Source organism: Micromonospora sp. PTRAS2 (assembly GCF_054052245.1).
On record NZ_JBSWBU010000015.1, the window covers coordinates 1 to 57,184 of the forward strand.

Sequence of the window (57,184 nt, forward strand, 5' to 3'; positions counted from 1 at the left end):
CCCGGGCGAAAGGGATGAAGCGCCCTTCTGTAGGGCCGAAAGTGCAAGATCGACGCATCCGGGGCGGGGTGGGGTGGGGTGGGGTGGGGGTGGGTGATGCCTGGATATCGGAGCTGCTCGTCTAGGGTCGATTCATGTCGATCTCTGATGTGGCGCTGGTCCTCGATGCGGTGAATGCCGGTGCTGCGGTCGTCCGGGCCCACTACGGATCGGCGCTGGGGCGCATCGACAAGGCCGGGGGCGACTTCGCCACCACCGCCGACATCGCCGCCGAGGCGGCCATCGTCGACGTCCTGCGCGCCGCGCGTCCGGACGACGTCGTGCTCGGTGAGGAGGGCGGACGCAGGGGCCGGGAGGATAACGGCCGCGTGTGGCTGGTCGACCCGCTGTGCGGAACGGTGAACTACGCCGCGAGGAACATGCTGGTCTCGGTCAACGTGGCGCTCCGGACCGGGACGCGCACCGCGGTGGCCGCCTCGGCGGACCCGTTCGCCGAGGAGGTGTTCTGGACCGACGGCGACGCCGCGTACGTGCGCAGCCGGGGCGGGGACGAGCGGCTCGTCCCGTCAGCCGGGTCCAGGCTGGTCGACGTCAACCTCGACCCGCCGTTCCCGAACAACGACACCTTCATGGCCGCCCGCATGCTGGCCGACGAGGGCTTCATCGAGCAGTTCCGCCCCCGCGTGGTGTCCACGACCCTGGCCGTGGCCTGGGTCGCCGCCGGACGCCGCGCCGCGTACGTCACGGACGGCCACCTGCGCGACAGCGTCCACTTCGCCGCCGGGATCGCCCTCTGCCAGGCGGCCGGCTGCGTCGTCACCGGGATCGACGGCCAACCGCTGCACACCGGCGTCGGCGGGCTCGTCGTGGCCGCCGACGATCGGACGCATGCCGCCCTGCTGGCCCTCATCCGCGGCGGCGCGTGAGCCCCGTCGGCTCGGCGGGCCCACGATCCCCGGCGCACCTGCGCCACGGTTCCGCCCGTCCTCGTGGCTTCGCCTCCGCGGACTGCGGCGCAGGCGCGGCGACGACCCGCCGTGCCTGCGCCGCAGTCGCCGGCACCCCCGCTCAGCGGGCGTGCCGCAGGGCCCAGTCCAGCGCGTAGTCGGCGACCTGCTCCCAGCCGGGCTCGGCGCACGTCCAGTGGGAGCGGCCGGGGAACTCGTGGAAGTCGGTGACCGTGCCGGGGGCCTTGTAGTGGTGGGCGTTGGACCGGTTCACCGACGGGGGCATGATGTGGTCCGCGCCGCCCGCGATGAACAGCAGCGGGGCGCGCTGCTCGTTGCGGAAGTTCACCCAGGTCTCCTGCTTGCCGGGGGTGAAGTTGGCCAGCAGCCCGTACGCCCAGACCCAGCTGCCGGGGGCGGGGATCGCGTAACGGTCGTAGGCCGCTTGGGCGTCCTCCTCGGAGAGGGTGTTGGTGAAGGCGTAGTGGAACTGGGCCGGGGTGAACCCGGCCGCCTGGTGCCGCTTCGCCGGGTTGTTGAGGATCGGGAACAGCGACTTGATCTGCGACGGCGGGGTGACCCGGATGCCCTCCGGCGGGGCCGAGTCGATGACGACGCCGGCAGCGCCGTGGCCCCGGTCGAGCAGGAGCTGGGTCAGGGTGCCGCCGAACGAGTGACCCATGATGATCGGCTTCTCCGGCAGCGCCGTGATGATCTTTTCGAGGTGCGCGACGGTGTCGGGCACGGTGACGGTGGCGATCGGCGTCGGGTCGGCCCGCAGCGCCTCGACCTCGACCTCGAAGCCGGGATAGGCCGGGGTGAGGACGGTGTGCCCCTGCGCCTCGTAGTAGGGCACCCAGTGCTCCCAGCTGCGCGGCGTGACCCAGAGGCCGTGGATCAGGACGATCGTGCTCATGAGTCGTACTCCTTCAGGAAGGCCAGCAGGTCGTCGCCGAGCTGCTCCTTGTGGGTGTCGGTGATGCCGTGCGGAGCCCCGGGGTAGACGAGCAGGCTGGCGTTCGCGATGAGCGCGGCCGACGCCATGCCGCCCACCTCGAACGGTACGACCTGGTCGTCGTCGCCGTGGACGACCAGCGTGGGCACGTCGAACCGGGCGAGATCGGGGCGGAAGTCCGTGGCCGAGAAGGCGGCGATGCACTCGTAGGCGTTGCGGTGCCCGGCGGCCATCGACTGCAACCAGAACGCGTCGCGGATGCCCTGCGACACGTGCACGCCGGGACGGTTGTTGCCGAAGAACGGGCCGTCGGCGAGGTCCCGATAGGTCTGCGACCGGTCGGCCAGCGAGCCGGCGCGGATCGCGTCGAACACCCCGACCGGCACGCCGCCGGGATTGTCCGGACCCTGGAGCATGTACGGCGGCACCGCCGAGACGAGCACGGCCTGCGCGATGCGGCCGGTGCCGTGGCGGCCGATGTAGCGGGCGACCTCGCCGCCGCCGGTGGAGAACCCCACCAGCGTCACGTCCCGCAGGTCGAGGGCGTCGAGGACGGCGGCGAGGTCGTCGGCGTAGGTGTCCATCTCGTTGCCGTGCCAGGTGCGGGTGGAGCGGCCGTGGCCGCGCCGGTCGTGGGCGACGACCCGGTAGCCGTTGCCGGCCAGGAACAGGGCCTGGGCCTCCCAGCTGTCGGAGTTCAGCGGCCAGCCGTGCGACAGCACGACCGGGCGGCCGGCACCCCAGTCCTGGTAGTAGATCTGTGCGCCGTCGGCGGCGGTCACGTACATGATGGTCGGTCCCTTCAGCGGGTCGCGGTCTTGATGAGGTTCGCGGTGGCCCGCGGCTGCGAGATCATCGCGACGTGCGAGGCGGTGACCTCGGTGGTGCGGGCACCGGCCCGCTGCGCCATGAACCGCTGCGCGGCCGGCGGGATCAGGTTGTCGTTGCGGGCGACCAGGTAGAAGCTCGGGATGGACCGCCAGGCCGGCGCGCCGGACGGCTCCAGCAGCGTGTGGACGTCGCCGGGGCGCTGGGTGGCCGCCATGACGTCGGTGGTGGCCTGCGGCAGGTCACCGGCGAACACGTCGCGGAACACGGCCGGCTTGACGTAGCCGTCGACGCTGCCGACGCCGTCGGGGGTCGGGTAGGGGCGGAAGTCCAGCGCCGCCTCGTCGAGCTTGCTGCCGGGGAACTGCAACTGGAGCCCCTGCAACGTCTCGCCCTGGTCCGGGGCGAACGCCGCCACGTACACGAGGGCCTTGACGTTCGGGTTGCCGGCGGCGGCGTTGGTGATGACCATCCCGCCGTACGAGTGCGCCACCAGCACCAGCGGGCCGGGCAGCGTGGTGAGGAGGCTGGCCAGGTAGGCCGAGTCGGCCGAGACGCTGCGCAACGGGTTGGCCGGCGCGATCACCGGGTAGCCGTCGCAGCGCAGGAGGCGGGCGACCTCGGTCCAGCCGGAGGCGTCGGCGAACGCGCCGTGCACGAGCACGACGGTCGGCTTCGTCCCGGCCGCCGGCCGCGCCTGGGCCGCGGCGGCGGGCGCCCCGACAAGGGCACCGGTGGCGACCGCCGCGGTTCCGGCGAGCAGGGTACGACGAGTGGTGTGCATCGGTCGGGCTCCTTCCGTGCAGGTCGATGTGTCAATCAGCGTGGGGGAGCGCACCTGCTCCGGGCATCGGTACGTTGACGGTCCTCCGACGGTGCGTACCGCCGATCCGCCGGCGCGGCACCGCCCGATCGGCCGGTCAGCGGCGGTCCCGGGGGCGCAGCGGCAACCAGTGCAGGCGGTCGCCCAACCCGTCGGGCGCGGCGGCGAACGCCTCCTCGACCGCCGCCCGCCCCTGGCTGAAGTGCGACCAGCCCTCGTAGTGCACGGGGACGATCGTGCGCGGGCGGACCAGCGTGCACAGCTCGACGGCCTCCGCCGCCGTCAGGCTGTAGTGCAGCCGACCGGTGATCGGGAACCGCACGGCCCCGAGGTGCAGCAGCACGGTGTCGACCGTCATGCGGCGCGGCACCTCCCGCACGCCGCGATACAGCACGGTGTCCCCGGTGATCCAGAGGACCCCGTGCTCCTGGCCGTCCCAGCGCAGCGCGAAACCGACCGTCGCACCGGTGATCGGGCGGCTCAGCGGCGGACCGTGCCGGCACGGCGTGGCGGTCACCTCGATGGTCCGCCGACCGGGGGCGGCCAGCTCCGTGCGCGCCCACGGGCGCAGCCCTCGCGCGCCGCCGCCCAGCCGCCGCGCCCCGGGCACGGTGGTGACGACGACCGGAACCCCGGCGAGGAAGGCGCGGCCCCGGTCGTCGAGGTTGTCGGCGTGGTGGTCGTGGCTGAGCAGGACGGCGTCGACCGGCCCGAGATCGTCGGGGTCGAGGGCCGGACCGTGCTCCTTGCGGGAACTGGTGCCCCAGCCGAACGAGTAGCGGCGGCCGGGACCGTCGAACGTCGGGTCGGTGAGGATGCGCCAGCCGGCCGCGTCGATGAGGGCCGTCGGGCCCCCGATGTGCGTCACTCGTACGTCCTTCAACGATGCCGTCCTCACGTCGTCCGGTCGCGCGGCGGTGGGCACGCGCCGTGGCCAACGATGCACGGGCTGTGGGTGGCGCGCATCCGTACGTTGACTGCCGTACGTCGACCGCGTCAGCCCGTGCCGTGCGGGAACGTCAGCCCGCGCCGTGCGGGAGCGCGGCGAGCGCCTCGCGCAACTGCGACCGGGCGGTGATGCCGAGCTTCGGAAAGATCCGGTAGAGGTGCGAACTCACCGTGCGGTGCGACACGAACAGCCGCTGGCCGATCTCGCGGTTGCTCAGCCCCGCCGCGGCGAGCATCGCCGTCTGCAACTCCTGCGCGGTCAACTGCTCCCGCGACGGCACCGCACGCCCCGCGCTCTCCTCCCCGGCGGCGCGCAGCTCCTCCCGGGCCAGCCGGCCCCAGGCCGCCGCGCCGAGGGCCTCGAAGCCGTCCCGGGCGATCCGCAGCGGCACCCGCGACTCCAGGATGTGCCGGCGGCGGCGCAGCCACGCACCGTACGCGAGGTTCAGCCGGGCCCGGTGTACCGGCCACGCCCCGAGATCCAGGGCGAACGCCTCGGCGAACCGCGCGCCCGCCTCCCGCTCGGGCGCGAGCACGGCGACGGCGTAGGCGAGCGAATGGTGCAGCATCGGCGACGGGAAACGCGCCGCCCGCTGCGCGGCCCGGGCCACGATGCCCCGGATCCCGTCCTGCCGTCCCGACCGGACGGCCGCGTCGGCGAGGTCCGGCAGCGCCCAGCCGGACATGTCGAGGTGGAACGTCACGTCCTGCGGATCGAACGTGCGCACGAGCAGGTCGAGGGCCTCGTCGTGGTGCCCGGCGGCGTTCGCGGCGACCCCACGGGCGTGCTGGGCGGCCTGGGTGGCGAACCGCACCCCCGTCGCCAGCGGGCTGGCTAGCACCTGGTCGGCGAGCCGGTGCGCGGCGTCGCTGTTGCCGCACATCGCCTCGTGCATGGCGCGCGCCGCCCGAGAGGCGACGAGCCAGAAGTGGTCGCCGGTCTCCTCGGCGAGCGCCTCGGCCTCCTCCAGGTCGGCCCGCACCGACGGCCACCGACCCAGCCACAGCCGGATGTACCCGGCGGAGGACAGGGTGCGGGCCAGTAACGCCGCCCGGCCCCCGGCCCGGTAGCCCGCAGCCGCCGTCGCCATGAACGACGACGCGGTGACGAAGTCGCCGAGGACCAGCGCCGCCCCACCCAGGGAACGCATGCCGTCGACGTCGGCGCGGTCGGGCACCAGCGTGGACAACTGCCGCAGGATCGCGGCACCGAGCGCCTCCGACTGCGCGTAGGCGGCGATCGCCACCGTGCGCGGATCGTCGTCGGCGAGGCCGAGCTTGCCGAGTACGGCCGTGACCCGCGCGCCGACCTCCGGAGGCAGGCTGGCCCACCAGCAGCGCGACGCCGCCCGCCAACACAGCAGCGCCCCCAGGTCCGTGTCACCGGCGGCGTGCGCCTCCACCGCCAGTTCGCAGAGCAGGTCGATGCGGCCCGGGTCATCCATGTCGCCGGGATCGACGATGTCGCGGACCAGGGCCAGCCGGCCCCGGTCGGCGGGACCGCCCGCCGCCGGGTCGGCCTTGGCGGCCAACTGCCCCGCGACCGTACGGTCGTGCAACTGCGACGCGAGTTCCGCCGCCCGCAGCAGCAGCGACGAACGGCGCGCCGGGCTGTCGGTGAGGTCGGCGGCCCGGTCCAGGTCGGCCACCGCCACGCCCAGCGCCCCCCGTTCGAGCGCCCGCGCGGCGGCGGCCTCCAGCTCCGCGCTGGCCTCCTCGTCCGGGCCGAGAACCGCGGCGCTGCGGTGCCAGGCCCGGCGGTCCGGGTCGTGGGCGAGCGCGTCGGCCAGCACCGAGTGCACCGTGAGCCGGGCGAAGTCGCTGACGGAGCGGTACACCGCCGAGCGCATCAGCGGGTGCCGGAACTGCAGCCGCCGCCCCTGGATCTGCAACAGGCCCGCGTCGATCGCCGGCTGGAAGCTGTCCACGGCCACGTCGGTGCCGGTCAGCGCCCGGGCGGCGGCGAGCACGACCGGCAACCGGCAGGTGGTGTCGGCGGAGAACGCGGCGACGACCGCCCGGGTCGGCGCGGGCAACTGCCCGAACCGGTCGGCGAACGCGCTCTCCAGCCGCTCGTTGAGCGGCAGCAGCTCCGGCAGTTCGTCGAGGCTCCCGGACGTGACGCACCGGGGCAGCTCCACCAGGGCGAGCGGGTTGCCCGCCGCCTCCGCCAGGATCCGGTTGCGCAGGCCCGGCGGGAGCCCGGGCGCATGGTCGGCCAGCACCCGCCCGGCGGCGTCGTCGTCGAGTGCGTCGAGGTGCAGCTGGCCGATGCCGCCACCGGCGAGCACGTCGGCGTGCGGGGCACGGACGGCCATGATCGCCACGATCGGCTCGACGGCGAGGCGGCGCGCGACGAAGACGAGCACGTCGAGCGTCTCCGGATCCAGCCAGTGCGCGTCCTCCGCCACGATCAGCAGCGGGGTCCTGGCCGCCCGCTCCCCGAGCAGCTCCAGCACCGACAGGCCGATCGTGAACAGGTCCGGCCGGGTCCCCTCCTGCCCGAACGCGCCCCGCAGCGTGCCCCGTAGTCGTGGGGTCAGCGACGACAGGTCGTCCAGCAGCGGGGCCAGGAGCTGGTGCAGCCCCGCGAACGGCAGCGCCGACTCCGCCTCTGCCCCGCTCGCGGCGAGCACCAGCATGCCGGCGTCGGTGGCACACCGGCGGGCGGCGGACAGGAGCACGCTCTTGCCGATCCCGGCCTGCCCGCGTACGACCAGCGCCGCGCCCCGGCCCGCGCGGCCGTCGGCCAGCAGGCGCGCGACGGCGGCCAGTTCGTCGTGCCGACCGTGCACTGCCGTTCGGCCGTCACCTGACTGGACCATCGACGGCGGCCCCTCCCTCTCGGCGCCACCCGGCTGTGAGCGGCGGCCCGCCCGCCGACCCGGCCCCTCCAGCCTGCGGGCCCGTCAGCGGGCGCGGACCACGTGCCGCACGTAGTCCCCCGGGTCACGACTGGTCGAGGCGGCCGGCGAGCTGTCGTCGGGAGGTGACGCCGAGCCGCTGGAAGACCTTGCGGAGGTGATAGTCGACGGTGTTCGGGCTGATGAACATCGTGGCGCTGATCTCCGCGTTGGTCGCCCCGGCGGCGGCGAGCCGGGCGACCGCCAGCTCCTGTGGGGTCAGGTCGAGCCGCCGGGGCGGCTCGTCGGTCGTCGGCGACCGGCTGATCGCCGCCAACTCGGTGCGGGCCCGCTGGGCGAACGCCGGCGCACCGGCGTCGTCAAAGATCCCGACCGCCCGGCTGAGCTGCTCCCGGGCCTCCCGGCGACGCCTGCGTCGTCGCAGCCACTCGCCGTAGACCAGGTGCGACCGGCCGAGCTCGACGGTCAACGCGGTCGGCCCGAGCGTCGCGACGGCAGCAGCGTGCCACCGCTCGGCGTCGGTGTCGCCGGACACCAGGGCGCGCGCCCGCTGCGCGAGCCCCCTCGTCCAGGCCGAGCCGTTGACCGCCGCCATGTCCTCCAGGAGCTCCACGAACCCGACCGCCTCGTCGGTGCGCCCGATCCTGCTGGCGGCCTCGACGAAGTCCGCGTAGTTCAGTGGCGTCACCTGGAGGAACGGCGTGTCCATGAGCGGCTTCAGCCGCGCGTACGCGTCGTGGTAGCGGCGCTCGGCCAGGTCGCGCACGGCCAGCGCGGACACCCCGGAGGCGTGCACCCCGCCGAAGCCGGACGCCCGTGCCGCCTCGGCGATCGCCTCCACCCCCTCGCGGGGGCCACCGGACCAGGCCAGCAGCGCCGCGTTGACGACGTGCTCGGCGTCGTAGCCGATGGCCCGGCGCAGCTCGCGCACCTGGTCGATGTGCTCTTGCGCCGCACGCGGAGTGCCGATGTGCAGCAGGGACAGCGACAGGACCCACAGGGCGGTGTCGAGCATCTGCACCGAACCCAGGTCCCGGGCGGTCGCGGCGGTCCGCTCCAGGCAGCGGCGGATCGCGGCTTCGTCCCACAACGCCGTCGTCAGCGCGACGCTGATCACGCCGTACTTCAGCAGGTCGGTGCCGTCGAGACCGTCGATGGCCGCCAGCGCGACCCGCAACTCGGGCACGGCCTCCCGATAGGACCGCAGGATGAACGTGCCCAGGGCGCGCAGGATCGTCGCGGCGACGCTGTCGCCGCGCTCCGCGCCGTTGTCTCGCTGTGCGCCGTTGCCGCGCTCTGCGTTGTGGCCGAGACCTGCGCCGTCGAGCAGCCGCCGGCCCAGCGCCGGCAGCGGGACGTCGCGCCCCAGCCGCTCCACGACGAGCGCACGCAGGAACGCCTGGAGCAGCGCCTCCTGCTCGGCCGCCGCATCGTGGCCGTGGAAGCAGGAGGCCGCCGTGAGCATGTCGGCGGGGCCGCGTACCACGTCCGGGCCGGCGGTGAAGAACGCATGGTCGACCCGGACGCGGGTCAACCGGCCCCGGGTGACCGGATCCAGCGCCTCCGCGCTCACCTCGTCCACCAGGCTGCGCGCCAGCCCCGCCGCCCCCGCCGCCAACGCGGCCTCGGCCGCCGCGACCAGCCGGCCGTTGCGGACCGGCCCCGGCGGGGTCAGCCTCGACGCCTGCGTCAGGACCCCGGCCCGGGACGTGAACCCGCCGCGCCGCCCCGCCAGCTCCGCCACCCGTTCGAGCCGGCCGGCGACGTGCTCGTCGGTGCCGATCGTCGCCTTGGCCGCGTGCCAGGCCGCCAACTCGACCAGCCCCAGGGACTCCGCCGCCTCGGCCAGCGCACCGTGGACCCGGCGACGTTCGGCCCCCGCCGCGCCGTTGTATGTCGCCGAGGGCACCAGCGCGTGACGGAATCGCAGCGACGTGCCGAACTCGACCAGTCCCCGCAGCTCCGCCTCGTCGCCCCACGTGCCGGCGAGCCCGAGCCGCCGCGCCGCCGTCCGGACCAGGTCCACGTTGCCCGTCGACTCGGCCGCGGCGATCAACAGCCACAACTGCTGCTGCGGCGTTGCCCGGCGTACCTGACGCAGATAGAAGGCCTCCAGGCGGCCACCCACCGGAATCGGCTCGGCGCCGACGCTGGACTGGGTCAGCTCCCGCACGCTCAGCTCGTCGGCCAGGTCGATCAGCGCCAGCGGATTGCCCCCGGTGGCGGCGGCGACCCGCGCGGCCGTCGCCGGATCGATCGGCTCCCGCGACACCGACGTCAGCAGCCGCACCGCGGGCCCCGTCGCCAGGCCGAGTAGGCGAAGCACGGGCAGCCCGGCCAGCCGTTCCGCGACCTGTGGCTCGTCCCGGGCGGCGAACACGAACGCGACGCGGTCCGCCTCCAGGCGACGAGTCACGAACGCCAGCACGTCCAGGGACTCGGCATCGAGAAGATGGGCGTCGTCGACCACGCACACGACCGGCGACGTCGAGACGACGGCCGCCGTCAACAGGCCCAGCACGCCGAGGCCGACGAGATAACGATCCGGCGGCGGGCCGTCCGCCAGCCCGGTTGCGACCTGCAACGCCTGCTGCTGCCGCTGTGGAAGGACCATGACGTGATCGCGCAGCGGAATCGTCAGCCGGTGCACCCCGGCGAACGGGATGGCGGACTCCGCCTCGTAGCCGTCCAGGCGCAGCAGCCGGAAGCCCTCCGCCGCCGAGGCCGTCGCCTCCAGCAGCGCTGTCTTTCCGATCCCCGGCTCGCCGTTGACCACCAGCCCACCGCCGTGGCCACCACGGGCCGCCGTCAGCAACTCGTCGATCCGCCGTAGCTCGTCGTCCCGGCCGAGGAGCCGGGCGCGCCGATCACCTGCGGCAGGCGGCCCGCCCCAGGTCACGTCGGCCACGACTGGTTACGGACGTGTCGCCGGGACCGCAACTGGTTCTCACGTCTGCGCACGCTGTCATCGTCGCACCGCGAACCGTGCTGCGGCAGTACCGAGATCCTGGGTGGGGGCCGACCGCAGGTGGTGTCCCGGACGTCGCCGGCCGCCGCGCGCACTGGGGTCAGAGGACCGAATCCGCCTGCCCGGCTGGGGTCTCGGGAGCGGGTTCGGCCTCCATGCGTCGGGGCCTTCCGGGCGGAAGATGCAGGTACGCCGCGTCGGCCACCGGCCCGCCGTCGAGGGCGAGGGGTGTGCCGGGGCCACGCGTCGTGCTGCTCAGCGTCTCGTGCCTCTTCGACCACCAGCACGTCGGCCGCCCGCCACGTGGGCGGACGGAGCGGTGGCTGGTGCGAACAGCCCGCCCGGATGTGGGCAGGGTGCTACGAGACGCGGGGATCCCGATCAGAACGGGACGAGCGCCTTCCCGGCCCCGGTGCCGGGGCGGATGGCGGGGAACTCCGGCCCTTTCCAGTGGCCGATCGGCGCGCGGGAGATGGCTGGAACTGCCTCGGGGGGCGTCTCCAAGCTCATGTCCACTCCCGGGTCGACGGGCCGGCGCTGTCTGCTGGAGAAGCTAGCCGCCGCCGCCTGCCCCGTCAACCGGTGAAGACGTATCGTTACGCCTGCTCAGCCTGCCTGTCGGGCGGTCGGGGCGGCCGGCCCTGCCGACTCGCCCCCTCACGCGATGCGAGATCCCATTCCGCATCTTGACAGGGTTCCTGGTGGCACGTACGTTCGCTCCAAGTCGGCGAGGCGTCAGGGTGCTGCTGGGGTGCAGCCCGTCAGCCTGAACCGACCGGCGACCAACCCTGCTCGGCCATTCCGTGAATCCGCCCGAGGCCCCTTGCGGCACCGGGCCGGATCCCACCGAAGCAGGCACGCGGTCACACACACCCCCTTCCAAGCCAGGGCAAGACGCGTCGAACCGAGACCGCAGGGCGATTCCAGTGCCAGGCGGGCGAGTTCGCAGCGGTGGAGCCCGTATCGCGTCGTAACCGACAAGCGCCTACCCGGCACCGGTCCCTGCTGTTGCCAGCACCGGTGGGAAATGCCGGGTCCCGTGTGGACACATAGGAGTGACAAGATGATTTCACGACGTATCGGTGCGGCGGCGGCCGTCACCGCCCTGCTTTTCGCCAGCGCCTGCGGCGGGGGCGACGACGCCGCCGGCTCCGCGAACGCCACGACGAAGGTCTCCGTCACGACGTTCGGCTGCGAAATCTGGAACACCTGGGCGATCTCGAAGGGCGTCTACGCGAAGCACCGCCTCGACGTCGAGCTGGTCCGGTCCGGGGGCGGCTCGGCCGCCGTCGCCGCGGTGCTCTCCGGGGCGGCCGACTTCGGGTACGTCAACGGATACACCGCGATCAACGCCTACAACACCGGCTTCCCCATCCAGATGGTGTCCGGCGCCAACGTCAACGCGCTGCCGCCGGCCAAGCCCGCGCAGGGCGTCTTCGTCGGCAAGGACTCCCCGATCACGTCGCCCGCCGACCTCGCCGGCAAGAAGATCGCGGTCAACGAGATCAACGGCATCAACCAGATCGTGACCGCGAGCTGGCTGAAGGCCAACGGGGTCGAGCCGGAGAGCGTGAGCTTCGTGGCGCTGCCCTTCGCCGAGCAGATCCCCGCGGTGCTCAGCGGGCGGGTCGACGCCGCCCAGCTCGGCTACTCGCTGCTCGGCAACAACAACGACGGCGTACGCAGCCTGGCGGACCCCTTCGCCAGCAGCAACAAGGTCTACATCGCGACCTACGTCGCCGCGAAGAGCTTCGTGGCCAAGGGCGACGCGGCGAAGCGCTTCCACGAGGCGATGACCGAGACCGCCCAGCAGCTCAACGACCCGGCCAACAAGGACGAGTCGTTCCGGTTGCTCTCCGAGTGCCAGAAGGTGCCGGCCGAGACCCTCGCCGCCCAGCCGCAGAACGCCATCGAGGCCGCCGTCGACCTCGCCGCGCTGGACCGGATGGCACAGCAGATGATCGACCTCAAGATGATGCAGAAGAAGCCCGATCTTGAGCCTTTCGTCGCCGACTTCGCCCGGTCCTGAACCGGCGACCGGCGACCGTCAAGGGAGAGGACGTGACAGGGGTGTCGGATGTTCGAGTGAGCCACCCGGTCAAGGCTGATGTCCCCGCCCCGTCGCCCCCCGGCGTGCCCACCGCGGCACGCCGGAGGGGCCCGACGCCCGACTGGGCGTACGGGCTGGCGGGCATCGCGACGATGTTCGTGGTGTGGGAACTCGTGGTACGCACCGGGGCCGTCTCGGCGGACTCCCTGCCGTACCCGGCGGCCACCATGCGGCGGGCCGGCGAACTCCTCGTCGACGCGACGTTCCTGACGGAGGTGGCGCAGACCCTGTGGGCCTGGCTGCTCGCCATGCTCGCCGCCAGCGCCGTCGGCATCCCGCTGGGCCTGACCCTCGGCTACTTCTCCGCGTTCTACCGACCTTCGTCCTCGGTCGTGCACGCCGGCCGGTCGATCCCCTCCTCGGCGTTCCTGCCGATCGCCATCCTGCTGTTCGGCCTCGGCACCCAGATGAAGGTGTCGCTGGCGATCTACGCGATCTTCTGGCCGATCCTGCTCAACGCCATGTACGGCGTGCGCGACACCGAACCGCTCATGCTGGCCACCGGCCGGAGCATGGGCTGGGGCAGAACGCGGCTGCTGACGAGAGTCGTGCTGCCCTCGGCGGCCCCGTCGATCGCCACCGGCCTGCGGGTGGCCAGCTCGACGGCGCTCATCGTGGTGCTCTCGGCCGAACTGCTCGGCGCCACCAGCGGGGTGGGCACGGTGATCACCACGTACCAGCAGGCGCAACGACCCGACTTCGTCTACGCGGGGATCCTCCTCGTGGGGCTGCTCGGGATGGCCCTCTACTACGGCTTCAACCTGGTCGAACGCCTGGTGGTCCCCTGGGGCCAGGCCCAACGGGAGAGCGGACGATGAGCGATCACGGTGCGAAGCGGTCGAGCCTGGCCGCCTCGGCGCAGGCGATGGGACGCGGCGTGCAGTCGCTGTGGCTGCTCGCGGCCCTGCTGGTGGTGTGGGAGATCGCCGCCCGGCTGGCCGGGTCCCTGTTCGTCCCGCCGGTGTCGCAGATCTTCGTCGCGTTCGTCGACACCTGGCTCTCCGGCTCGCCGTCGTCGCTCTTCCTCAGCGACCAGTTCCGGGTCGACGTCCTGCCCAGTCTCGCCCGACTCGGCCTCGGCTACGGCGCGGCGGCGGCGATCGGCATCAGCGCCGGCATCCTGATCGGGGTGTGGCGACCCGCCGGAGCGTTCTTCAACCCGTTGATCCGGCTGGGCATGTCCGTGCCGGTGACCGCGCTCCTGCCCATCGCCATCGTGCTCTTCGGCATCACCAGCGGAATGAACGTCTTCCTCATCGCGCTGGGCTGCCTGTGGCCGATCCTCATCAACACCTATGACGGGGTACGGGGACTCGACCGCACGGTGGTCACCGCCGCCAAGAGCATGCGGCTGACCCGACGCCGCTACTTCCTCCAGGTCCTGCTGCCCGGCGCCAGCCCCGCGATCTTCGCGGGAATGCGGATCAGCATCGGGATCGCCCTGGTGCTGATGGTGATCTCCGAGCTGTACGCCGCCACGGCGGGCCTCGGTTTCTACATCGTGAGCCAGCAGCGGCTGTTCCGGTTCCCGGAGTTGTGGGCGGCCATCGTGCTGCTGGCGCTGCTGGGCATCCTCTTCAACGCCATCTTCGCCGTCGTCGAGAGGGTGCTGCTCAGGTGGCACCGCAACGTGCGGCCAGAGGGCGCGGAGGGCCACTAGCGGGTCTCGCACCCACAACTTCCCGCGCCGACAGTTCCCCGCGCCGACCACTCCCCGCGCCGCCGACGACAACGACATCAGGTAGAGGAGTCCCGGATGAATCCCGTGACGATCCAACCGCACCAACCGGGCCCCGGCACCGACACGCCCGTGTTGGCCGTACAGGAACTCGGAAAGTCCTACCCCTCGCGCAAGGGCGACGTGCTGGCCGTCCGCAGCATCGACTTCGCCGTGCACGCCGGCCAGTTCGTGTCGGTCGTCGGCCCGTCCGGCTGCGGCAAGACGACCCTCATGATGTGCATCGCCGGGCTTCTGCCCATCACCACCGGGGCCGTCATGTTCCGGGGGGAACGCATGTCGGGCCCGCGGGACGGCGTCGCGGTCGTCTTCCAGGACTACAGCCGATCGCTGTTCCCCTGGCTCACCGTCGAGAAGAACGTCGCCCTCCCCCTGCGGGACCGCGGCCTGCCCCGCACCGAGATCCGCGACCGCGTACGAGAATCACTGGAGATGGTGGGCCTGGCCCACGCCGCGGCGCTGCACCCGTGGCAACTCTCCGGCGGCATGCAACAGCGCGTGGCCATCGCGCGGGGCCTCGCCGTACGGCCGGAAATGCTGATCATGGACGAGCCCTTCGCCTCGGTGGACGCCCAGACCCGGGCCAGCCTGGAGGATCTGCTGCTCAAGGTCTGGGCGGAGACCGGCACGACGGTGCTGTTCGTGACCCACGACATCGACGAGGCCGTCTACCTGTCCGACCGGGTGGTCGTGCTGTCGCAGGGGCCGTCCGTCGTCGTCGAGGACCTGCCGGTCGAACTCGACCGGCCCCGCGACCAGATCGCGACCAAGCAGACGGCGCTCTTCGGCGAACTCCGCGAGAACGTCTACTCCCTGGTCATGGCGTCGCAGCGGCGCACCTCCCTGTCCGGCGACCCGCACTGACCCGTCGCGGGCCCAGGCCCGGTCACGCTGCCCGGCAACCATCGCCGGGAGCGTGACCGGGCACGTCGGCGTCGCCCCTGCGTTGTGGTGCGTCCGGGCAGGGCGCTCCGTCGGACCCGAACCTGCGGCCGCTCTCAGCGCCTGGTCTCGTACCTCGTCAGCACCACGCCGTCAGGGAACGTCCGGGTCTCCACCAGGGTCAGGTTCACCCAGTTGTCGAGGGCCGTGAAGAACGGCTTACCGCCGCCCAGCAGGACCGGGTGGGTGACGAGCGTGTACTCGTCGATCAGCCCGGCGCGCATGGCCCCGGCGGCGAGGGTGGGGCTGGAGATGTCCAGGGAGCCGCCGTCCTCGGCCCTGAGCCGCGCGATCTCGGTGACCGCGTCGCCGGCGACCAGGCGCGCGTTCCAGTCGACCGTGCTGATCGTCGAGGAGAACACCACCTTCGGCATGTCCCGCCAGCGGCGGGCGAACTCGATCTCCGCCGGGGTGGCACCCGGCCGCTGGTCGGCGGTCGGCCAGTGGGAACTCATCATCTCCCACAGCCTGCGCCCGTACAGCCCCGTGCCCGTCGCCCCCACCCGGTCGGACCACCACTGGAACAACTCGTCGCTCGGCACACTCCAGCCGAGGTCGTCGCCGGGCGCGGCGATGTAGCCGTCCAGGCTCAGGTTCATGCCGAAGGTCAGTTTCCGCATCGTGTCAGCCTCTCGTGGTTCGGTCCTCGGCATACAGACCAGCACGGCGCGGAAGAATCATCGGTCAGGCCACACCGAAGGCCGGCTCATCAGAGGGGAGGTGGCGTGCCCGCCGGCACGGGGTTGCCAGCCCACTGTGCGGCGCGTCATGTGAAAAATCTCTGGTGGTGCCACCCCTGGTCAATGGCAGATCCGGGGCTGCAGTAGTGACCGGATCGGGGCAGTGCCGCAGGCGGGGTCGTCAGGTGCTTGGGGTCGGCAGCGCCATTCTGTAGGCCCCCGTTCGGCAGAGCCGAGCATGGGAGCCTGCCCGGTTAGGGCCATTCAGACAATTAGGGTGCTCCCGCTGACCGGACAGTCCCCCATGCTCCACGAGGGTCTGCTGCACCGATAGGTGACAGTTTCAGTCACGCGGCCTGACTGGCCGGTGGGGTCATGATGGTCTCGTACTCGATGGGGGTCAACCGGGACAGGGATCGTTGGCGTCGTCGGCGGTGGTAGGTCCGTTCGATCTAGGTCACGATCGCGGTCCTGAGCTGCTGCCGGGTCGTCCAGGTTCGGCGGTCGAGGACGTTGTTTTGTAGCAGGCCGAAGAACGCCTTCATGGCGGCGTTGTCGCCGGCGGCGGCCTGGCTGGATCTGCGTAACGGCGAGCAGGCGGCGAGGTACGCCCGTGAGGCGTTGCAGGTCTGTGAAGCTCTGCCGCTGTCCCGTCGGCCGTACTCCCAGATCAACGGGACGCAGATCGACGTGGCCGTTGCTCACCTGCACATGCGCGACCGAGACGGCGTGGCCGAAGCGTTGCAAGGCGTTCTCGACCTACCGGCGCAGAAGCGGAACGTGTCGCTGGCCGGGCGGCTGGAGAAGGTCGGTCGGCTACTGACCACGCCCGCGTGGCGTGAGAACTCGGAAGCGCAGCAACTCGCCGAACGAATCTCCGTCTGGCTCGCGGAGACGTCAGCCCGTCCACTCTCCTGACGCTCGCCACGCGGCGAGCACCCGCGCTTCCTTGTCACGGCTGAGCCCGATCTCGGTGGCCCGGTCGTGGGCGCTCACCTCCCCGGTCTCGACCAGCCACCGCCAGGTGTCGGCGATGGTTTCGGCCAGCGGCCGGCAGAGCAGGCCGGCTCGGTGCGCGCGTGACGGGTCAACTCGCCAAACACCCTCGAAGGTGCGCCAGAGCGGCAGCTCGGACCACTGCCGCACGCCCTGGTCGAGAAGCACGTCATCTGGCACCCACTCGAACCGCGGTGCGGCGCCGGTCGCGTCGGCGCACGCCGCGAGCAGCTCCCCGAACGTGGCCCCGCCGACGGGGGCGCAGACGTTGAACGCGCCGGAGATGCCCTCGGCGGCGGTACGCAAGGCGAACGCGGCCAGGTCGCGGACGTCGACGGGCTGAATCGACCGATCCGGTGAGCCCGGTGCGAGAACCGTCCCGCCGGCAGCGACCCGGCGCAGCCACCAGGGCAGCCGGCCGACGTACTCGCGCGGACCAAGCACCACACCGGGCCGTAGGACCGTTGTCCGATCCGGGCCGAACGCGGCCAGTGCGGCAGCCTCGCACCCCGACTTCTGGTAGCCGTACTGCGTCGGTCCGTCTTCGGTGTCGGTGCCGTAGTCCGGCCCGGCATCCGGTGGGCAGTAGAGCACCTCGGATTCCTCGCTGAGCGGCTTCACCGGCCAATCCTGGTAGACGCTCACCGTCGACATGAAGACGTACCGGCCGGCGACGGGAGCGAGCGTGCGAGCCACGTCGAGGGTGTTCCTCGGTACGTAGCCGGAGGTGTCTACGACGGCGTCCCACGGCCCGGCGGCGGCCAGGGTATCGACGTCAGCCGGCTGCGTCCGGTCCCCTTGGACCGCGCGTACGCCATCGATGTCCGGCCCGGACGAGCCCCGGTTGAACGTCGTCACCTCCCACCTCCCACCTCGCGCCAAGGGCGGCCGTGACGACCGCGTGGCCTACGAACCAGGTTCCACCGAGCACCAGCAAACGCACTGGACCATCATGCCGAGAAAAGCCGTCAAGGATGAACGGGGAGGTCTCCTGGCGTACATGGCCGATTCTGCCTGTGGTCTGTTGCCTAGTTGGCCTGTGCTAGAGATCGAGGCGCTGACGCGCTGCGCGGGCCGGGCGCGGTAACCGGCTCTTACGGAGCTGCCGCCCCGTCCGCCTCCGGCGGTGGGGCGAAAAGTCAGCTAGCCCGAAGCACACGCCCGCCCGGGACATCACCCGTGAGCTAGCATGTAACCCGGTAACGAGTCCCGGCATCGACCGGGCACTAGGACGACCAAAGTTCCTACGCTCTCTTCCATCGCGTGATGCCTCACTGCGGATCGGTGTGCGGTCGGTCAGGCGAGTTGCCAAGGAAGCACGCGGGCCATCTCACGGGTCCGAGGTGGCAAGGGGGCGGAGGGTGGGGTTAGAGCTGCCTCCGGCGGGGGCTAGACGACTCCAGGGATGGAGTTGCCAATACGCTTCCGGCTCCGTAGGCGGTGAGGATTAGGCTGCCGTAGCAGGTTTGCGCATCAGCCGTAGTCGTGTAAGCCGATGTGATCTACAACCAACCGTCTCTGCTGTTGGTCAATCGCAAAGTATATTCGGCCACATTGATCTGGGCTTTTGGCGTCATCTACCTTAACGTGCGGTATCGCATGGAACGGTTGGAGAATGCGCTCAATCCGCACTTCTGGGGGGTTTAGCCCCTTGTCGGTGAGCGCAACTTCGATGCCGTGATTTGTTATTGAGAATTCTGCAATGCTGACCCCGAGATTGCCATCTTGCTCGTGATACGTCTTAGCAACGAGGGAAAGTCTGCGAACTTGATCGTACATTCGCTCGGGCTTCGGGTAGGGGTTGCCGTCGAGCATGGAGCGCGCTCGGTCGGAGAGGACGAAATGCTTGCCCTCCAAAAGCAGAATCTCCGCCTTCACCTCCTGCCATGTATTCAGCTTGAGTGGCGATTGCCGGTTGCTTGCAAGCCCTGAAATCTCAACGAGGTGCATGAGTAGCTCGGCAGTGTGGTCTTCATAGGAAAATTCCTGCTGCTGCGATCCCAGTAGTGCAGCGTAACCGCTCGGGCGGGCAGAAAGGAACGGTTGAATGAAGGAGGCTGGACTTGTAACGAAGTTTGCCCAGACTAGAAGCGCTGTAGGAGGTTTTGATTGGATATCGTTGACGACCGCAGCTCTTGCTGAGTCAGGGTTGGGGCGCAGGTCGAGGCTAATGCCGTACAAGCCCGCTGCAAACCGGAACTCCCGCTGCCAACTGTTCGGCAGTGAATCGCCTGACCTGGCCCCGCCCAGTAGGGCAGTTACCACTTGCCACGGTGTAGACTTCGCCTCAGGCTTCGGCTCATAGTGCGGTGCGGATTTTCTGCACAAATCAAACAGATGCGTGACAAATTCGTTTTGGTCTTCTGTCCAGTTCTCCTCGCAGTGCAGGACCAATGTGCTTCCGAAGCCTAGCCCGTTCTCAGCTACCAGTAAGCGCGCTGCCCCGTAAAGCAAACTTCCGCCCGCCCGGCGCAAGCATATGCCAAGGCCAATATTTCTCACCTTAACCCGCCGAGATGATTCTTCGAGTGGATAGTGTTGTAGTTCTTCGTCGGTTGGATTCCGCAGTGGAATAATGGTTCCGGGGTCGGTTAGAAGTATCCCGCGAGCTCCGGCCGAGTCGTCAGAATTGAGATCTAGTATGCCAGCACCGAAGTCACCTATCGGCGTCAGCCCTGCGAGGCTACCAGGGAGCACTAGCTTGCTCTCGCCGGGTACTAAGAGCTTCGCCTTGGGTGAGTATCCAGGAGGCCATCCTCCGGAAGCTCCGTGTGTTGGAACCTCGCGAGCTTTCCCGATGATATCCGTAAGGGTTCTCACCCGCGTTAGTCCTCGAAGAGATACCCGACAGGGACGCGAAGCATCTTGAGTTCTGTGAGTGGCATGCGATCAATGGCCAGGTGTAGTCTCGCGCGAAGCTCGGCACCATCCGTCAAGGCGTCATCTGGGCTAATCTCCACTGCTGGAGTCGGAAACCGTCGAGCCTTCAGAAGCTTTAGGAAATCGACGGCAGCAGCAGTTCGTTCTTCTTGCCTGTGGCCATGATGGACCTGTGGAGCTTGCTGCGTTTCCTTCGGTCCTGGCTGGCGTCGCTCTATGTCGATCTGCTCATCTACCGCGACTGAATCTCGCCACTTCTCCACAACCTGGCGGACCTTCAGCCCCAGCTCTCGGTGCCAACGAGTCAATTGCTCGGGGTCCGTGCGGAGAATATCAACGAATAGCTTGAGAGGTTTTTCGCTGTCGAGCGCGGCGCTCAGCAGAGATTGAAATTCGGAATCGCGGAGCTTTTCGACATACTCCCGCATCCAGGCCAATTGGGTCGGCATTCCTACCGGCTCAATCTCAATAAACGCCGCAGGCTCATGCTCCAGTCGATGGCGAAGATCTTTGTACCTTTGCGGCTCAAAGGGGGCGGGAATTTTTGGTATCATCCGAGCCTTCCCTGCGGCCCTGTCGTAGACCCTCAGCATTCGCGTATCCCAGTCCACGAAAGCGCGCCAGAGGTCTGTACGAACGAAGTAAATCGGCTCTCGTGGCGAATCGGCATCGGTGGCGCGAAGTACGGCCATATCCCCAGCTCTGCTGGTATCTAGGCCGATATGGCCCTCACTTGCAGCGGCCATCAGAAAGTCGCGAAAACGCTTGAACCCAACAAGATTTGGGTCGAAACCACCATAGGTGCGACGCTTCATTTCGAGTCGGACTTCGCTAGCCGTTGGTGGGCGGACGCCATCGGCAGTCAAGCCTTCAACAGCTTCTGCCAGTACAGCGAATGCTTCGGCCCGACCATCGCCGGTCTCGCCGGGAGAGGTCTTCCCTGCGTTAATGTTCTCTGTCACTCCTACTCCCGTGGTGAGATAGGCCGGGACCCATTATGGATCCCGGCCTACAGCCTCTTCGGAAGTAGCGCCAGCGACAGCTGATGGGGGACACTGCTTCCCCGCAGGGGCCTGATCTCGCATCCAGCTCGCCTACTGTGCGTCAGCGAAGCTTGCGGCCACAGGCTGATCCACCACCCACGCTCCGTCCCCTGGTAACCCGAATATCAGGGAACAAAGCCTTAGCACTCTCCTGACAAGAAGGATGCCGCATCGGAGCGCCTACGTCAAGGAGCCCGAGCGCCCATCGAAGCGATATGATGCTTTTGGGTGGTTTTCGATGTATGAAATTTAGTCTGGTTCTCTAGACAGCGCCCCCGCATGTCCGGTATAAGCGCTCCGCGCTTCGGCGGCAAGCGGCATAGCGCGGGTCTTGACGGGCCAGGCCGCGCCAGGCAGGTACGACAAGCCCAATGCAAGTCTTCGGGGCATGAACCGTATGAGGCTGAGTGGTAGCGAAGAGGCTCACACGAGCCGCGTTTGCGCGACACCAGAGGACACAAACGGGTGATGGTCGGCCTCGGGGAGAGGGGCGACGGCTGCTGCTGTGACGTGACCGTGTTCGGGACGAAGAGGTCTCGGCTGCACAGCCATCCGTACAGCCAAGCCGGCCGACGGAGATGGTCCGGGACCGAGGCAGCGCGACACAGCGAGCAGGCCGGTGGCCGTCACCCGACGCAGGCCTTGATCATTGAGCCTTTTCCAGGCTGATCTTGCAGCTCAGGGTGGGTGTGGCGGACCCGGTGATCGATGGGCGCGAGGCTCCAGGTAGGACAGCAAATCGACCAAAACCCGATGCCCCGACCGGGAGCCTCGCCATGCTGTCCTGCCCCGCCACGATCCCGTTGTCCAACCGGACCCTGAACCACCTCGCCGAACGCATCCGCTCCCACCGAAAGCAGCGCCGATCCCGCTGGCGGCGACTGAACCCAGGCCGGCAGTCGTTACTCGCCCTGGCCCATCTGCGCAACGGCGACACCTACACCCGCCTCGCCGCCGGCTTCGAGATCGGCGTGGCGACTGCCTGGCGCTACGTCCAGGAAGCGATCGCCCTGCTCAGCGCAGCCGCCGAAGACCTCGACACCGCCATGCGGCGCATCCGGCTGCTGGCCTACGCGATCCTGGACGGCACCCTGATCCCGATCGACCGCGTCGCCGACCAGAAGCCGTACTACTCCGGCAAGCACAAGCGTCACGGCGTGAACGTGCAGGTCATCGCCGATGCCCTCGGTCGACTCGTGTGGGCCTCACCAGCCCTACCGGGTTCGACCCACGATCTGACCGCTGCCCGCGATCACGGCATCATCGAGGCCCTGGCCAACGCGGATGTGATGACCTTCGCGGACAAGGGGTATCAGGGTGCGCGAGGTAGCGTGCGCACACCGTTCAAGCGGCGCCGCTTCCGGCCGAAGCTGTCACGCCGACAGAAGGCCGTGAACCGGGCGCACGCGAAGATCCGTGCTCGCGGTGAACGCGCGATCGCCACACTCAAGACCTGGAAGATCCTGGCCAAGCTGCGCTGCTGCCCACACCGCACGACCATGATCGTGCAGGCCATCCTCGTGCTGCACCACGTCGAAGCCAACCGCTACGCAGGATGAAAATGGCTCATTGAAGGCAGGGGGTTGTCTCCAAGACTTCAACCTGCGCTTGTGGCTCCGCCCTGCGGGGGACCTCCGGCCGTCCTCGGGCGGGCGCAGCGCACGCGTCGATCCCCACGGACCATTCACGGACTGATCTTGACCCAGGTGGCCTTGAGGCTGACCCGCCGTTGCAGGCCAATGGCCTGGAGGCACTCTGTCGACGGTCGGTTTCCTAGACTGTAGTCAGCAGAGAGGATGCACCGCGCTTGGGACACCGCCTGACTCACCCGGCGATTACTCGTCGGGCTGTCCCGCGACGGTCGCCCGGCGACCTCGGGCAACGTTGACCAGGCCGTCTGTTGTCAGGGAAGCCACTGCGCGGTGAGCGGTGCCAACCGAGACCCCATGCGCAGCAGCCAACTCGGTGACCGTGGGAAGTGGCGCGCCCGGCTCAAGGCTCCCGGTGCGGATCTGCTCGCGCAGTTCCTCGGCAGTTGTCCGGTACGGGCTGCTCGGCAGGATCGGCGACGTCGGGCGGGTCGGCATCCGGGCGGCGAGCGTCCCGGCGGCACGCTGGTCGGACTCCGACAGCCATGCGGCGTAGACCCGGAGTGTGGTGGTGCCACCGCCACCGTGACCGAGCCGGCCGGCGACGGTACGCACGTCGACACCGGCATTGATCAGCTCGGTTGCCGAGTAGTGGCGCAGGGCGTGGATGTGGCTGTCGATGCCGAGTCGCTTGGCGAGTCGGCCGTACCGCTGGGTGATGGTGTCGGGCCGGTAGCCGCGACTGTTGTCCGGCTCGGGGGAAAGACGTAGTCCGCCGGGTCTGCCGTCGCGTCGAGCTGCGCCAGGCGGTCGACGTACCGGGCGTTCAGCTCGGTGAGCACGGCGACCGTCTCGGGGTCGAGGGCGACCCGTCGTTGCTGGTGAGTCTTGGTGTCCTTCTCCTGTAGCGCGCCGTCTGCGTCGAGGTAGGCGCTGCGCCGGAGGGTCAGCACGCCGGCGGCCAGATCGAGGTGATGCCAGCGCAGCGCAGCCAACTCGCCCCGTCGGGCACCGGTGGTCATGGCGAGCCAGACCAGCGCGCCCCAGTCCGGATCGCGCCATGCCTCGTTGATGATGCGCGCGGCGTCGGCCGGATTCGGCGGCTGCGGGTCGGGGTGTGGCGGGGCGGGTGGTTCAGCCTGTGCGGCGGGGTTGACCGCGATCCAGCGCCACCGCACCGCGCGACTCAGCGCACCGCTCAGGATCCAGTGGATCTGTCGTACCGAGGACGGGCTGAGCGGCTTGCAGACGTGCGGGCGGCATCTCGCGGTGCAGGTGTGCTCGCCCTTTACCCGGTGCGTCACGAACGCTTTGCCACCGCACCAGTCCCGGCAGCGGCGCTGACTCGCGTAGAACGACTCCAACGTCTCGGCGTCAAGCCGGCCGACCGGCAGCTTGCCGAGCGTCGGCCGTACGTGCTTGTTCAGCTTGTGCTCTTACCCCATGCGGGTGTGGCCTCGATGTCGGCCACCTCAAGCTATCGGTCTAGGAGCTGGTCGAGCGTCGCGCGCGTGCGCGGGTTGCGTCGCTCGTCGACCTGGGCCAGCAACCGGGTGTGTGCCTTCTCGGCTTCCTTGGCGGCGGTGCGGCCGGCAGGGATGACCTCGGTCAGGTAGTGCCGCTTCCCGCCGATCGGGTCTACCCGACGTAGACCTTCACGCGGAGTGACCCACTGGGCAGGGTCTCGACCTCGCCGCGTTGCCGTTTCGTGCGTCCGTTCGAACTCGCCACGCGGCAAACCTAGCTCGCTCGCACCACGGATAGCCCCACGCGAGCCGGTCGGCTGAGAGAAAGTGCTGTGCGCCCGGCAGGATTCGAACCTGCGGCCTTGGGATTAGAAGGCGGAAAACTTACGTTCCAGGCGTTACCAGCGGTGACCAGGTCTGCCGTCTGACCAGGAGAATCGGCACGGTTGAGCGCTCCTGACCACGGTCGGTTACGGCTGACACGGGTGGGGCCGGGGTGGGGCCGGCAAGCCGAGCGGGTCCACTTCCGTCTCCAACTTGTTCGGCACGCGCGGCCAGCGCTAGCCTCGTGGGCGCAGGGCAGCCAGCGGGCAGCCGGGCGCGGCACCTTCGGACCATCGGTCACGCCGCCCCGTGGCTCGGGCACCAGCACACAAGGACTCGACCGGGAGGTCACGCATCGCCGTGACGCCCGGTCTTCTGCGACGGGGCAGTTCCCGGAAGGTGCGGCCGGCGACGTGCAGCCGCAGGCTGCGTCAGGCTTGCCTCCACAGTGGGCATTCGTGCTGGTCGTGGCGCTGTCGAAAGAGCGCGGTCGGCAAAATGCATCCATGAGCATGGTTAGAACATGTGTCCAAAAGTTGGATGATCTATTTAAGGAGATCCTAGAATGTGGACAACGAGGGGGTCGGTCCACATTGCTCTCCGTGACCTCAAGATCAGCGTCGTATGGTCGCCTAGACTCTGATCTCGGCACGTCAACGTGAGGTGCCTGCGCAAAAGACAGACCCCGAGCGCGGACGTTCCGTGACCGTAGGTCTGGACGTCGAGCCGGGGTCCGTTCTCATTGGCGTGAGGCGGCTACGGTAACAGGCTTCAGTCGTCCCGTGTGGGCGATTGGTCCTTCTCGGCGTTTGGCGCAAACGTTATGAGGAGGTGTTGCCATGACGGCAGCAGTCGGAACGCGGGCGCGGACGGGCGAGCGTTGCCCGGAGAGCGGTGTCTGGAAGGTCGTGGGCACTCCGTCTACGACGGCCCCCATCGCGAAGGGCAACGTCATGCCGCCGTACAACGGTCAGGCCGTGACGTGGGAGCTCATCCGCCTCGCCTGATGAGCATGTGACTCGGGGCTGTCTACCTTGCTGGTAGATGGCCCCGAGTTCTGTCCGGCTACTCGCCCTTGAGGATGTCTCCGTGCTCGTACCGGAGCTGCGTCAGCAGCAGGCTTCCCAGGCCGAGCACCCCGAGGGCATAGCGCTTGGCATCGTCCCGCGTCTGAATCCGGTGTCGGTCGACGTTGCTCAGCGCCTGGGCGAAGCCCACGCCGAGCGCCCGCCACCCCTCTCGCTCGCTGGCCTGCCGGCCGAGCCGGTAGTCGCTGGCGTCCCCGAACACCTCCGAGTAGAGCTGCTTGCCGACCAGGTTGTTGCCCTTGACGTCGGTGGGGCTCCCCGTCCAGCCGCGGATCTGGTTCTCTACGAAGATGGCCGTCTGGCTGGCGACCTTCTCCCACTCGCCATCTTCGACCTGGGTCTTCACGTGCGCCCACAAATCAGGGTCGTACGCGTGCTCGTCCACCGGCTCGTCGCCGCCCACAAGGCCGAGCTCCCAGATGGCGGCATCGATCAGCTCACAACCCCTTCGGACGCCTCCTTGCCGAGCTTGGTCAAAGGAGGATCGGGGGGTGCTTGAGCTGTAGACGCTCAGTGCATACCGGATCTTGTCGAAGCGCTCGATCAGATGATTGTCGGCCCCTAGAGAGCGGACGAAGACCGCCCTGGTCTGAGCCTTCCATGACTCGAAACCGTCGCGACGGGCGAAGAAGGTGGCCTGGGCGGCTTCCTCTTTCAGCCTCTTGAGTTCCTCGATGGCGACAGCAGGGCGCATGGATGCGAGCCTACTTCTCCCCTGCGACATAGACCCCGCGCCCCGGCTGCCCCACGACCAGATCCCGGTCGTGCAGGAGCGAGACGGCGCGGTACGCGGTGGCCACACTGACGCCGAACTGGTCGGCAAGCTCGCTCGTGCTGGGCAGCTTCGTCCCAGGCGTGAGCTCGCCGCTCTTGATCTTCGTGCTCAGTTCGTCGGCAATGCGTCGATATTCGGCAGGTGCAGAGGGCATGGCTTCGTTCCCTTGGTTCGGCCCTGCCATCTGACCATGAACCAACCATCGTCAGCAAGTGATGCAAGAGAGTCACGCGCCGTGGCTTTACCTACGTCAGATAGTGACGTAGTTTGCTCTGTGGCTGCCCTTGGTTCGGCAAACGAAGGTCAGCCCCGTCAGGGCGGCGTGGATCCCGTCGCCCTGACGGTCCACCGTGGCCTGACCGCCGGGAGTTCTGATGAACCGGATCCGCTATGACGACTACCTGATAGCCACCGCGCTGACGCTGGCCCGCCGGCACCGACCGGTCTGGAGTTGGAAGCGCTGGCGCAGGGTGTGCCGCTGCGGCGGGGAACTGCCCTGCCGAGCCCGCCACCGCATCCCGATCAACCGTGGGCACTGGCCCGGCGGTGAGTCGTGATCGAGAGCCGCCAGGTGCCGTTCCTGGTCGAGGTGGCCTGGTTCGTAATCGCTGACCACCGAGTAAAGCCCTGTCACCGCTGTTGCCCGGAAGGCTGGTGCCCGCGCTACGCCGCAGCGCGTTGCCGGCTGCTGGCTTGGCGGCTGGCCGGTGATCCGCGATGAGCCCGCAGCTACCGAAGGCCGGCGACCTGGTGCACGTGACCCGCGCGGCCAGCGTGCAGTTCGTCAACCCGATCATGTGCCGAGTCATCCGGGTTCTCGACTGGATCACTTATGACGGGTGGTGCTGGCTCGACGTGTACCAACTGGACGCCAAGGGCGACGCGGTCGCCCGACGATCGATCTTCGTGCAGCCGGCCGGGCTACAGGTGCAGCGCCCCGCCCCCACGCCCCGCAAGCCGACGCGGTCGGCTGCCATCCCGAACGTGCGGCAAGATCGCCGCCCCGCCGGGGTGCCGGCCACCCCGCAGCGCCGGGCGACGCCTGCTCGGCGTACGGCTGACCACGGGTGACGTGGTGGGGCCGAGGTGGGTCCGGGGCGGGTCGAAGATCAGCCGCTAGAGGTGTTTCTCCTGGCAGATATAGGTGCGCCCGGCAGGATTCGAACCTGCGGCCTTGGGATTAGAAGTCCCCTGCTCTATCCGCTGAGCTACGGGCGCGCGCTGGTGGGTGTCGCGCCAAGAGGGTACCGCCGCGCCGAGGGTGCCCGGCGCGACGGGGCGGCCCGTCGACGCGCGTTCAGCGTCGCACGGCCCGGTGCCGGCGGGCACCCCTGTTTCGCCCGGTCAGCCCGCTGCGGCGGCCTCCGCGCTCGACGTGGTCGCCTCCGCAGGCGGCCGGCTGGCCGGCACCCCGGGCGTCGGCTGGTCGGTCGACTCCTCGGCCGGCGGTGCGCCGCTCGACCCCTCGGATGTCGGCTCCTCGGGCGTCGGGCCGGCGGCGAGGAACGCCTCCGCCCACCGGCCCACCTCGACGAAGACCTTCTCCCGCACGGCGGGACCGGAGAGGGTCAGGTCGTGCATGCCGCCGTCGAAGCGGGCCAGGGTCACGTGCCGACCGAGGCGGGGCGCCCAGCGGACCATGTGCTCCACGTCCAGGACGGCGTCGGCCAGGGTCGCCGAGTCGTGCCACTTCGTGCCCCGGAAGGTGCGGGTCGAGCAGGCCAGCAGCACCGGCACCGGGATGTCGAGGCCGGCGCGGAGCTGCCGCTGACCGGCGCGGACCGCGTTCAGCCAGCCGGCCCGGACCGGGAACCCGGCGAGCGGCTTCCACGCCAGGTCGTACGTCCACTCGCCCCGATGGTCGGCGTGCAGGCTCTCGCCGTACACGGTGCCGAGGCCGAAGGGGAGGCGGCGGCGCGGCGCGCTGCGGCCCAGGCGCGAGACGGCGGCCGCGAGGGGTCTGCGGACCACCCAGGGGGCGTTGATGTCGAAGAAGGGGCTGTTGAGCACGAGCCCGTCGACGATGCCGGCGTCGCGTCGGGCGTGCGCCCAGAGGGAGATGACGAGGCCGCCGGTCGAGTGGCCCATGACCAGCAGGGTGTCGTGGCCGTCGTCGGTGCGGACGATCTTCGCGGCGGCGTCCAGCTCGGGGAAGTAGTCGCCGAGGTCGCGGCAGAAGTTCGGGGTCTGGTGCGCGAGCAGGCTGCGGCCGTACTTTCGCAGGTCGAGGGCGTAGAAGTCCCAGCCCCGCTCGGCGAAGAAGTCGGCCACGTGGGTCTGGAAGAAATAGTCGACGTACCCGTGCACGTAGAGCACCGCGCGGCGGGTCGGCCGGTCGGCCCGGCGGCGGACCAGGGTCGCGACGACCGGGCCCTCGTCGTCGGTGCCCAGGTCGATCGTCTGCCGCTCGTACGGCGGCCCCAGCACATCCGGTTCCACGACCGCGACGGTACGCCCGCAAGCTACCCGACGGTAGCCCCGCCGGGGAGATGGCGGCCCGCCGTGGCGGACACCACCTCCCCGGCGGGGATCGGATCAGGCGGTCTCGGCGTCGGCCCGGGGCGCGTCGCTGCCGGTGTCGGCGTCGGTGTCGTCCAGCTCGGTGCCAGGCAGGCCCGCCTCGGGCTGGCCGGTGTCGCGCAGCCGCTTGTTGTTGCGCGGCTCCTGCCGGGTCTTGGCGTCGTTGAGCCGGCGGCGCAGGTCGTCGCGGACGTCGTTGAGCGCGGCGTGCAGGTCCTCCTCGGCGGAGGTGGTGACGATCTTCTGCCGACCGGCGATCCAGCACTCCAGGGTGACCTTCTGCCCCCGCGCCTCCCGGTCCTTCACCGACACCTCCAGCTCGGTGGCGTCGGCGTGGAAGCCGGCTAGCCGGGCGTCGAGGGTGGCGAACTGCTCGGCGATCCAGTTCCGGTCGCCCTGGGAGAATCCGGCCCCGACGCGCAGGCACTCGGCCACGGTCGCGGGGTTCGCCACGGCGCTCATCGCTGCGCCTCGCCGTCCGTGCGGACGGAACCGGTCGTACGGGGTCGGCAGGAAGTCATGTCCCGTGGCCTTTCTGATCGGACGGCGTGCCGTCGGTGGTGCTCGCTTGATCAAAGCTGTACCCAGTCACGGGCCGTCCGGAAACGCCTCTGGCGGGTCGCCCGTGCCGCTTTCCCGCCGGGGCCTAGCACATCCGAGCTTGATCAGGTCTTTGTCCACAGGCCGTCGGCTTGTCCACAGGCGGCGGCCTCGCGGTGGCGGCGGGCTGGCCGGGGCGGCCAGTGTCGGCGGCGAGTCGACTCACGATGGCAACCCCGATCTCTTCTTGGAGGGACGATGTTCGATACCTACGTAACGGTCGTCGGCAATGTTCTGACGGCGCCGGAGTGGCGGCGTACCACCCAGAGCGGCACGCTCGTGGCCAACTTCAAGGTGGCCTCCACCGCCCGCCGGCTCGACCGGGGCAGCGGCCGGTGGGTCGACGGCAACAGCCTCCGCGTCCGCGTCAACTGCTGGCGGAAGCTGGCCGAGGGGGTGGCCGCCTCCGTGATGGTCGGCGACCCGGTGGTGGTCGCCGGGCGGCTCTACACGCGCGACTGGACCGACGACGCGGGCAACCACCGCACGGTGTACGAGCTGGAGGCGGTCGCCGTCGGCCACGACCTGTCCCGAGGGCGTGGGCGGTTCCTGCGCAACCGGCCGAACGTGGCCACCAGCACGGTCGAGGACGCCGAGGCGGAGAGCCGGGTGCACGGCGAGCCGACCGAGCGGGTCCCGCGCGGGCAGGCCCCCAGCGGGCCGGAGGACCGCCCCTACGACGAGGACTTCGAGCCGGACGACTTCGCCCCGGCCCGCGCCTCCTTCGACCCGCGTGGCTTGGACGAACTCGACGAACGGGACGACCTGGACGACGGCTCCGGCGACGACGACGGGCTCGGTGAGGACGACGGGTTCGACGCCAGTGGCGGGATCGGCGGGTTCGGTGGCAAGGACGGGGGCGGCGGGTTCGGCGGCAACGGCGGGCTCGGTGAGGACGGCGGGATCGGCGGCGGTGCCGGCGCGGATGGCGCCCTTGGCTCGGGTGGCTCGGGTGGCGCTGGTCGCCCGTTCGGCGGGGTGGACGCGTTCGGCGACGACGAGGAGCTGACCGGGGCGGGCGTGGCCGGTGCTGGCCCGTCCCCGTCCGGCGGCCCGCTGCCGTCCCCGTCCGGCGGCCCGCTGCCGTCCCCGTCCGGCGGCCCGCTGCCGTCCCCGTCCGGCGGCCCGCTGGGCCTGTCCGGGCACGACGGGCTGTCCGCCGGGGCCGGATCCGACGGCTCCGCGCCGTCCGGCCAGGAGGTCGGCGAGGAGGCTGGCGGCGGGACCGACGGGGTGACCCCGACCCGGCGCGGTCGGCGGGGTCGGGGCCGGGTCGGCGCACCGGCCTGACGGCCCGGCGGCGGACGCCAGTTGGGGCGAGGCACGCCAGTTGGGGCGAGGCACGCCGGCTGGGGCGCGGCACGCCGGCCGATGCCGGCACACCGGCCGGGGCGCGGCACGGGGCGCGTGCCGGTCGGGCCCGGCACGGGGCGGGTTCGGGCCGAAGGAGTGATCATGTCGGGGATATGGCGGTGTCCTGGCGCTGGGATACCGCCATGTCGCCGACATGACGTCGCCCAAGCGGGTCGCCCCGGCGGCGCGCCCGCCCCCGCCCCGGCCCGCCCCGCCCCGGCCGGCCCAGGCCCGGCGCCGATCCGGGCGGCATGACGCCGCTCCGCTGGGGAGCGGCGGCTAGGCTGCCGGCCGGAGGTGGTGCCAGGTGCGGCAGTCGATCGCCGTGGCAAACGCGGCAGGGCTGGTGGCGGGGTACGCGCTGGACTCCCTCCTCGGCGACCCGCGACGCTGGCATCCCGTGGCCGGGTTCGGCCGGGCGGCCGGGGCGCTGGAGCGGCGCGTCTACCGGCCGGACCGGGCAGCCGGTGCGGCGTTCACGGCGCTCGCCGTGGGCGTGCCGGTGCTGGTCGGGGCGGCGGCGACGGTGGGCACCCGGCACCGGCCGGTCGCTCGGGCAGTGCTGGTGGCCGCCACCACCTGGACGGTGCTCGGCGGGCGCACCCTGCGCCACGAGGCGAAGGTGATGGGTCGCGCGTTGCGCGGCGGGGACGTGCCGGCGGCCCGCCGCCGGTTGGGGCACCTGTGCGGGCGGGACCCGTCGATGCTGGACGAGCCCGAGTTGGCACGTGCCACCGTCGAGTCCGTCGCCGAGAACACCTCCGACGCGGTGGTCGCCCCGTTGCTGTGGGGGGCGGTCGCCGGGCTGCCCGGCCTGCTCGGCTACCGGGCGGCGAACACGCTCGACGCGATGGTCGGTCACCGGTCGCCGCGGTACGCCCACTTCGGCACCGCGTCGGCCCGCCTCGACGACCTGCTCAACCTCGTGCCGTCCCGGCTGACCGGCCTGCTCACCGTCGCCGTGGCCCCGACGGCGCACGGCGACCGGGGGCGGGCCTGGCGGGTGTGGCTGCGCGACCGTGACGACCATCCCAGCCCGAACGCAGGGCAGTGCGAGGCGGCGATGGCGGGCGCGCTCGGCGTGCGGCTGGGCGGGCGCAACGTCTACTTCGGGCGGTCGGAGGTGCGGCCGTACCTCGGGGACGGGCCCCGTCCGGAGGCGCGGCACCTGAAGCGCGCGGCACGGATCTCCGGGGCGGTGGGGCTGGCCGCGCTCGGGCTGGCCGCCGCCTACCCGGTGACGGTCGGCCGGCTGGTCGGCGCGGCGGCGAGGACCGTGCTGAGGAGGACCACCGCGGCGGGCGCTGCTGTGGCGGGGACCGCGCTGAAAAGGACCGCGGCGGCGGCGGGGACCGCGCTGAGGAGGACCGCGGCGGCGAGGGCGGGCCGGTGGGGCGGGGGAGAGGGCAGGTGAGCCAGGGGCTGCTGGTCGCCGGCACCACCTCCGACGCGGGCAAGAGCGTGCTCACCGCCGGGATCTGCCGCTGGCTGCACCGGCGCGGGGTGAAGGTCGCCCCGTTCAAGGCGCAGAACATGTCGAACAACTCGGCCGTGGTGGTCGGCCCGGACGGGCGGGGCGGGGAGATCGGTCGGGCCCAGGCGATGCAGGCGGCGGCCTGCGGAATCGCCCCCGACCTGCGGTTCAACCCGGTGCTGCTCAAGCCGGGCAGCGATCGGTCCAGCCAGGTGGTGCTGCTCGGCGAGGCCGTCGACACGGTCACCGCCGGCAACTACCACGCCCTGCGACCCCGGCTCGCCGAGGCGGCGTTCGCCGCGCTGGCCGAGCTGCGGGAGGCGTACGAGGTGGTGGTCTGCGAGGGGGCCGGCAGCCCGGCGGAGATCAACCTGCGGGCCGGCGACTACGTGAACATGGGGCTGGCCCGGCACGCCGGGCTGCCCACGATCGTGGTGGGCGACATCGACCGGGGCGGGGTGTTCGCCTCGATGTTCGGCACGGTCGCCCTGCTCGACCCGGCCGACCAGGCGCTGGTCGCCGGTTTCGTGATCAACAAGTTCCGGGGCGACCTCGGGCTGCTCCGGCCGGGGCTGGACATGCTGGCCCAGGTCACCGGGCGCCCCACGTACGGGGTGCTGCCCTGGCACCTGGACCTGTGGCTGGACGCGGAGGACTCGCTCGCGTACGGCCGGGTGCTCGGTCGGCCGGCGGCCCCGCACGGCACGGACTGGCTGGACGTGGCGGTCGTCCGGCTGCCCCGGATCAGCAACGCCACCGACGTGGAGGCGCTGGCCACCGAGCCCGGCGTCCGGGTCCGGCTGACCGTGGAGCCGGCCGAGCTGGCCGCCGCCGACCTGGTCGTGCTGCCCGGCTCGAAGTCCACCGTGGCCGACCTGACCTGGCTGCGCGAGACCGGGCTGGCCGACGCCGTGGCGGCGCACGCGACGGCCGGGAAGCCGCTGCTGGGCATCTGCGGCGGCTTCCAGATGCTCGGCCGGGCCGTGCACGACGAGGTGGAGAGCCGGGCGGGCAGCGTCGCGGGGCTGGGCCTGCTGCCGGTCGAGGTCACCTTCGCCGCGCGCAAGACCGTCCGGCAGGCCGCCGGCACCGCCGCCGCCGACCCGGGCGTCCCGGTCCGGGGGTACGAGATCCACCACGGGCACGTCTCGTCGGCCGACCCGGGGCTGCCGCCCCTGCTGGCGTACGCCGACGGCACCGGCGAGGGGGCCGTGCGCGGCGCGGTGTGCGGCACCCACTGGCACGGGGCCTTCGAGTCCGACGCGTTCCGCCGCCGGTTCCTCACCGAGGCGGCCCGCCTCGCCGGCCGTACCGGGTTCCGGGTGGCCCCGGACACCAGCTTCGCCGCCGCCCGCGAGCGTTCCCTGGACCTGCTCGGCGACCTGGTCGAGGAGCACCTCGACACGGCGGCCCTGTGGCGGCTGATCGAGTCCGGTCCGCCCGCCGGCCTGCCGTTCGTCCCACCCGGAGCGCCGCGCTGACCCGGCCCCCGGCCATCCGGAGCGCCGCGCTGACCCGGTACCCCAGCCATCCAGCGCGTCGCGCCGAACCCACCCGGAACCCGGAGCGCCGCGCCGAAAGGGGCTCCGGCCATGCGGAGCGAGCGTCGCGCCGACCGGCTCCCGGGTACCGCGCCGGCAGTGACGTGTCGCACATGTCCGGACACGCGCAGGTCGGCGACCGCGAGCCGGATCGCGGGTCGCCGCCGCCCCCGTCGGCGGCCGTCGGGGCCCGGCGCGCTCGCTAGGCTGCGCCGATGATCTTCAATCGCAGGGGGAAGCTGGCGGACCGGGTCGCCGACGTCGAGGCGGCCGTGCGCGGGCGTGACGGTGACGCCATGACCAGGGCCGTGGCGCGGGTCTGGCAGGCGGCGCAGCAGGCGTCCGTGGCGGAGCTGGACGCGGTGCTACCCCGGTGCGTGGCGCTGCTGCCGCAGCTCGGCACCGGTGCGGGCGGCCAGTTCTCCGTCCTCTGCGGCGCGCTGGTCGAGCTGGGGGCCCGCCCCGACGAGCTGGTCACCCCGGCCGCCGACGGGCTCGCCGCCGCGCTGGCCGGCGCGCACCGCTTCCGCTCCGGCTGGCAGCGGGTACGCGGCGACGACGCCCTGCCCGACCCCGACGATCCCGCCACGATGGACGACGCGCTCGCCGCCCTGACGGAGGCGTACGACGACGAGGCCGCCGCCATCGACGCGGTCCAGGGCTGGTACGCGGCCGGCACCTGGGCGATGCCCGTGATCACCCTGTTGCAGCAGTCCGCGTCGGTGCGCGCCTCGTTCCCGCACCGGGAGCGGCTGCTGGAGGTCGGTGCCGGGCTGGCCGGCGAGCGGCCCGACCTGGAGTGCGTCCTGGGCCTGCTGCGGGTGCTCGACGGCGAGCGGCTGCTGGTGCTGCACCGGGCCACGGGCCGGGGCTGGCGGGTCACCATCGACGGGGTGGCCGACAACTTCCAGCTGCACACCCTGCTGGCCGGGGCGCTCGCCGGCCCGGCGGAGCGGGGGCTGATCGAGGGGCTGACCGTCGACCCGGCCTGGGTGGAGGTGGCCACCGACGCGCCCGAGGACCGGTTCGGCGGCACCGTCGTGGGCAGCTTCAACCTGGTCGACGGGCACGGCAAGTGGATCTGGAACGAGGGCGCCCCGGCGGACATCCCGCTCTTCGAGGGTGCCCGCGTCGTGGTCCTCGACCCGCCGCCGTACCAGCGGAGCTGGAACAACATCCGGCGGTTCCCGCTGATGTCGGCGGCCCTGACGGTCGACGAGGCGCTCACCGAGGCCGAGGCGGCCCACTGGCTGGGCCGGGTGACCGAGCCGGCCTGACCGCCGCCCGGTCCCAGCACCGCCGCCCGGCCCGAGCACCGCCAGCGGGCGGTCAGTAGCGGATGTCGGCGGGGCGGTCGGACATGGGCAGCCCCGCCTCCCGCCACGCTTCGACGCCGCCGACCAGGTCGGTGGCGCGGTGCAGGCCGAGCGTCCGCAGGCTCGCCACGGCCAGGCTGGAGCTGTAGCCCTGCCGGCACACCACCACGATCTCCCGGTCGTACCCGGTGGCCTCGGGGATGCGCCACTCGCTGGCCGGATCGAGCCGCCACTCCAGCACCGTCCGGTCGATGACGACCGCGCCGGGCAGGTCGCCCTGATCCCGGCGCTGCGCGTCGGTGCGGGTGTCGACGAGCAGCGCGCCGAGGCGTACCGCCTCGACCGTCTCGTGCGGGGTCAGCCGGCGGACCCCCGAACGGGCCTGTTCCAGCAGGGCGTCGATGCCCGGGCTCATCACGTTGTGGCGCACGGCACGATCATGCCTGCGGCCCGGGGACTCCGCGCAACGAAACGGCCTCGGTTCGACCGGACGACGTACGGCCGACGTGCCCGCCGGGGCGGACCGCTAGCGTCGGGGCCGTGGGGGTGCCGGTCGTCGAGACGTACGCCGGGCTGGGCCGGCGGGTGCTGGCCGGGCCGGCGCGGTTGGGGCGTACCCGACTGGTGGCGGTCGACGGGCCGAGCGGCGCGGGCAAGAGCCTCTTCGCGGCGCGCCTCGCGGACGCCCTGGCGGCGCTGCCCGGCGGCGGGCGACCACCGGTGGTGCACACCGACGACCTGCTCGACGGCTGGGCCGACCAGCTCACCTTCTGGTCCCGGCTGGAGCGGTGGGTGCTCGCCCCGCTGCGGGCCGGGCAGCCGGGGTCCTACCGGCGGTACAGCTGGGTGCGGCAACGTTTCCTGCCCGGCGAGGTGCCCGTCCCGCCCGCCGGTGTCGTGATCGTCGAGGGGGTGTCGGCGGCGCGGGCGGCCGTCCGGCCCGAGCTGACCCTGTCGGTGCTGGTCACCGCGCCCGCCGAGCTGCGGCTGACCCGGGCCGTCGCCCGGGACGGGCCGGGGATCCTGCCCGAGCTGCGCCGCTGGCACGTCGGCGAGCGCGCGCACTTCGCCGCCGACGGCACGGCCGACGCGGTCGACCTGGTCGTCGACGGCGCGCCGGACGTGCCGCACGACCCCGGCGCCGAGTACGTCCGCCGCCGGCCTCGGTAAGGCCGGCATACGATGCCGGTCATGACCTCACCGATCATGTCCGACGCCGAGGTGCGGGCCGCCGTCGCGCGGGAACTGCCCGGCGTCCGCGCCGACCTGGAACGACTCGTCCGCATCCCCGGCATCGCCTTCGACGGCTTCGACCACTCGCACGTCGAGCGGTCCGCCGAGGCGGTGGCGGAGCTGCTGCGCGGCTGCGATCTCGACGTGCGGATCGTGCGGTCCGGCGGGCAGCCGGCGGTGATCGGGACGCGGGCCGCCCCGCCCGGCGCGCCGACGGTGCTGCTCTACGCCCACCACGACGTGCAGCCCGTGGGCGACCTGTCGCTGTGGGAGTCCGACCCGTTCGAGCCCGTCGAGCGGGACGGCCGCCTCTACGGCCGGGGCGCGGCCGACGACAAGGCCGGGATCATGGCGCACGTCGCGGCGCTGCGCGCGTTCGGCGACCGGCTCCCGGTCGGCGTGGTGATCTTCGTCGAGGGCGAGGAGGAGTACGGCTCGGACTCGCTGGAGCGGCTGCTCGCCGAGCACCGCGACGCGCTCGCCTCGGACGTGATCGTGATCGCCGACTCGGCCAACTGGGACGTCGGCGTGCCGGCGCTGACCACCTCGCTGCGCGGCATCGTCAACTGCTTCGTGGAGGTCCGCACCCTGGACCACGCCGTGCACAGCGGCATGTTCGGCGGCGCGGTGCCCGACGCGCTGACGACGCTGGTCCGGCTGCTGGCGACGCTGCACGACGACGCCGGGGACGTGGCGGTCGCCGGGCTGTCCGCCCGGGAGGGCGCGACCGTGGACTACCCGCAGGACCGGTTCCGGGCCGAGGCCGGGCTGGTCGACGGCGTGTCGCTCATCGGCACCGGCCGGATCACCGACCGGATCTGGACCAAGCCGGCGCTGGCCGTGCTCGGCATCGACGCCCCGGCCACCGGCGAGGCCCCGAACGCCCTGGTCCCGGCGGCGAAGGCCAAGCTGAGCGTGCGGCTCGCGCCGGGCGACGACCCGCAGCGGGCGTACGCGGCGGTGCGCGAGCACCTGACGAGGCACGCCCCGTGGGGCGCCCGGGTGGCGGTGACGCTGGAGCACGACGGTGCCCCGTGCGTCATCGACGCGTCCGGCCCCATGTTCGACGCGGCCCGCGACGCCTTCCGTACGGCCTGGGACGGCACCGAGCCCGTGGACATCGGCATCGGCGGGTCGATCCCGTTCATCGCCACGTTCCAGGAGATGTTCCCGCAGGCGGCGATCCTGGTGACCGGGGTGGAGGACCCGCACGCCCGGGCACACGGGCCGAACGAGAGCCTGCACCTCGGCGAGTTCGCCCGGGTCTGCGCGGCCGAGGCGCTGCTGCTGGCGAAGGTGGCCGCGGCGGCGGAGCGGGGCCGCTGAGGCGCGGCTGACGCCGCCGGCACGAACCGGAGTTAGGTGACGGAACCGTAACGTCCCAGTTCATCGGGGTGTTTTCGGCGTGTCGCGGGACAGCCTGGTATAGCCTTTCGAACATGAGTACGAACGAGGTGATGGCGCGGCTCGGGGCCGCCGTCAGCGCTCTGGGGGACGTGGACGTCTCCGGGTGGTCCGAGGACACGCTCAAGGAACAGCTCGGTGACCTTTCCACCGCCCTGGTGACGCTCGACGCGCTGCTCTCCCGCGTCGCCGACGAGGTGCGCGCCCGCGGCCTGCGCATCGAGGAGCCCGTCGCGGCCTGACCGTGCGGCCTGCGGTCGTGGCTGGCCGTCCGTTCGCGGTCGTGGCTCGACCGGCTGTGCGCGGTCGGCGCGGGCCGGGTTCCACCGGCCGTGCGCGGTCGGCGCGGGCCGGGCTCCACCGAGACACCGGTCCCCGCACGCTGGGGGGCGGCGGGGACCGGGCGGTCCGGGCATCCGGCACGGGTGCCGGGCCGGGGTGACGCGGCGGCTCCGGAAGCGGCAACTTCCGGTGGCGTTCCGCGTATCCCCAGCGGTGTCGGGGGTGGCTGGCAGGATGAGGTGCGTGCGGTTCCTCGACCTGGCGGCCACCTCCGCCGCCGTGGGCGCGACCACCGGCCGGCGGGCCAAGGTGGACCTGCTCGCGGCGGCGCTGCGGGCGCTCGACCCCGCCGAGGTCCCGGCGGGCGCCGGCTGGCTCGCCGGTGAGCTGCGGCAGCGGCAGACCGGCGTCGGCTGGGCCGGGCTGCGTGACCTGCCGCCGCCGGCCGCCGAGCCGACCCTGACCGTCCGCGCGGTCGACGCCGCGATCGACGACATCGCGTCGGTGGCCGGCCCCGGCTCCCAGGCCCGCCGCCGGCAGCTCCTGCACGGGCTCTTCGCCGCCGCCACCGCCGACGAGCAGCGGATGCTGCGCGGCCTGTTCAGCGGCGAGCTGCGCCAGGGCGCCCAGGCCGGGCTGCTCGCCGACGCGGTCGCCCGCGCCGCCGACGTGCCGCTGGCCGCCGTACGCCGGGCGCTGCTGCTCGCCGGTGACCTGCGGGCCGTGGCGGTGGCCGCCCTGAGCGGCGGCGCGGCGGCGCTGGCCGAGTTCCGGCTCCGGGTCGGCCGGCCGCTCGCCCCCATGCTGGCGTCCAGCGCCCCCACGGTCGACGACGCGCTGGCCGCGACCGGCGTCCCCGCCGTGGTCGACGTGAAGCTCGACGGCATCCGCATCCAGGTGCACCGCTCCGGCCCCGACATCGCGGTCTTCACCCGCAGCCTGGACGAGATCACCGACCGGGTGCCCGAGGTGGTCGCCGCCGTGCGGGCGCTGCCCGCCCGGGAGCTGGTGCTCGACGGCGAGGCCATCGGGCTGGACGACACCGGCCGACCACTGCCGTTCCAGCAGACCTCCAGCCGGGCCGCCCGCCGCTCCGCACCGGCCGCCGCGGCCGGCTCGCCCGACGACACGCCCGCGTCGGCACCCGGCGCCGACGGCCTCGCCCCGGTCGCCCCGGCCGTGCGCGCCGCCGCCGAGAGCACGGGCGAGGCGGTGCTGACACCGTACTTCTTCGACCTGCTGCACCTCGACGGCGACGACCTGATCGACCGGCCCGGCCGCGAGCGGTGGGCGGCGCTGGCCGGCGCGGTCGACCCGACGCTGCTGGTCGGCCGGATGACGGTCGACGACACCGAGGCGGCCGGGGCGGCCTTCGCCGCGGCGCTCGACGCCGGGCAGGAGGGCGTGGTGGTCAAGAACCCCGACGCGCCCTACGACGCCGGGCGGCGCGGCGCGGCCTGGGTCAAGGTGAAGCCGCGGCACACCCTCGACCTGGTGGTGATCGCGGTGGAGTGGGGCAGCGGCCGGCGCAGCGGCTGGCTGTCCAACCTGCACCTCGGCGCGCGGGACCCGGCCACCGGCGAGTTCGTCATGCTCGGCAAGACGTTCAAGGGGCTCACCGACGAGGTGCTGTGCTGGCAGACCGAGCGGTTCCTCGCCCTTGCCGTGGAGCGCGGTGACTGGGTGGTGCGGGTCCGCCCCGAGCAGGTGGTCGAGATCGCGTTCGACGGGGTGCAGACCAGCTCCCGCTACCCGGGCGGGATGGCGCTGCGCTTCGCCCGCGTGGTCCGCTACCGCAGCGACAAGACCGCCGCCGAGGCGGACACCATCGACGCGGTCCGGGCGCTGCACGTCGGCCACATGCCGTCGTGATGTCGGGCGGGTGGCGGCATCCCGAGCTGCGGATACCACCACCTGCCCGACACGACCGGTCAGGCTGACAGCGACCGGGCGTAGTTGACCTGGTTGTTGATGTGCATGACCTGCCCCTGGTCGGTGACGGGGATGCGGGCCACGTACTGGTGGGGGCCGTTGCTGACCGTCACCTGCACCGTGCCGTAGTGCCGGGTCTCCTTGATCAGCAGGAAGAGCAGGCTGAAGATGGTGAGGCAGAAGAAGCCGAGCACGGCGCAGACGATCGCCCAGGTGGCGACCTTCTGCTCCGTCTGCCAGTAGTCGGCGACGTGCCACTGCGTCCCGGCCAGGGGCAGCACGCCGGCCGGGGTGCGGATCTCCGGCGGGGTGACCATGATCTCGCCGATCTGCACCGCCACCACGGAGGACGCCCCGTACTGCGGGGCCCCGAGCGGGCCCGCCAGGGCCGGCGGGTAGGGCCCGGCCGGCGGCGCCGAGTACGGTCCGGGGCCCGGCGGCGCGGAGAACGGTCCGGTGCCCGGCGGCACCGGGAACGCTCCGGTGGCGGGCGGCGCGGAGTACGGTCCGGGGCCCGGCGGCGCGGAGAACGGTCCGGTGCCCGGCGGCACCGGGAACGCTCCGGTGGCGGGCGGCGCGGAGTACGGTCCGGGGCCCGGCGGCGCGGAGAACGGTCCGGTGGCGGGCGGGGCCGAGTACGGGCCGGTGGCGGGCGGGGCGGAGAACGCGCCCGTGCCGGGCGGTGCGGAGTACGGGCCGGGCGGCGCCGAGTACGGCGCGGCGGCCGGCGGCACCGGGAACGGAGCCGTGGCCGGCGGCGGGGCGAACGGGTCGGCGGTGGCCGGAAAGCCCGCCGGCGGGGTCGAGTACGTCGTCGAGCGCGGCGTGACCGCCCACGGGTCGGTCGACGGATGCGTCGCGGTCACCGGCTCGGGGGAAGGCAGGCCCGGGGAAGCCGGCCCCGGCGAGGGCAGCTCCGGGAAGGGCGGGCCCGAGGCGGGCGGCTCCGGCGGGTGTGGTGGCGGCGTGGGATCAGGGGTCACCGCGACCCCCCACGGTAGTCGATCACCCGGCGGACACTACAACTTCCCGTCGCGCCCCGGCGACCCGCCGAGTGTCCGGTTTCCGCAGCGAGCCCGGCCGGGGAAATGCCCGGCGGCGGTCAGGCGGGGGTGCTCGGGGAGGGCTCGGCGGCCCGGTCGAGTGGCTTCGCCGGCCCGTCCAGCCCGGCCGCCCGGCGGGCCTCCCGCCGTGCCACCCAGCCGTAGCCGAAGAGCGTCATGACGGCGAAGATCCACCACTGCACCACGTAACCGAAGTTCTGCCAGTTGTTGGTGTGCCCGATCGGCACCGCCTGGAAGACCGGGTCGGCGGCCGGCGTCTGCTCGTCGAGCAGGACGTACGCGCCGTAGACCGGGTAGGGCAGTTCCCGGGCCAGCCGGGGGACGGCGATCCGCCGGGTCTCCAGCCGGCCGTCGCGTCGGTCGACGGCCCCCGCGCCGCTCTCGGTCGGGTGCACCCGGCCCACCACGGTCACCTCGCCCGGCGGCACCGGCGGCAGCTGCGGCTGCGCCAGGGCCCCGCCCGGGGCGGGCGGCACCCAGCCCTGGTCCACGAGCACGGCCGTGCCGTCGGCGAGGACCAGCGGGGTGACGATCTCGAAGCCGACCCGGTTGTCGACCGTCCGGCCCCGGACCAGGACGATGTTCGCCGTGTCGTACCGGCCGGTCACGGTGACCCGCGACCAGGTGGCCTCGTCGGCGGGGGCCGGGCCGGCGGTGCCGCCGCCCCCGGTGGGGGCCGGCACGGCGTCGCGCAGCGGCACCGGCGTCATCCGGCTGCCGGCGTCGATCCGCTCGTTGATCGCGGTGCGGCCCCGGTAGCGGTCCAGCTGCCAGTTGCCGAGCAGCACCATCACGGCCGCGGCGACCAGGGTCAGCGCGAGGATGCCCAGCCAGCGTGGCGTCAGGAGGAACCGGTACACGCGTCGAGGCTACCCGCAGGACCGCCGTCACCAGGCGACCGGCCCCGACCCGGTGACGGGCGGCGCGGCGCGCCCCTCCGGCGCGGCGCGCCCCTCCGGCGCGACCACGCGACGCAACCCTTCCCCCGCGACGCGAGCCGTTCGGCGGCCGCCGGGCGTCCGTCCGGGCGGGTATCGTCACGCGGGCGGATCGGGGGGCCGACCTCCGCCGCGTACCACCCCGCCGGAGGAGTCGCTGATGACCGTCGTGCCGCGCCTCGTGCTCAGCGCGCCGTCCTCGGGTCACGGCACGAGCGCGGTGGCGCTCGGGCTGCTCGCCGCCTTCGCCGAGCGGGGCCTCGACGTCGCCGGGTTCAAGGTCGGGCCGGACCAGGTCGACGCCGGCTACCTGGGGCTCGCCGCCGGCCGTCCGGGGCGCACCCTCGACGCCCGGCTGGTCGGGCCCGAGCGCGTCCCGGCGCTGTTCGGCCACGGTGCCGCCGGTGCCGGGCTCGCCGTGGTGCAGGGCACCATGGGGCTGTACGACTCGGTCGCCGGCCAGCCGGAGACGGAGTCCACCGCCGCCGTGGCGATCGCGCTGCGCAGCCCGGTGGTGCTGGTGGTCGACGTGGCGTCGATGGGGCAGTCGGTGGCCGCCCTGGTGCACGGCTTCCGGGCGTACGACGAGCAGCTCTGGCTGGGCGGGGTGATCCTCAACCGGGTGGCCTCGCCCCGGCACGAGGCGATGCTGCGCGAGGCGCTCGACGACGTCGGCGTGCCGGTCTACGGCGCGGTGCGCCGCCACGAGCTGCCTCCGGTGCTGCCGGCCCGGCGGCACGGCCTGGCCCCGGTGGTCGGCCGCGACGCCGACGCGCTGCGGGCGGTCCGCCGGCTCGGCGAGGCGGTGGCCGCCACGCTCGACCTGGACCGGCTGCTGACGCTGGCCAGGTCGGCCCCGCCGGTGCCGGGCGAGCCCTGGTCGCCGGAGCCGGCCGAGCCGGCGGACCCGTCGGGGCCCGTGCCGGCCGGCGCGTCCCCGGTGATCGCGGTGGCCGGCGGGTCGGGCGGCGACTACGGCCCCGCCGAGACGGCCGAGCTGCTGCGGGCGGCCGGCGCCGAGGTGGTCCGCTTCGACCCGCTGCGCGACGAGGCGCTGCCCGCCGGGGCGGCCGCGCTGGTCGTCGGCGGTGGCCTCCCCGAGTCGTACGCGGAGCAGCTCTCCGCCAACCGCCGGCTCTGCATCGCGGTGGCGGAGCTGGCCCGCACCGGGCGGCCGGTGCTCGCGGAGGGCACCGGCCTGCTCTGGCTGGCCCGGGAGCTGGACGGGCTGCCGATGTGCGGCGTGCTCGACGCGGTGGGCGCCAGCCGCGACGGCGTGGTGGTCGGCTACCGGTCGGCGACCGCCCGCACCGACAGCGTGCTGGCCCCGGCCGGTGCGACGGTCGTCGGCTACAAGGAGCACCGGGCGGTGCTCACCCCCCGGGCCGGGCAGGCCCCGGCGTGGAGCTGGGACGGCGGCGCGCCCGAGGGGTTCGTCTGGCGGGGCGTGCACGCCTCCCAGCTGATGGTGCACTGGGCCGGGCAGCCCGGGGTCGGTGCGCGGGTCGTCGCGGCGGCCCGGGCCGCCGCGACGCTCGTGACTCCCGCCTGACCGTCGCCGGTCAGCCGACGATGGCGTCGGAGGGCGGGGTGAACTGGCGGGTGGGCTGGCCCTTCAGCCCGTCGCGCAGGGTGTTCGCCACCGCCGCGATCGGGATCTGGGACTGCCCGTCGCCGACCGCGTTGAACGGGTTGTCCGGGTCCGCGATGAAGCTCGCCGCCGCCAGCTCCGGTGTGTAGCCGACGAACCAGGCCGACCGGGTGCTGTCGGTCGTACCCGTCTTGCCGGCCACCGGGCGCCCCACCGTGCCGCGCACGCTGTCGGCGGTCGACCAGCCGCCGCAGCTGCCCTTCGCCGGGGTGTCGCCGGTCGGGCAGCGGGCCGCGTCGGTGGCGGCGCGGGCCGCGTCGGCGCTGACCACCTGCCGGCAGCGCGGCTTGGCTACCTCCCGCTCGATTCCGCCGGCCGTCGTGTACGTGGCCGGGGTGCCGTCCCGCTTGCTGATGGACTGGACGGGCATCGCCTCGCAGTACCGCCCGTCTGCGGCGATCGCGGCGTAGGCGTTCGCCATCTCCAGCGGGGTGGCGTCGGAGACGCCCAGGGTGAACGCGCCCCACTTCTTGGCCTTGGCCGGCGACGCCTGCTCCCGGTCGACGTCGGTGCGCCAGCGCAGCCCGAGCTGCTCGGCGAGCCGCACGGCGGCGTCCGCCCCGACCTTCTCCTCCAGTTGGACGAAGTAGGTGTTCACCGACTTGCCGAAGCCGGACCACATGGTCTGCCGGCCGGTCATCGCGCCGCTGGCGTTGGACGGGGCCCACCCGTCGTACACCTCGGAGCGGTAGCGGTACGGCGAGTCGTACGCGGTGGACAGCGGCATCCCGGCGTTGAGCGCGGCCAGCATCGGGAACATCTTGAACGTCGATCCGGCCTGGTAGCCGGGGAGGTCGCCGCCGCCGAGCAGGGGCGCCACGGTGTTCGGATAGTTCGCCTTCACCTTCGGCGACGCCTCCGGGTTGGAGCTGGGCCCGTTCTCGCTGACGTCCAGCGAGTAGTTGCGGTTCACCGCCATCGCCTTGATCCGCCCGGTGCCCGGTTCGGCGACGACGATGCCGTTGGCGAACGGGCTGCCGGTGTTCTCCTTGGCCCCGACGTTCTTCTCGGCCGCCGCCTGGATCTTCGGGTCGATGCTGAGCACGATGCGGTAGCCGCCGCGGCGCAGCTTGTCCATCCGTTCCAGCCGGTTCTCCCCGAACGCGGGCTGGGCGCTCCACCAGTTCTTCAGGTAGTCGCAGGCGAAGCCCCAGGTCTGGTACGTCGCCGGCAGCGACGCGCAGTCGTTCGGCGGGTCGGTCAGCTTGAGCCGGATCGGCTCGGCCTTCGCCGCGGTGGCGGCGTCCGGGCTGAGGTAGCCGAGCTGCGCCATCCGGTCCAGCACGTAGTTGCGCCGGCCGGTGGCGTCCTTCTGGTCGGAGCTGGCCGGGTCGTACTCGGAGGGCGACTTGACCAGTCCGGCGAGGGTGGCCGCCTCGACCGGGCTGAGGGTGGCCGGCGTCTTGGAGAAGAAGATCTGCGCGGCGGCGTAGATGCCGTACGCCCGGTGGCCGAAGTACGCCGAGTTGAGGTAGCGCTCCAGGATCTGCTCCTTGGTCAGCTCCTTCTCGACGTCCAGCGCCATCCGCATCTCCTTGACCTTGCGCAGGCTGGTCTGCTGGGTGGCCTCCTGGACCTCCTTCGGGGTCTTGGCGCTGTCCCGGAGGGTCATCCGGACGAACTGCATGGTCAGGGTCGACGCGCCCTGGGAGACCCCGCCGGATTGGGAGTTGGCGACGAAGGCGCGGGCGGCGCCCTTCGGGTCGACGCCCCGGTGCTGGTAGAAGCGGCTGTCCTCGGCGGCCACGATGGCCTGCTGGATGTTCGGGGACATGTCGGACAGCTTCGTGTAGCGGCGGTACTCCTCGTAGAACATCGTCAGCACGGTGCGTCCGTCGGGCGCGTACACGTACGAGGTCTCGGCGGGCAGCGCGGTGCGCAGGATGTCGGCCTTCTGCTCACCGGCGTGCGCGGTGGCCTTGGCGCCGAGGCCGGTGACGGCGGCCAGCGGGTAGAGCGCGCCGGCGATGACGATGCCGGCGATCAGCCCGGCGCGCAGGAGAGGGACGAGACGACCAGCGGAGGCAAGGGGTCGGTAGCTCACGGGGTCAAGTTATGACATTTCCGATTCGTCCGTGAGAACAATTCATAAACCGGCGGCGGGTGACGCGGCCCACGCCGGGATGCGCTGTCCCGCGCGGCGGCTTCCCGGCAGGATCGCGGACATGCGTGCTCACCTGGTGCCGCCACCACCCACCCGGGACGAGCCGGACGCCACCGTCGAGGCGGGCCCCCGTCCCGACCCCGGCCCCGACGGACCGGGCCCCGACCGGACCGCCCCCGGCCAGGCCGGCATCGCCCCCGGCCAGGCCGGTCCGGCCCTCGGCTACGACGGTCCCGTCCCCGACGGTCCCGACCTCGGCCACCACGGGGACGCCGAGGTCGGCGACGGCCTGGTCGACCTCGCCGTCAACGTCCGCCGCGCCCCGATGCCGGACTGGCTGGCCGACCCGATCACCGCGGCTCTGGGCGAGCTGGCCGCGTACCCGGACCCCCGGCCCGCCCGCGCTGCCGTCGCGGCCCGGCACGGCCGCCCCCCGGAGGAGGTGCTGCTCACCGCCGGGGCCGCCGAGGGCTTCGTGCTGCTCGCCCGCGCCCTGACCGGCGCACGCCGGCCGGTCGTCGTGCACCCCCAGTTCACCGAGCCGGAGGCCGCGCTGCGGGCCGCCGGGCACCCCGTCGAGCGGGTGCTGCTCGACCCCGCCGACGGCTTCCGCCTCGACCCGGCCCGGGTGCCCGCCGACGCCGACCTCGTCATGGTCGGCAACCCCACCAACCCCACCTCCGTGCTGCACCCGGCCGCCGACCTCGCCGCGCTGGCCCGACCCGGCCGCGTCCTCGTCGTCGACGAGGCGTTCGCCGACACCACCGCCGCGCCCGGCGTCGACGGCGAGCCCGAGTCCCTCGCCGCCCGGCGGGACCTGCCCGGCCTCGTCGTCGTGCGCAGCCTCACCAAGACCTGGGGACTGGCCGGGCTGCGGATCGGCTACCTGCTCGGCGAGGCCCCGCTGCTGGCCCGCCTCGCCGCCGCCCAGCCGCTGTGGGCGGTCTCCACCCCGGCGCTCGCCGCCGCCACCGCCTGCGCGTCCCCGACCGCCGTCGCGGCCGAGCGCGCCATTGCCGCCGAGCTGGCCGCCGACCGCGGCCACCTGGTGACCCGCCTGTCGGCCCTGCCCGGCGTACGCGTCGCCGGCCACCCGGCCAGCGCGTTCGTGCTGGTCCACCTGCCCGGCGCGGCCGGGGTGCGGCAACGCCTGCGCGAACGCGGCTGGGCGGTACGCCGGGGCGACACGTTCCCCGGCCTCGGCGCAGACTGGCTGCGGGTGGCCGTGCGCGACCGGGCCACCACCGACGCCTTCGCCCAGGTGCTGGCGGAGATCCTGGAGGCATGATGCTGCACACCACCATCGCGGCGATCCGGCCGCTCGACGAGCCGGCGATGGTCGCCGCCGGTGAGCTGCACGGTCGGCTCACCAAGCCGGCCGGCTCGCTCGGCGTCCTGGAGGAGCTCTCGGTGCGGCTCGCCGGCCTGGCCCGCTCCTGCCCGCCACCGCTGCCCGAGCCGGCTGCCGTGGCGATCTTCGCGGGCGACCACGGCGTGCACGCCCAGGGGGTGACCCCCTGGCCGCAGGAGGTCACCGCGCAGATGATCGGCAACTTCCTGGCCGGCGGCGCGGTGGTCAACGCGTTCGCCCGGCAGGCCGGCGCCTCGGTCACCGTCGTCGACGTCGGCGTCGCCACCCCGCTGCCGCCGGCCGTTCCCGCCCAGGCGGACGGTCCGCCCGGCGACCCGGCGGGGCGCCCCGCCGCCACCAGGACGCCCCGCCTCGTGGCGGCGAACGTGCGCCCCGGCACCCGCGACCTCGCCGTCACCGCCGCCCTCACCCGCGACGAGGCGCTCGCCGCCGTGGAGACCGGCATCCGCATCGCCCGTGAGCTGATCGACGCCGGGGCGGGCATCCTGCTCACCGGCGACATGGGCATCGGCAACACCACCCCGGCCGCCGCCCTGGTCGCCGCGTTCACCGGCGTCGACCCCGCCGAGGCGACCGGCCGGGGCACCGGCGTGGACGACCCCACGTACGCCCGCAAGATCGGGGTGGTGCGGGCGGCGCTGGCCCGGCACGCCCCCGACCCGGCGGACCCGCTGGGCGTCCTCGCCGCCGTCGGCGGCCTGGAGCACGCCGCCCTGGCCGGGCTGATCCTCGGTGCCGCCGCCCGCCGGGTGCCGGTGCTGCTCGACGGGGTGATCGCGGTCAGCGCCGCGCTCGCCGCCGTCGCGTTCGCCCCGGACGCGGTCGGCGCGCTGGTCGCCGGGCACCGCTCCGCCGAGCCGGGGGCCACGGCCGGGCTGCGCCACCTCGGGCTCGACCCGCTCATCGACCTCGGGCTGCGCCTCGGCGAGGGCACCGGCGCGCTGCTGGCCCTGCCCGTGGTGACCGGCGCGGTCCGGGTGCTGCACGAGGTGGCCACGTTCGACTCGGCGGGGGTGGCCGAGAAGTGAGCGCACCCAATCCGTACCCCCTGGGTCTGCGCCTGGCGGGCCGGCGGGTGGTCGTGGTGGGCGGGGGAGCGGTGGCCACCCGGCGGGTGCCGGCGCTGCTCGACGCCGGCGCGGACGTCCTGCTGGTCTCGCCGGAGCTGACCCCCGCGCTGCGCGCCCACGTCGACGCCGGCCGGCTGCACTGGGAGCCGCGCCGCTTCGCCCCCGACGACCTGGACGGGGCCTGGCTGGTGCAGGCGGCCGTCGACGACCCGGTGGCCGCCGCGGCGGTCAGCGCCGCCGCCGCCGAGCGGCGGATCTTCTGCGTCCGGGCCGACGACCGGGCCGCCGCGACCGCGTGGACGCCGGCCGTCACCCGGCACGGCCCGGTCACGGTCGCCGTCCTCGGCGGCGGCGACCCCCGCCGCGCCATGACGGTCCGCGACGCCGTCCGCGACCTCCTCGGTGCAAGGAAGGGCCCCCTGTTAACGGATTCTGTAGAGGAGGGGGCCCCTGTTAACAACGCTGCCGCAGGGCGCGGGCGGGTGGCGCTCGTCGGGGCCGGGCCGGGCGACCCGGAGCTGATCACCGTGAAGGGGTGGCGGCTGCTCACCGAGGCCGACGTGGTGGTCGCCGACCGCCTCGTGCCGGGGCTGCTGCTCGACGAGCTGCGCACGGGCGTCGAGCTGGTGGACGCCTCCAAGATCCCGTACGGGCCGTCGCGGGCCCAGGAGGAGATCAACCGGATCCTCGTCGACCGGGCCCTGGCCGGGGCGTTCGTGGTGCGGCTCAAGGGCGGCGACCCGTACGTCTTCGGTCGGGGCGGCGAGGAGCTGCTGGCCTGCGCGGCGGCCGGGGTGCCGGTGACCGTGGTCCCCGGGGTGACCAGCTCGATCGCCGCCCCGGCGGCGGCGGGCGTCCCCGTCACCCACCGCGCGGTGGCGCACGAGTTCACCGTGGTCTCCGGGCACGTCGCGCCCGACTCGCCGGCCTCGCTGGTGCGCTGGGACGCCCTCGCGGGGCTGCGCGGCACGCTGGTGATCCTGATGGGGCTGAAGAACCTCGCCGCGATCACCGGGACGCTGATCGGGCACGGGCGGCCCGCGGACACGCCGGTCGCGGTGGTGCAGGAGGGCACGACCGGTGACCAGCGGAGCCTGCGCTCGACGCTCGGTGCGGTGGCCGCCGACGTGGCCGAGGCGGGCCTGCGGCCCCCGGCGGTCGTGGTGGTCGGCGACGTGGTGGGCGCGCTCGACGGCTGACCCCGCCCGCCACCCGCCCGGCGCCACCCGTGCCGGCCTCACCCGTGCGGGGCCCTTCCCGTGCCGAACCCACGAGATCGGGCGTTAAGAAGGGCCCCCTGCTATGCGCAATGCGTTAACAGGGGGCCCTTCCTTACACCTCGGTCACTGCTTGAGCATGTTGTCCAGCAGCAGGGCGCAGCGGATCAGGCCGAGGTGGCTGTACGCCTGCGGGTGGTTGCCCAGCCCGCGCTCGGCCAGCGGGTCGTACTGCTCGGGGAGCAGCCCCGTCGGGCCCGCCGTGTCGACCATCTGGGCGAACAGCTCCTCCGCGTCGGTGCGGCGGCCGGTGCGCAGGTACGCCTCGATCAGCCACGCCGTGCAGATGTGGAAGCCGCCCTCGCGCCCGGGCAGGCCGTCGTCCCAGTGGTAGCGGTAGACGACCGGGCCGCTGCGCAGGTCGGCCTCGATGCGCAGCACGGTGGACAGGAAGCGCGGGTCGTCGCCGGGGAGCAGGCCCGACAGGCCGATCCACAGCGAGGAAGCGTCCATGTCCTCGTCGCCGTACGCGACGCTGTAGGCCTCCACGTCGGCGTGCCAGCCGTACTCCAGCACGTTCGCGCCGATCCGGTCGCGCAGCTCCACCCACTCGGGCCGGTCCTCGCCGCCGTGCTGCCGCACCACGTGCAGCGCCCGGTCGACGGTCATCCAGCACATCACCTTCGAGAAGATGTGGTGCCGCGGGGGGAGGCGGGCCTCCCAGATGCCGTGGTCGGGCTCGTGCCAGCGGCGGCGGACCGCCTCGACCATGTTCTCCAGCACCCGCCACTCGTCCTCGCGGACGGAGCCCCGGGCGTCGGCGACGGCGGCGATGAGGTCGGCGATCGGGCCGAACACGTCGAGCTGGAGCTGGTGATTGGCGAGGTTGCCGACCCGCACCGGCCGGGAGCCGGCGTAGCCGGGCAGGGTGTCGATGACCGCCTCGGCGCCCAGCTCGTACCCGTCGACGGTGTAGAGCGGGTGCAGCCGCTCGGGGTGCCCGCCGGTGCGTTCGATGCAGCCGTCCACCCAGCGCAGCAGCCCTTCGGCCTCCTCGGTGGAGCCGAGGTCGACCAGCGCCCGCGCGGTCATCGCCGCGTCGCGCAGCCAGCAGTAGCGGTAGTCCCAGTTGCGCACGCCGCCCAGCTCCTCGGGCAGCGACGTGGTCGCCGCCGCGAGGATCGAGCCGGTGGCCTCGTGGCAGAGGCCGCGCAGGGTCAGCGCGCTGCGGGCGACCAGGTCCCGGGCGGTGGCGGGCAGCCGCAGCGAGGCCACCCAGTCCTTCCACGGCTGCTCGGCGGCGGCCTGCCGCTCGTGGACCGTCAGCCGGTGGTGCTCCAGGCTGTGTGTGCCGAAGCGCAGCTCCAGCACCACCTGACCACCGGCGGCGGACAGGTCGACGACGGCCTTCGCCGTCTCGTACCCGCCGTCGTTGTCGACCTGCCACTCGACCCCGGGGGAGTAGAGCGCGATCGGCTCGTTGGAGCCGAGCACCAGCAGCCCGTCGCCGACCGGCTGGAGCTGCGTGGCGACCTGGCCGAACTCGGGCCGGGGGGCGAACTCCACCCGCACCTTCCCGGCGCCGGTGAGCACCCGCACCAGGGCGGAGTCGCCGGTGACGACCGCCGGGCCGTCGGGGGTGGTCTCCCGGGCCGGCCTGTCCAGCCAGTCGGTGACGGTGAGGCCCGACCAGCGGGTCTCCACGGTCATCGTGCCGGAGCGGTAGCGCTGGCCCAGTGGGATGCCGCCGCGCTCGGGGGCGACGCTGAAGTGCCCCGCCGGGCTGCCGCCGACCAGGTCGGCGAAGATCGCCGCCGAGTCGGGCTTGGGGTGGCAGAGCCAGGTGACCTTGGCCTCGGGGGTGAGCAACGCGACCGTACGCCCGTTGGCGAGCATCGAGTGCCGCTCGATCGGGACGGCCCGTTCCCCGAACAGCCAGTGCCGCCGGGTCTCCAGCAGCAGGCCCAGCGCGCGGGCCGCCTCGATCGGCTCGCCGACCCGGTAGTCGGCCTTCGTCTCGCCGAGGCCGATCTTGATGCCCATGTCGGGGCCGTGCAGGTTGCCGAAGGCGTTCTCGTCGGTGACGTCGTCGCCGATGAACAGCACGGCGCTGGCCGAGAGCTGGGTGCGGAGCTGGTCGACGGCGGTGCCCTTGTGGGTCGCCACCACGGACAGCTCGATGACCTCCTTGCCCTGGGTGACGGTGACGCCGTCCCAGGTGGCGGGGCCGGAGCGGACCGCGTCGACGGCGGCGGCGGCGACCTGCGGGTCCACCCCGCGGGTGTGCACGGCGACGCTGGCGGGCTTGCGCTCCAGCCGGACGCCCGGGTGGGCGTTGGCGATCTCGCGCAGCGCGTCGCGCAGCCGGGTGCGCACGGCGATCAGCTCGGGGGAGAGCCGCTCGACGAAGCCGATGTCGAACTCGGAGCCGTGGCTGCCGACGAGGTGGACCTCGCTGGGCAGCCGGGAGAGCGCGGCCAGGTCGCGCAGCGCCCGCCCGGAGACCACGGCGACGGTGGTCTGCGGCAGCGCGGCGAGCGCCCGGACGGCGGCGACCGACTCGGGCAGTGGCACGGCCTTGCTCGGGTCCTCCACGATCGGCGCGAGGGTGCCGTCGTAGTCACAGGCGACCAGGAGCTGCGGGACCCGGGCTATCCGCCCGATGGCCGCCCGCAGCTCCGGATCCAGCACTCCCGCGGCCGGGGCCGCCCCGTCGTGGACGGACGTGTTCACGCAACCTCCGTATCAGGCACACCGAGCTCGGTGAGGAACGACTTCGCCCAGTGCCCCACGTCGTGGGTACGCAGGTGGCGCTGCATGACCCGCATGCGGCGGCGGGCCTCGGGCTTCTCCACGTGCACGGCCTTGAGCAACGCGTCCTTGACCGCGTCCGGGTCGTGCGGGTTACACAGGAACGCCTGGCGCAGCTCTGTCGCGGCGCCGGCGAACTCACTGAGCACGAGCGCGCCGCCCTGGTCGGCGCGCGATGCCACGTACTCCTTGGCCACCAGATTCATTCCGTCTCGCAGCGGGGTCACCATCATCACGTCGGCGGCCACGTACATCGCCGCCAACTCACTGCGACTGTACGACTGATGCAGATAATGCACCGCCGGCACGCCGACCCTGCCGAATTCGCCATTAATCCGGCCAACCTCGCGCTCGACCTTGACCCGTAGGGCCTGGTAGTGCTCCACCCGTTCGCGGCTCGGCGTCGCCACCTGCACCATAACCGCGTCCGGAACTGTCAACTTTCCGTCAGCAAGAAGTTCGCGGAAAGCCTTGAGCCGGAGCTCGATGCCCTTCGTGTAGTCGAGCCGGTCGACGCCCAGGATGATCGTCCGGGGGTTGCCCAGCTCCTCGCGGATCTGCTTGGCCCGGGACTGGATCGCCGGGTCCTCGGCCAGCCGCTCCATCTCCTTCGTGTCGATGGAGATGGGGAACGCGCCCGCCTTCACCTGGCGGCCGTCGACCTGGATCATCTGCCCCTCGTAGCGCAGCCCGAGCAGGTGCCGGGCCAGCCGGACGAAGTTCTGCGCCGCGAGCCGCTGCTGGAAGCCGATCAGGTCCGCGCCGAGCAGCCCGCGCAGGATCTCGGTGCGGAACGGCATCTGCATGAACAGCTCGATCGGCGGGAACGGGATGTGCAGGAAGAACCCGATCCGCAGGTCGGGGCGCAGCTCGCGGAGCATCGCCGGGACGAGCTGGAGCTGGTAGTCCTGCACCCAGACCGTCGCGCCCTCGGCCGCGACCTCCGCCGCGGCCTCCGCGAACCGCGCGTTGACCAGCCGGTACGCCTCGCGCCAGCGCCGCTTGTACGCCGGTGTCTCCACCGCGTCGTGATAGAGCGGCCAGATTGTCGCGTTCGACTGGCCCTCGTAGTAGCGCTCCAGCTCGTCGGCGCTCAGCGGCACCGGGTGCAGCCGGATGCCCTCCAGGTCGAACGGCTCGGGGGCGGGGCCGGTGCCGCCGGCCCAGCCGACCCAGGTCCCCTGGTGCTCGGCGAGGACGGGGTGCAGGGCGGTGACGAGGCCACCGGGGCTGCGTCGCCACTGCCGCCCCTCGGGGGTGTTCACCTCGTCGACCGGTAGTCGGTTCGCCACGACGACAAAGGAACTACGGACGGTCACGTTCGGCCACCTCCGGGTGCTGACGGGTCCACCGCGATTGAGCGTACTGAGCGTAGCTGCGGCGTCTGGGGCCCCGTGCCGGAGTTACCTACCCGTCCCACGCTGGCCGAACCGTGAAGGTGATCACGTCGGCCGCCCGGCTCACAGATCGATGATCGGCCACTCCTTCGGCAGCACCTCGCCCAGCACCTCGCGCCGGTCCGTCATGATCGGCGTGGTCGCCCGGGCGGCCTCGATCGCCGCCTGCGCCAGGTCCATGCTCCCCAGGGTCCGCGACCAGCCACCGAGGACCGCGCACATGTCGTGCTCGACGGGAGTGACGACCACCTGTTCGAGGTCGCCGAGGATGTCCAGGAGCGGCCAACCGTCGCTGGTCACCTGCCGGTACGCGGCGGCCAGGCAGAGGGCGGGGACGACCACGATCTGGAGCTTGTCCGCGACCTTGGCGATCTGCTCGCCGACCGCCTCGGTCCCTTCGGAATAGGCGAGCAGGCAGGAGGTGTCGAGCACCAGGCCGGCCTCGCTCACGAGGCCAGCCGTCCGCGCGAAGCCTCGCCCAGCAGTGCCGCCGCCTTGGCCCGCAGCTCGGGCGTGATCTTCGCCTGCGCCTCGTCGAGCCGCTGCCCGGCTTCGGTGAGACCCGCCTCGGTCAACCGGAAGCCGACCTGCCGCAGTGCCCGACGGGTGCGTTCCCCGGCCATCCGCTGCCGGACGCTCTCGGTGATGAACGCCGAGACGTTCGGCTCCTCGGCCAGCCGCTCCGCCACGTCGTCGGGAACGCTGATGGCGATCTTCTTGGTCATACCACGAAAGCTATCCGGTTATACCGGGCGGGGCAAGGAGGTGCGCGGGGGTGGTCGCCGGGCGGGGTGATGTGGGCGCAGCTCGGCGTACCTGTCAGGATTGACGATGGCGTGCGTCGTGGCCGGCCCCCGGCCGGCGGCGGCGAGGGGCCCCGGAGCCCGCGCCCGCATCCCGACGCGTCGAGACCAGCAATCAACGGAGGTAGCCCGCACCGTGGCCCAGTTCATCTACGTCCTGGAAAAGGCGCGCAAGGCGCACGGCGACAAGGTCGTGCTGGACAACGTGACGCTGAACTTCCTGCCGGGGGCCAAGATCGGTGTGGTCGGCCCGAACGGTGCCGGTAAGTCCAGCCTCCTCAAGATCATGGCAGGGCTCGACCGGCCGAGCAACGGCGAGGCCCGGCTCATGCCCGGCTACACCGTCGGCCTGCTCGCCCAGGAGCCGCCGCTCAACGACGCCAAGACCGTCCTCGGCAACGTCGAGGAGGCGGTTGCCGAGATCAAGTCGAAGCTGGAGCGGTTCAACAAGATCGCCGAGCAGATGGCGACGGACTACTCCGACGAGTTGATGGAGGAGATGGGCAAGCTCCAGGAGGAGCTGGACACCGCCGACGCCTGGGACATCGACTCCAAGCTCGAACTGGCCATGGACGCGCTGCGCTGCCCGCCGCCGGACGCCGACGTGACCCAGCTCTCCGGCGGCGAGCGCCGCCGCGTGGCGCTGTGCAAGCTGCTGCTGGAGGCGCCCGACCTGCTGCTGCTCGACGAGCCCACCAACCACCTGGACGCCGAGAGCGTGCAGTGGCTGGAGCAGCACCTCGCGAAGTACGCCGGCACCGTCCTGGCCATCACCCACGACCGCTACTTCCTCGACAACGTGGCCGGCTGGATCCTGGAGCTGGACCGGGGCCGGGCCATCGGCTACGAGGGCAACTACTCCACCTACCTGGAGAAGAAGGCCGCCCGGCTCTCCGTCGAGGGCCGCCGCGACGCCAAGATGAAGAAGCGCCTCTCCGAGGAACTGGAGTGGGTCCGCTCCAACGCCAAGGCGCGGCAGACCAAGTCCAAGGCCCGCCTCGACCGCTACGACGAGATGGCCGCCGAGGCGGAGAAGACCCGGAAGCTGGACTTCGAGGAGATCCAGATCCCGCCGGGCCCGCGCCTGGGCAGCACCGTCATCGAGGCGCACAACCTGACCAAGGGCTTCGGCGACCGGATCCTCATCGACAACCTGTCGTTCTCGCTGCCGCGCAACGGCATCGTCGGCATCATCGGCCCCAACGGCGTCGGCAAGACCACCCTGTTCAAGACCATCGTCGGGCTGGAGCAGCCCACCGGCGGCGAGGTCAGGGTCGGCCCCACGGTCTCGCTGTCGTACGTCGACCAGAACCGGCAGGGCCTGGCCGGCGACAAGACGGTCTGGGAGGTCGTCTCCGACGGGCTCGACCACCTCATGGTGGGCAAGGTCGAGATGCCGTCGCGGGCGTACATCGCGGCGTTCGGGTTCAAGGGCCCCGACCAGCAGAAGCCGACCAAGGTGCTCTCCGGCGGCGAGCGCAACCGGCTCAACCTGGCGCTGACGCTCAAGATCGGCGGCAACGTCATCCTGCTCGACGAGCCGACCAACGACCTCGACGTCGAGACCCTCTCCAGCCTGGAGAACGCGCTGCTGGAGTTCCCCGGCTGCGCCGTGGTCATCTCTCACGACCGGATGTTCCTCGACCGGGTCGCCACGCACATCCTGGCCTGGGAGGGCGACGACGAGAACCCGGCGAAGTGGTTCTGGTTCGAGGGCAACTTCGAGGCGTACGAGAAGAACAAGGTCGACCGGCTCGGCGCCGAGGCGGCCCGCCCGCACCGGGTGACCTACCGCAAGCTCACCCGCGACTGAGCATGGCTGACCGCTTCGTCTACCACTGCACGCTGCGCTGGTCCGACCTGGACGCGTACGGCCACATCAACAACTCGCGCTTCCTCACCCTCTACGAGGAGGCGCGGGTGGCGTTGATGTTCGCCGGCGGCAAGGCGTGGGGCGTCGGCTCGTTCGCCGACGGGGTCGTCATCCGCCGGCACGAGGTCGACTACCTGCGCCCGGTCGACTACGCGCTCGGTCGGGCCACGGCGGAGGCCGCCCCCACCGTCCGGATCGAGCTGTGGGTGGAGGAGATCCGGGCGTCCCGGTTCACCGTCGCCTACGAGCTGTACGACGGCGACACCCTCGCCAGCACCGCCCGCTCGGTGCTGGTCCCGTTCGACCTGGCCGCCCAGCGGCCCCGGCGGATCACCGACGAGGAGCGGGCCTTCCTGCTGTCGTACGCCCCCGGCGGCACGTCCGGGAGGCCGGCGTGAGCGGCGCCCCGGCGCGCCCGCAGGGCCCCGGCCCGGCCGGCACGGATCCCGGCCCGGCCGGCGGGCACGGGCTGACCGGGGCGGCCGACGCGGGCGCGTTCCTGGCCCGGCTGGTCCGGCTCGACCCGGCCGCGCCGGTCCGGCTGCGGTCGGCCCCGCCGGTGGGCGGGCCGGGCGCGGCGGGCGGCCGGACGGCACTCTGGGCCCGGCTGCCGTGGGGCGTGCTGGCCGTCCGGACCGTTGGCGGGCCGGGGTGCGGTGACGTCACGGTGGCCGCCCGGGAGCTGCTGGCCGCGCTGTCGTCCGGCACGGGCGACCTGCCCGCGCGGCGGGACGCGCAGTGGCGTTGGCCGCTGCCGCCGCCGGCGAGCCGGTCGGTGGAGCTGCTGCCCGCCGGGGAGCTGTGGCGGATCGCGGAGGCGGCGGCCGGCACGCTGCGGGACGCCGCCGCGCACGGGGTGGCCGGCCGGGCGGTGGGGCAGCGGGCGCTGCGCGACGCCCTGCTCGACCACGTCGCGGTGGTGGTCACCCCGGAGGACCCGCCCGGCCCCCCGGTCGAGGTCGCCCAGCGGCTGGTCCAGGGGCTGGTGCGGATGGGCTTCCTGGGCCGCCCCGGCAACGCCGCCGGGGCCGCCGCGGGCCCCGGTGCGGGGGCCGGAGGCGGTGACGTCCAGGTGAGGATGGCCGGCCGATGGGTCGGGCTGGTGGGACCATACGGAGCCGTGTGGTCGCAGAAGGTCGCGGATCTTGCCGTTACGCCGCTCGGGACTCATCCGAAAGTATGACCGGCGGTCATTCTTCTGGCCTGGGGCTGTCGTTGGGGGGATGCCACAACCCGGCTGTCCGGGTACCGTCCATCCTCGGATC

45 protein-coding genes, 1 tRNA gene and 5 pseudogenes are annotated in these 57,184 nt (G+C 72.5%); 25 read left to right on the forward strand and 26 right to left on the reverse strand.

Annotated elements, in window-relative coordinates:
* Positions 1–134 precede the first annotated feature (134 nt).
* A complete protein-coding gene (locus tag ACVMYR_RS29100) occupies positions 135–926 on the forward strand; it encodes an inositol monophosphatase family protein (RefSeq protein WP_457123343.1) in 792 nt (263 codons plus the stop codon).
* Positions 927–1,068: 142 nt separating this feature from the next.
* Here ACVMYR_RS29100 and ACVMYR_RS29105 read toward each other — a convergent pair whose 3' ends face one another.
* From ACVMYR_RS29105 to ACVMYR_RS29135, 7 genes are all read right to left on the reverse strand, one after another.
* Positions 1,069–1,863 carry an alpha/beta hydrolase gene (locus tag ACVMYR_RS29105; protein WP_457123344.1) on the reverse strand — a complete coding sequence of 265 codons (795 nt, stop codon included), beginning with the start codon at positions 1,861–1,863 and terminating at the stop codon, positions 1,069–1,071.
* Positions 1,860–2,690 carry an alpha/beta fold hydrolase gene (locus ACVMYR_RS29110; RefSeq protein ID WP_228986612.1) on the reverse strand — a complete coding sequence of 277 codons (831 nt, stop codon included), beginning with the start codon at positions 2,688–2,690 and terminating at the stop codon, positions 1,860–1,862. The genes ACVMYR_RS29105 and ACVMYR_RS29110 overlap by 4 nt, the downstream gene beginning before the upstream one ends.
* A gap of 14 nt (positions 2,691–2,704) precedes the next feature.
* Positions 2,705–3,514 carry an alpha/beta fold hydrolase gene (locus tag ACVMYR_RS29115; protein ID WP_457123345.1) on the reverse strand — a complete coding sequence of 270 codons (810 nt, stop codon included), beginning with the start codon at positions 3,512–3,514 and terminating at the stop codon, positions 2,705–2,707.
* 136 nt (positions 3,515–3,650) lie between these two features.
* Positions 3,651–4,421, reverse strand: a complete 771-nt coding sequence (locus ACVMYR_RS29120) for an MBL fold metallo-hydrolase (protein ID WP_228986611.1) — start codon at positions 4,419–4,421, stop codon at positions 3,651–3,653.
* 151 nt (positions 4,422–4,572) lie between these two features.
* Complete coding sequence (locus tag ACVMYR_RS29125) at positions 4,573–7,296, reverse strand: AAA family ATPase (RefSeq protein WP_457123346.1); 2,724 nt, start codon at positions 7,294–7,296, stop codon at positions 4,573–4,575.
* 154 nt (positions 7,297–7,450) lie between these two features.
* Positions 7,451–10,273, reverse strand: coding sequence for an AAA family ATPase (locus ACVMYR_RS29130; RefSeq protein WP_457123347.1), 2,823 nt, complete (start codon positions 10,271–10,273; stop codon positions 7,451–7,453).
* 441 nt (positions 10,274–10,714) lie between these two features.
* Entirely contained in the window at positions 10,715–10,843 is a 129-nt protein-coding gene (locus tag ACVMYR_RS29135) for a hypothetical protein (protein WP_278128908.1), read from the reverse strand.
* 553 nt (positions 10,844–11,396) lie between these two features.
* Between ACVMYR_RS29135 and ACVMYR_RS29140 the strand changes: the two genes are divergently transcribed.
* The 4 genes from ACVMYR_RS29140 (at position 11,397) to ACVMYR_RS29155 (ending at position 15,045) form a co-directional block, all read left to right on the forward strand.
* Positions 11,397–12,362 (forward strand): ABC transporter substrate-binding protein, encoded by a 966-nt coding sequence (locus ACVMYR_RS29140; RefSeq protein WP_457123348.1) that lies wholly within the window; start codon positions 11,397–11,399, stop codon positions 12,360–12,362.
* Positions 12,363–12,418: 56 nt separating this feature from the next.
* Positions 12,419–13,261, forward strand: coding sequence for an ABC transporter permease (locus ACVMYR_RS29145; RefSeq protein ID WP_144082701.1), 843 nt, complete (start codon positions 12,419–12,421; stop codon positions 13,259–13,261).
* Positions 13,258–14,103, forward strand: coding sequence for an ABC transporter permease (locus ACVMYR_RS29150; RefSeq protein ID WP_457123349.1), 846 nt, complete (start codon positions 13,258–13,260; stop codon positions 14,101–14,103). Before ACVMYR_RS29145 ends, ACVMYR_RS29150 begins: the two co-directional genes overlap by 4 nt.
* 96 nt (positions 14,104–14,199) lie before the next feature.
* On the forward strand, positions 14,200–15,045 hold the full coding sequence (locus tag ACVMYR_RS29155) for an ABC transporter ATP-binding protein (protein ID WP_396789030.1): 846 nt from the start codon (positions 14,200–14,202) through the stop codon (positions 15,043–15,045).
* A 134-nt stretch (positions 15,046–15,179) separates the two neighbouring features.
* Here the strand turns inward: ACVMYR_RS29155 and ACVMYR_RS29160 are convergent, their stop codons facing one another.
* Positions 15,180–15,743 carry a dihydrofolate reductase family protein gene (locus tag ACVMYR_RS29160; protein WP_457123350.1) on the reverse strand — a complete coding sequence of 188 codons (564 nt, stop codon included), beginning with the start codon at positions 15,741–15,743 and terminating at the stop codon, positions 15,180–15,182.
* A gap of 407 nt (positions 15,744–16,150) precedes the next feature.
* Positions 16,151–16,369: pseudogene (locus ACVMYR_RS29165) on the reverse strand (IS3 family transposase); the annotation flags it as partial.
* Here ACVMYR_RS29165 and ACVMYR_RS29170 point away from each other — a divergent pair.
* On the forward strand, positions 16,347–16,721 hold the full coding sequence (locus tag ACVMYR_RS29170) for a hypothetical protein (RefSeq protein WP_396789173.1): 375 nt from the start codon (positions 16,347–16,349) through the stop codon (positions 16,719–16,721). The pseudogene ACVMYR_RS29165 and the gene ACVMYR_RS29170 sit on opposite strands and share 23 nt — an antisense overlap.
* Here the strand turns inward: ACVMYR_RS29170 and ACVMYR_RS29175 are convergent.
* The 3 genes and pseudogenes from ACVMYR_RS29175 to ACVMYR_RS29185 all read right to left on the reverse strand — a co-directional run bounded on the left by ACVMYR_RS29175 (position 16,701) and on the right by ACVMYR_RS29185 (position 20,641).
* A pseudogene (locus ACVMYR_RS29175) lies at positions 16,701–17,742 on the reverse strand (NAD-dependent epimerase/dehydratase family protein). The gene ACVMYR_RS29170 and the pseudogene ACVMYR_RS29175 overlap by 21 nt on opposite strands.
* Positions 17,743–18,272: 530 nt before the next feature.
* A complete protein-coding gene (locus ACVMYR_RS29180) occupies positions 18,273–19,193 on the reverse strand; it encodes a hypothetical protein (protein ID WP_396789027.1) in 921 nt (306 codons plus the stop codon).
* A 431-nt stretch (positions 19,194–19,624) separates the two neighbouring features.
* The gene (locus ACVMYR_RS29185; RefSeq protein WP_457123351.1) at positions 19,625–20,641 is read right to left on the reverse strand and encodes a hypothetical protein; all 1,017 of its coding nucleotides are present in this window, start codon (positions 20,639–20,641) and stop codon (positions 19,625–19,627) included.
* Between the two features lie 857 nt (positions 20,642–21,498).
* On the opposite strand from ACVMYR_RS29185, the gene ACVMYR_RS29190 reads away from it, so the two are divergent.
* Complete coding sequence (locus ACVMYR_RS29190; RefSeq protein WP_396789025.1) at positions 21,499–22,281, forward strand: transposase family protein; 783 nt, start codon at positions 21,499–21,501, stop codon at positions 22,279–22,281.
* 276 nt (positions 22,282–22,557) lie between these two features.
* Here the strand turns inward: ACVMYR_RS29190 and ACVMYR_RS29195 are convergent.
* A pseudogene (locus tag ACVMYR_RS29195) lies at positions 22,558–24,042 on the reverse strand (tyrosine-type recombinase/integrase).
* Between the two features lie 898 nt (positions 24,043–24,940).
* Here ACVMYR_RS29195 and ACVMYR_RS29200 point away from each other — a divergent pair.
* Positions 24,941–25,108 carry a hypothetical protein gene (locus ACVMYR_RS29200; RefSeq protein ID WP_457123352.1) on the forward strand — a complete coding sequence of 56 codons (168 nt, stop codon included), beginning with the start codon at positions 24,941–24,943 and terminating at the stop codon, positions 25,106–25,108.
* 58 nt (positions 25,109–25,166) lie between these two features.
* On the opposite strand, the gene ACVMYR_RS29205 is transcribed toward ACVMYR_RS29200, so the two are convergent.
* Positions 25,167–25,883: a TIGR02391 family protein gene (locus ACVMYR_RS29205; protein WP_396789024.1), complete on the reverse strand. Its 717-nt coding sequence runs from the start codon at positions 25,881–25,883 to the stop codon at positions 25,167–25,169.
* A 10-nt stretch (positions 25,884–25,893) separates the two neighbouring features.
* Positions 25,894–26,118 carry a GntR family transcriptional regulator gene (locus tag ACVMYR_RS29210; RefSeq protein ID WP_396789023.1) on the reverse strand — a complete coding sequence of 75 codons (225 nt, stop codon included), beginning with the start codon at positions 26,116–26,118 and terminating at the stop codon, positions 25,894–25,896.
* A 220-nt stretch (positions 26,119–26,338) separates the two neighbouring features.
* Between ACVMYR_RS29210 and ACVMYR_RS29215 the strand changes: the two genes are divergently transcribed.
* Both ACVMYR_RS29215 and ACVMYR_RS29220 read left to right on the forward strand, forming a co-directional pair.
* Complete coding sequence (locus ACVMYR_RS29215; protein WP_117230956.1) at positions 26,339–26,521, forward strand: hypothetical protein; 183 nt, start codon at positions 26,339–26,341, stop codon at positions 26,519–26,521.
* Between the two features lie 160 nt (positions 26,522–26,681).
* Positions 26,682–27,035, forward strand: a complete 354-nt coding sequence (locus ACVMYR_RS29220) for a hypothetical protein (protein WP_396789022.1) — start codon at positions 26,682–26,684, stop codon at positions 27,033–27,035.
* A 74-nt stretch (positions 27,036–27,109) separates the two neighbouring features.
* Here ACVMYR_RS29220 and ACVMYR_RS29225 read toward each other — a convergent pair.
* The 3 genes from ACVMYR_RS29225 to ACVMYR_RS29235 form a co-directional block, all read right to left on the reverse strand.
* Positions 27,110–27,182: transfer RNA gene (locus tag ACVMYR_RS29225), tRNA-Arg, on the reverse strand.
* 126 nt (positions 27,183–27,308) lie between these two features.
* On the reverse strand, positions 27,309–28,403 hold the full coding sequence (locus ACVMYR_RS29230; RefSeq protein WP_396789003.1) for an alpha/beta hydrolase: 1,095 nt from the start codon (positions 28,401–28,403) through the stop codon (positions 27,309–27,311).
* Between the two features lie 96 nt (positions 28,404–28,499).
* Complete coding sequence (locus ACVMYR_RS29235; protein ID WP_077938645.1) at positions 28,500–28,946, reverse strand: HPF/RaiA family ribosome-associated protein; 447 nt, start codon at positions 28,944–28,946, stop codon at positions 28,500–28,502.
* Between the two features lie 336 nt (positions 28,947–29,282).
* On the opposite strand from ACVMYR_RS29235, the pseudogene ssb reads away from it, so the two are divergent.
* From ssb to ACVMYR_RS29255, 4 genes and pseudogenes are all read left to right on the forward strand, one after another.
* Positions 29,283–29,888: pseudogene (gene ssb / locus ACVMYR_RS29240) on the forward strand (single-stranded DNA-binding protein); the annotation flags it as partial.
* An 856-nt stretch (positions 29,889–30,744) separates the two neighbouring features.
* Complete coding sequence (locus ACVMYR_RS29245) at positions 30,745–31,851, forward strand: cobalamin biosynthesis protein (protein WP_457123353.1); 1,107 nt, start codon at positions 30,745–30,747, stop codon at positions 31,849–31,851.
* Positions 31,848–33,392, forward strand: coding sequence for a cobyric acid synthase (locus ACVMYR_RS29250; RefSeq protein ID WP_457123354.1), 1,545 nt, complete (start codon positions 31,848–31,850; stop codon positions 33,390–33,392). Before ACVMYR_RS29245 ends, ACVMYR_RS29250 begins: the two co-directional genes overlap by 4 nt.
* 275 nt (positions 33,393–33,667) lie before the next feature.
* Positions 33,668–34,729 (forward strand): hypothetical protein, encoded by a 1,062-nt coding sequence (locus ACVMYR_RS29255; protein WP_457123355.1) that lies wholly within the window; start codon positions 33,668–33,670, stop codon positions 34,727–34,729.
* 52 nt (positions 34,730–34,781) lie between these two features.
* On the opposite strand, the gene ACVMYR_RS29260 is transcribed toward ACVMYR_RS29255, so the two are convergent.
* Positions 34,782–35,183, reverse strand: coding sequence for a rhodanese-like domain-containing protein (locus ACVMYR_RS29260; protein ID WP_043966639.1), 402 nt, complete (start codon positions 35,181–35,183; stop codon positions 34,782–34,784).
* A 125-nt stretch (positions 35,184–35,308) separates the two neighbouring features.
* Here ACVMYR_RS29260 and ACVMYR_RS29265 point away from each other — a divergent pair.
* From ACVMYR_RS29265 to ACVMYR_RS29280, 4 genes and pseudogenes are all read left to right on the forward strand, one after another.
* Positions 35,309–35,982: pseudogene (locus tag ACVMYR_RS29265) on the forward strand (uridine kinase family protein); the annotation flags it as partial.
* Positions 35,975–37,327, forward strand: coding sequence for a dipeptidase (locus tag ACVMYR_RS29270; RefSeq protein WP_396789160.1), 1,353 nt, complete (start codon positions 35,975–35,977; stop codon positions 37,325–37,327). The pseudogene ACVMYR_RS29265 and the gene ACVMYR_RS29270, both read left to right, overlap by 8 nt.
* A 113-nt stretch (positions 37,328–37,440) precedes the next feature.
* Entirely contained in the window at positions 37,441–37,647 is a 207-nt protein-coding gene (locus ACVMYR_RS29275; protein ID WP_457123356.1) for a hypothetical protein, read from the forward strand.
* A 274-nt stretch (positions 37,648–37,921) separates the two neighbouring features.
* Entirely contained in the window at positions 37,922–39,559 is a 1,638-nt protein-coding gene (locus ACVMYR_RS29280) for an ATP-dependent DNA ligase (RefSeq protein ID WP_457123374.1), read from the forward strand.
* A 59-nt stretch (positions 39,560–39,618) separates the two neighbouring features.
* Here the strand turns inward: ACVMYR_RS29280 and ACVMYR_RS29285 are convergent, their stop codons facing one another.
* Both ACVMYR_RS29285 and ACVMYR_RS29290 read right to left on the reverse strand, forming a co-directional pair.
* The gene (locus tag ACVMYR_RS29285) at positions 39,619–40,485 is read right to left on the reverse strand and encodes a hypothetical protein (protein WP_457123357.1); all 867 of its coding nucleotides are present in this window, start codon (positions 40,483–40,485) and stop codon (positions 39,619–39,621) included.
* Between the two features lie 236 nt (positions 40,486–40,721).
* Positions 40,722–41,543, reverse strand: a complete 822-nt coding sequence (locus ACVMYR_RS29290; RefSeq protein WP_353900851.1) for an SURF1 family cytochrome oxidase biogenesis protein — start codon at positions 41,541–41,543, stop codon at positions 40,722–40,724.
* 238 nt (positions 41,544–41,781) lie between these two features.
* Between ACVMYR_RS29290 and ACVMYR_RS29295 the strand changes: the two genes are divergently transcribed.
* Complete coding sequence (locus ACVMYR_RS29295) at positions 41,782–43,173, forward strand: cobyrinate a,c-diamide synthase (RefSeq protein WP_457123358.1); 1,392 nt, start codon at positions 41,782–41,784, stop codon at positions 43,171–43,173.
* Positions 43,174–43,183: 10 nt separating this feature from the next.
* On the opposite strand, the gene ACVMYR_RS29300 is transcribed toward ACVMYR_RS29295, so the two are convergent.
* Positions 43,184–45,316 (reverse strand): transglycosylase domain-containing protein, encoded by a 2,133-nt coding sequence (locus ACVMYR_RS29300; protein ID WP_077938654.1) that lies wholly within the window; start codon positions 45,314–45,316, stop codon positions 43,184–43,186.
* A 121-nt stretch (positions 45,317–45,437) separates the two neighbouring features.
* On the opposite strand from ACVMYR_RS29300, the gene cobC reads away from it, so the two are divergent.
* From cobC to cobA, 3 genes are read left to right on the forward strand one after another with little or no spacing between them, the layout of a single operon-like run.
* Entirely contained in the window at positions 45,438–46,664 is a 1,227-nt protein-coding gene (cobC, locus tag ACVMYR_RS29305) for an Rv2231c family pyridoxal phosphate-dependent protein CobC (protein WP_431896344.1), read from the forward strand.
* On the forward strand, positions 46,664–47,776 hold the full coding sequence (cobT, locus tag ACVMYR_RS29310; protein ID WP_091280932.1) for a nicotinate-nucleotide--dimethylbenzimidazole phosphoribosyltransferase: 1,113 nt from the start codon (positions 46,664–46,666) through the stop codon (positions 47,774–47,776). Before cobC ends, cobT begins: the two co-directional genes overlap by 1 nt.
* On the forward strand, positions 47,773–49,017 hold the full coding sequence (cobA, locus tag ACVMYR_RS29315) for a uroporphyrinogen-III C-methyltransferase (protein ID WP_077938659.1): 1,245 nt from the start codon (positions 47,773–47,775) through the stop codon (positions 49,015–49,017). The genes cobT and cobA overlap by 4 nt, the downstream gene beginning before the upstream one ends.
* 144 nt (positions 49,018–49,161) lie before the next feature.
* On the opposite strand, the gene otsB is transcribed toward cobA, so the two are convergent.
* From otsB to ACVMYR_RS29335, 4 genes are all read right to left on the reverse strand, one after another.
* Positions 49,162–51,768, reverse strand: coding sequence for a trehalose-phosphatase (gene otsB, locus ACVMYR_RS29320; RefSeq protein ID WP_457123359.1), 2,607 nt, complete (start codon positions 51,766–51,768; stop codon positions 49,162–49,164).
* Positions 51,765–53,165, reverse strand: a complete 1,401-nt coding sequence (locus ACVMYR_RS29325) for an alpha,alpha-trehalose-phosphate synthase (UDP-forming) (protein WP_077938661.1) — start codon at positions 53,163–53,165, stop codon at positions 51,765–51,767. The genes otsB and ACVMYR_RS29325 overlap by 4 nt, the downstream gene beginning before the upstream one ends.
* Positions 53,166–53,306: 141 nt before the next feature.
* Complete coding sequence (locus tag ACVMYR_RS29330; protein ID WP_457123360.1) at positions 53,307–53,693, reverse strand: hypothetical protein; 387 nt, start codon at positions 53,691–53,693, stop codon at positions 53,307–53,309.
* Positions 53,690–53,968: a hypothetical protein gene (locus ACVMYR_RS29335; protein WP_043966268.1), complete on the reverse strand. Its 279-nt coding sequence runs from the start codon at positions 53,966–53,968 to the stop codon at positions 53,690–53,692. The genes ACVMYR_RS29330 and ACVMYR_RS29335 overlap by 4 nt, the downstream gene beginning before the upstream one ends.
* 214 nt (positions 53,969–54,182) lie before the next feature.
* On the opposite strand from ACVMYR_RS29335, the gene ettA reads away from it, so the two are divergent.
* The 3 genes from ettA (at position 54,183) to ACVMYR_RS29350 (ending at position 57,102) form a co-directional block, all read left to right on the forward strand.
* Positions 54,183–55,859, forward strand: a complete 1,677-nt coding sequence (ettA, locus tag ACVMYR_RS29340) for an energy-dependent translational throttle protein EttA (protein ID WP_077938664.1) — start codon at positions 54,183–54,185, stop codon at positions 55,857–55,859.
* Positions 55,860–55,861: 2 nt separating this feature from the next.
* Complete coding sequence (locus tag ACVMYR_RS29345; RefSeq protein WP_077938665.1) at positions 55,862–56,317, forward strand: acyl-CoA thioesterase; 456 nt, start codon at positions 55,862–55,864, stop codon at positions 56,315–56,317.
* A 71-nt stretch (positions 56,318–56,388) separates the two neighbouring features.
* On the forward strand, positions 56,389–57,102 hold the full coding sequence (locus ACVMYR_RS29350; protein WP_077938675.1) for a hypothetical protein: 714 nt from the start codon (positions 56,389–56,391) through the stop codon (positions 57,100–57,102).
* Positions 57,103–57,184 lie beyond the last annotated feature (82 nt).

Coding starts and splice junctions, on each gene's coding strand:
- ACVMYR_RS29100 (WP_457123343.1), top strand. CDS start 135: ATGTCGATCTCTGATGTGGCGCTGGTCCTCGATGCGGTGAATGCCGGT.
- ACVMYR_RS29105 (WP_457123344.1), bottom strand. CDS start 1,863: ATGAGCACGATCGTCCTGATCCACGGCCTCTGGGTCACGCCGCGCAGC.
- ACVMYR_RS29110 (WP_228986612.1), bottom strand. CDS start 2,690: ATGTACGTGACCGCCGCCGACGGCGCACAGATCTACTACCAGGACTGG.
- ACVMYR_RS29115 (WP_457123345.1), bottom strand. CDS start 3,514: ATGCACACCACTCGTCGTACCCTGCTCGCCGGAACCGCGGCGGTCGCC.
- ACVMYR_RS29135 (WP_278128908.1), bottom strand. CDS start 10,843: ATGAGCTTGGAGACGCCCCCCGAGGCAGTTCCAGCCATCTCCCGCGCG.
- ACVMYR_RS29140 (WP_457123348.1), top strand. CDS start 11,397: ATGATTTCACGACGTATCGGTGCGGCGGCGGCCGTCACCGCCCTGCTT.
- ACVMYR_RS29150 (WP_457123349.1), top strand. CDS start 13,258: ATGAGCGATCACGGTGCGAAGCGGTCGAGCCTGGCCGCCTCGGCGCAG.
- ACVMYR_RS29155 (WP_396789030.1), top strand. CDS start 14,200: ATGAATCCCGTGACGATCCAACCGCACCAACCGGGCCCCGGCACCGAC.
- ACVMYR_RS29160 (WP_457123350.1), bottom strand. CDS start 15,743: ATGCGGAAACTGACCTTCGGCATGAACCTGAGCCTGGACGGCTACATC.
- ACVMYR_RS29170 (WP_396789173.1), top strand. CDS start 16,347: ATGGCGGCGTTGTCGCCGGCGGCGGCCTGGCTGGATCTGCGTAACGGC.
- ACVMYR_RS29190 (WP_396789025.1), top strand. CDS start 21,499: ATGCTGTCCTGCCCCGCCACGATCCCGTTGTCCAACCGGACCCTGAAC.
- ACVMYR_RS29200 (WP_457123352.1), top strand. CDS start 24,941: ATGACGGCAGCAGTCGGAACGCGGGCGCGGACGGGCGAGCGTTGCCCG.
- ACVMYR_RS29205 (WP_396789024.1), bottom strand. CDS start 25,883: ATGCGCCCTGCTGTCGCCATCGAGGAACTCAAGAGGCTGAAAGAGGAA.
- ACVMYR_RS29210 (WP_396789023.1), bottom strand. CDS start 26,118: ATGCCCTCTGCACCTGCCGAATATCGACGCATTGCCGACGAACTGAGC.
- ACVMYR_RS29215 (WP_117230956.1), top strand. CDS start 26,339: ATGAACCGGATCCGCTATGACGACTACCTGATAGCCACCGCGCTGACG.
- ACVMYR_RS29220 (WP_396789022.1), top strand. CDS start 26,682: ATGAGCCCGCAGCTACCGAAGGCCGGCGACCTGGTGCACGTGACCCGC.
- ACVMYR_RS29235 (WP_077938645.1), bottom strand. CDS start 28,946: ATGAGCGCCGTGGCGAACCCCGCGACCGTGGCCGAGTGCCTGCGCGTC.
- ACVMYR_RS29255 (WP_457123355.1), top strand. CDS start 33,668: ATGATCTTCAATCGCAGGGGGAAGCTGGCGGACCGGGTCGCCGACGTC.
- ACVMYR_RS29260 (WP_043966639.1), bottom strand. CDS start 35,183: ATGAGCCCGGGCATCGACGCCCTGCTGGAACAGGCCCGTTCGGGGGTC.
- ACVMYR_RS29270 (WP_396789160.1), top strand. CDS start 35,975: ATGTCCGACGCCGAGGTGCGGGCCGCCGTCGCGCGGGAACTGCCCGGC.
- ACVMYR_RS29275 (WP_457123356.1), top strand. CDS start 37,441: ATGAGTACGAACGAGGTGATGGCGCGGCTCGGGGCCGCCGTCAGCGCT.
- ACVMYR_RS29280 (WP_457123374.1), top strand. CDS start 37,922: ATGAGGTGCGTGCGGTTCCTCGACCTGGCGGCCACCTCCGCCGCCGTG.
- ACVMYR_RS29295 (WP_457123358.1), top strand. CDS start 41,782: ATGACCGTCGTGCCGCGCCTCGTGCTCAGCGCGCCGTCCTCGGGTCAC.
- cobC (WP_431896344.1), top strand. CDS start 45,438: ATGCGTGCTCACCTGGTGCCGCCACCACCCACCCGGGACGAGCCGGAC.
- cobT (WP_091280932.1), top strand. CDS start 46,664: ATGCTGCACACCACCATCGCGGCGATCCGGCCGCTCGACGAGCCGGCG.
- ACVMYR_RS29335 (WP_043966268.1), bottom strand. CDS start 53,968: ATGACCAAGAAGATCGCCATCAGCGTTCCCGACGACGTGGCGGAGCGG.
- ACVMYR_RS29345 (WP_077938665.1), top strand. CDS start 55,862: ATGGCTGACCGCTTCGTCTACCACTGCACGCTGCGCTGGTCCGACCTG.